Origin of the sequence: Actinobaculum massiliense (genome assembly GCF_001457435.1) — a bacterium.
GTDB lineage: Bacteria > Actinomycetota > Actinomycetes > Actinomycetales > Actinomycetaceae > Actinobaculum > Actinobaculum massiliense.
The window spans coordinates 1,524,710-1,582,380 of sequence record NZ_LN881717.1 but is presented as its reverse complement, the minus strand read 5'-3'; the positions used below and the strand labels follow the sequence as shown (position 1 = coordinate 1,582,380).

Genomic DNA, 57,671 nt, shown 5'->3' with positions numbered 1-57,671 from the left:
CTATGACGCCGGTTACAGAACAAACTTTTTTAGACCGCGACATCGCGCTCATCTCGGACGAGTATCAAAACCGCAAGCAAGAAATGCTTCGAGCACGAAGGCGTGCAGAGTTAGTTCCGCCGTCGCCCGTTCTTTCCATCAACCGAAGGGCGCACACGGCTGGGCAGGCGCCGTCGGACTCGAAACATCCAAAGACGAAAGGATAAGACAATGGCGACTAGCCTTAGCGGACGTAACTTCCTCAAGCTCCTTGATTTCACCCCGGAAGAGATTCGTTACCTCCTCCGCCTGTCGAAGGAATTCAAGAACCTGAAGCTTACCGGCACCCCCCACCGTTACCTCGAGGGCAAGAACATTGTTCTCCTCTTCGAGAAGACCTCCACCCGCACCCGTTGCTCTTTCGAAGTTGCCGGCATGGACCTGGGCATGGGCGTTACCTACCTCGATCCGGGCAGCTCGCAGATGGGCAAGAAGGAATCCATTGAGGACACCGCTCGCGTGCTTGGCCGCATGTACGACGGCATTGAGTACCGCGGTTTTGCGCAGGAAATCGTCGAAGAGATCGGCGCTAAGGCCGGCGTTCCGGTGTGGAACGGCCTGACCACCGACTTCCACCCCACCCAGATGCTAGCCGATATCCTCACCGTCGAGGAGAACTTCTACGACGGCCTGAAGGGCAAGAAGCTCGTGTTCATGGGCGATGCGCAGAACAATGTGGCGAACTCGCTCATGGTGATCTGCTCCAAGCTGGGCATGCACTTTGTGGCCTGTGGCCCCAAGGAGCAGATGCCCAAGGACAAGCTGGTTTCCACCTGCCGCGAGATCGCTAAGGAAACCGGCGCTGAGATCACCCTGACCGACGACGTCGACGAGGCGGTGACCGGCGCTCACGTGATCTACACCGATATTTGGGTATCGATGGGCGAGCCGGATGACATTTGGGCCAAGCGCATTGAGCTACTCAAGCCTTACCAGGTGACGATGGACGTGATGAACAAGGCACGCGAGGACGCGATCTTCATGCACTGCCTGCCTTCGTTCCACGACACCAACACCAAGATCGGCGCGGACATCGCCGAGAAGTTCGGTGTATCCGAGATGGAAGTGACCGATGAGGTCTTCGAGTCCTCGCGCTCGCGCGTTTTCGACGAGGCCGAGAACCGCATGCACACCATCAAGGCGGTTATGTACGCCACCCTCTCCTAATTTCCAAAGCTGAGCGCGGCCCCGGCCCGCTCACACAATCGGAACGGCCCAGCCGCGGGCCGTTCCACCGGGCGGCCCGCGCCGGCCTGACGGTTCCCAGCTCGCAGTTCTAAGGGTTGATGACTCGCGGGCTGTGAACCTTACGCCCCACTGGGCCCGCGGGCCGCCCGGACCTTATATCTCGGAAGGATAGAAAAATGTCCGAAAAAATTGTTGTGGCTCTGGGCGGTAACGCCCTGGGGAAGACCCCCGAAGAACAGCTCGAACTGGCGAAGAACACCGCGAAGTCCATTGTTGACCTGGTCGAGCTTGGAAACTCTGTGACCGTCACGCACGGCAATGGCCCGCAGGTAGGAATGATTAAGGTCTCCACCGATAAAGCGGCTGACGCCGGAGACGGCCCGCGCATTCCTTTTGCCGAATGCGGCGCAATGTCGCAGGGGTACATTGGCTACCACCTGCAGCAGACCATTGGTAACGAACTACGCAACCGCGGAATCGATAAGCAGTGCGTGGAGCTGGCAACCCAAACCTTGGTCGATAAGGACGATCCCGCGTTTGAATCGCCCACCAAGCCGGTCGGCGCCTTCTACTCCGAAGAGCAGGCAAAGGCGTTGCACGAAGAGACCGGAAATATCTACAAGGAAGATTCCGGGCGTGGTTGGCGCTGGGTGGTTGCCTCCCCGCAACCAATTTCCATTGTGGAAGCTCCGGTTATTAATAACCTTGTGGAAGGCGGAACCGTGGTTATTGCCGCCGGTGGCGGCGGTGTTCCGGTGGTCGACGACGCCGGACTTTCCGGCGTACCGGCCGTTATTGACAAGGACCGCACCGGCGCCTTGCTGGCCGATCAGCTTGATGCCGATACGCTCCTTATTCTTACGGCCGTGGACGCGGCTTACGTCGATTACAACACTCCCCAGCAGCGGGCACTCTCAACGCTTACCGTCGCCGAGGCGCGCGAAGCGATGGAGAACGGTCAGTTCGCCGCCGGCTCGATGCTTCCGAAGGTGGAAGCGTGCCTGTCCTTCGTGGAGGCGCATCCCGGCCGCCGCGCGATTATCACTTCGCTGGAGAAGGCCGCCGAGGGCCTGGCGGGCACCACCGGCACCACTCTGACTGACGGAGGCAACCGTGGCTAGCACCGTGGAAGAAACCGCCGGAGCGCGCGTTGAGACCGCGCCAGGAGCCACCTCGCCCGGCAAGCCCAAGAAAAAAGGCTTCCGACTCAAGGTTCCTTCGGCCTTCACCGTTCTGTTCATCCTGACCATTGTGGCGGCCATCGCCACCTGGCTCATCCCCGCCGGTTCGTATTCGAAGCTTTCGTACGACGCCGACTCTTCTTCGCTGGTTATGGTCACCCCGCAGGGGAAATCAGAGAACCTTCCGGCCGAGCAGTCCACCCTTGATGAACTCGGGCTTGAACTGCAAATTGACCAGTTCACCTCGGGAGCTCTCTCCAAGGCCATCTCCGTTCCGAACTCCTACGAATCCGTGGAGGCGAACCCGGCAGGCCCGGCCGATGTTCCCAGCGCCATGGTGCGAGGAACGATCGAAGCGGTTGACATTATGGTCTTCATCTTCGTTCTGGGTGGCCTCATTGGGGTGGTCCGAGCGACCGGCTCCTTCGAATCGGGGCTCCTAGCGCTCACGCAAAAAACCAAGAGCAAGGAATTCCTCCTCGTCTTCTTCGTTTCGATCTTCATGCTCGCGGGCGGATCGCTGTGCGGCCTGGAGGAGGAGGCAGTTGCCTTCTATCCGATTCTAGTGCCCATATTCTTAGCGCTCGGCTATGACTCAATCATATGTGTGGGCGCTATCTTCCTCGCCGGATCAATGGGCACCACATTCTCCACCATCAATCCGTTCTCTTCCGTTATTGCCTCGAATGCGGCTGGAATCCCGTTTACCGACGGCATTCTCTGGCGCGCAGCCGGACTCGTGGTAGGCTCCGTCGTCGTCGTTGGCTACCTCTACTGGTACGCGAAGAAGATCAAGGCTGATCCCTCCGCTTCTTATACCTGGGAAGATCACGAGGAGTTCAACCGCCGCTGGGCGATGACCACCACGGATACGAAGGCCTTCACCTGGCAGCGTCGCATCATTCTGATCCTCTTCGTGGCGGCTTTCCCGATTATGGTCTGGGGCGTTATGGCGCAAGGCTGGGGCTTCCCGGCCATGGCGGCAATGTTCCTCACCATTACCGTCATCATCATGTTTATTTCGGCCTTCGGCCCGGACAAGGTAGGCGAGAAGCAACTCGTTGACGCCTTTACCGAAGGATCCTCCTCGCTGGTCGGCGTCTCGCTGATTATTGGCCTGGCTCGCGGAATTAACTTGGTGATGAACGAGGGCCTGATTACCGATTCGATTCTGAACTCAGCCAGCAACCTGGTTTCGGGGATGAGCGGTCCGATCTTCATTATTGCGCTCCTGCTCATCTTCTTCGTGCTTGGTTTCATCGTTCCCTCCTCCTCCGGTCTGGCCGTGCTGTCCATGCCGATCTTTGCGCCGCTGGCCGACGCGGTGGGAATTCCGCGGTTCATCATTGTGTGCGCCTACCAGTGGGGCCAGTACGCAATGCTGTTCCTCGCACCAACCGGACTGGTGATGGCAACTCTGCAGATGCTCGATATGAAGTACTCGCATTGGCTTCGCTTCGTTTGGCCAATGGTTGCCTTCGTTCTCGGCTTCGGCGGGATCATGTTGGTCGCCCAAGTCCTCATCTACGGCTAGAATTCACGCTGGCGGTTATGGATCATTTCATAGTCCCCCATAACCGCCAGCTCAAAAATAGTTTTTGGGAAACCTAGCCAGCGTGGCGGTTCACCATAGATCCGCTACACAGCAACGCCTTTCCCAGGAACAAGGCCGGAGACGGCCTATACAAACTTATTCGATTTTTCCAAAAATTCGCCGGCTCGCCGCGTCCTTAGACGCGGCGAGCTTCCTGGCACTATCTGAGCGAAGATTCACGGGAAAGGAAAGAACGTGATTCTGTATCACTACACCATCGCAGTGTTCCTCTGTATCCTCCTCGCCTGCGCAACGTGTTTTTCGGTGTACGTTGTTACGCGCCGGGATGTCTTCCTCTCCGCCTCCATTTTCTTCCTCGCCTATTTCTTCGACGTGTCGCTGGTCTTCCGCACCACCTACGCCCCCAGCCGTGGCAGCCCTGATCTGTTCGCCATTCATAGCCCGGTGGAGTCTGTACTTATCGGTGCCCTGCTTGTGTTCTGCACCTGGCTCACGTTTTGCCTCTACGTGGGAAAAACGAGCTACCTGGCCACCTTGGCGTGCATGATTTTCGTTGTTCTGAGCGCCTTCATGTACTTCGAGGTATATCCCTCTAATGTGCGCGAGTTTTGCTTCTTTAGCGTGCGCTCCCTGATGAACATTTTGCTCGTCATTTGCATGGCGGTGTACTATCTGGGGCTCAAAGACCAACTGGAAAAGGCGCGCCTGCACCAACACTTCCCGCTCTTCTTGGGCTACGCCATACTTTCCGTAGGAACCGTGCTCTGGAATATCTACTTCCAGCTCCTCAATCCCCACGCGCTCCTCTCTAATGAGTTGTTGCTTCTGCCCGAACGCAACCCCATTGAGAACATTCTTTACATCTTCATGGGATTCTGGATTTGCCGCGCCGGCGTGGGCTTACTGGAGACGCATTTCGATAAGCCGGCGGTGAGCCACTCGGCTGTGCGTGAGGCATTCATCAAGCAGCGCATTGAGCGTTATGCCAGCCTTTACGATCTTTCCCCGCGCGAAAAAGAAATCCTCGCCATGGTGCTCAACGGCGAGTCGAATCCCGAGATCGCCGACGATCTCTACCTCTCCCCCAGCACCGTGAAAGTACATGTTCACAACATTCTGAAGAAAACCGACCTGGAAGACCGCGTCGCCCTGACCAAGGACTTCTGGAAGCGCGCCTAGGCGGGCTGCCACCGCGCAGGCCACCAGGCCGCTGGGCCGCTCACTGCCAAGAAAAAGAAAGGGACTCGCTTTTGCCGAAGCAATTGCGAGTCCCGATTCGTGGCGGGGGAAGGATTTGAACCTACGACCTCCGGGTTATGAGCCCGGCGAGCTACCGAACTGCTCCACCCCGCGGCGACAGTTATCCACTTTAGTAAGTTATCCTCCCCCGCGCAACGTGCGGTCGGTTACACCGCCTGCCGCGTGCATCGCCCTGCCAGCCACAGCGGGCCGGGCAAGACACGGCGGGCCGGCGATTTTTCTCGCCGGCCCGCCGCCCTAATCTGGATAATTCACCGCGAGCGCACTGCCGCGGCTAATCCGTTAGGGATGCAGCTCCTTATCCGCGGCGACCGCCGCGTCGAGGGCCTGCCGCAACTTGGTTTGGGCCGCGCCGTAGGCCGCCCAGTCGCCGTTGCGCATTGCCGTCTCAGCCTCATTGACCGCAGACTGCATATCCGCCAGCGCCCCATTGAGGCGATCTTGCGCGGATCCGTCCCCGCCAGCCGCCGGCGCGGGCGCCACCGGGCTCTCTTGCGCGGTAGGTTCAGTGGTGGGCTCAGCACTGGGCTGCGTCTGCCCCGCACCCTGCGCCGCCGCCGGCACATCGTCACTCTTGCGATTCTCAATGGCGGCGTCACCCGCCTGCGCACCCGAATCGCCGCCGAAGGTCTTATCGAGCGACTCTTGCAGGGTGGGCGCAAATCCAATTGCATTCGAATCACCAAAAGCGGTAAGCACGTACTGCATCAGCGGGTAGCTCGTACCCGAGGATGCCTGCACATACACCGGCTGGACGTACAGCATTCCACCGCCAACTGGCAGAGTCAGGAGATTACCCAACTTGACCTGCGTACCGCCCTGGTTGAGCAAGTTCAACTGCCGGGAGACGTTCTCATCGGCGAGGAAGTTATTTTGCGCCTGGCCGGGGCCGGGAACGGTAAGGTCTCGCGGTAGCTCAAGCAGACGGAACTTGCCGTAGCCCTCGCGAATCTTGCCCGCCTCGTTTCCAGCATTCGAATCGACCGCCAGGAAGCCCGTCATAATATTTCGGTTCGTCTGGCCGCCGGGAATGAACGACGTCGAAAGCGAGAACTCCGTCGTATCCTGGCCCGGCATTTGCAACGTCAAGTAGTACGGCGGTTGCGCCACCGCATTGGTTCCCTGCCCGGTCACAATCGCGCCCTGCGCATTGGTGGTCGTGGTCGAGCCCGGATCGGTGGGGATATTCCAGAAGTCACCGGTGGTGTAGAACGACGCCGGATCCGTCACGTGGTAGCGAGCAAGAAGCTGCCGCTGCACCTTGAACAGATCCTCCGGATAGCGCACATGCGCCATCAGATCGCCGGACATTTCGGAAACCGGGGTGAGCATTCCGGGGAAGATCTTGTCCCAGGCGTTGACCACCGGATCTTCGGTATCCCACTGGTAGAGCGTGACCGAGCCGTCATACGCATCGACCACCGCCTTGACCGAATTGCGAATGTAGTTCACCTGCGAGGCCGGCTGTACCTGCCCGGTCAGCGCATCGACCGTCGCCTCCTGGAGCGACTCGCGCGCCGAGTAGGGGTAGTTGTTCGACGTCGTATATCCGTCCACAATCCACACCAGGCGCTTGGGGGTGTCCGGATTATTGTCCGTATCCACCACGGCCGGATAGATCTTGGAATCGAGAGTCAGGTAGGGGGCCACGCGCTGGACTCGCTCCTGCGGATCGCGCACAAAGAGAATCTGCGAGTCATCCGTCACGCGGTCGGAGAAGAGGATATCGGTGGAACGGTACTTAATGGCGTACATCAGCTTGTTCCAGATCCCGCCAATCGACGGGCCACCGTTACCGGAGTATGTGTTGTATTCCTGACCTCCGGCCGAATCCGACGGGTAGTCAATTTCCCAGGGCTCCGCACCCTCTGGCGCGCCCACAATCGAGTACTCGGGCAGGTTCTGGCCAAAGTACACGCGCGGCTCGTAATCGCCGAGCTTATTGACGGAGGCCGAGCCGTCCGCTGCAATACCGGCCTGGAAGAACTGAGGCTGGCCCTGCGTCGTCGTTGTATTACCGTAACCCGCCGCAACACCGAAGCCGTGGGTGTAAACCGTATGCTCGTTGATCCAGGTGCGCTGGTCGGGGTCCAAGCCCGCCAAGTTCAGCTCGCGCACACCAATCACTGTATCGCGTAGCACGCCCTCTTTTTCGTCAGGGAGCTGGTAGCGATCAACCGCCAACTGCGCCGGGAACGAGTAGTACTGGCGGTTCTGCTGCATCTGGTTGTAGGTGGGGGAAACAATATTCGGATCGAGCAAGCGGATTTGCGCCGCCGTTTCCGCATCCCCCGCCAACAGGCCTTCTTCCGCCTGCGTGCGGGCCTGATAGCTCCGGGTCTCCACGTCATCGAGGCCGTACGCCGTCAAGGTGGCGTCAATATTGCGCTTAATATAGGGCGATTCGGCTTCAATTGCGTTCGGACGAACCTGGAAGCTCTGCACCAGTTGCGGCCAGGCCCAACCCACCGCGAGCGCGGAAACCACCGCCACGATCAGGCCGGTGGTCACCAGGCGCCATATTCCGCGCAACGCCGAGACCACGAAGAGAATCGCAATGAGCAGCAAGATCACCGCGAGGATCGTGCGCCCCGGAAGGACGGCATTAATATCCGCGTAGGAAGCTCCGGAGAAACGCTCGTTTTGCCCCAGCAAGAGGTTGTAGCGCGAAACCCACAGCTGGGCCGCGAACACCAGAATCAGGAGCAACCCGAGAATCGCTCCGTGCACGCGAGCGCGGCCACCCACCTCGATCTTGCCCTCGTCAACGCTCAGGCCGCCGTGCAGGTAGTGGCCGATGACCGCGGTGGCGGCGCTCACGACCAGCAGAGTAATAAGGAAGGTGAGGATGGACTGAATTACCGGGAGGGTGAAGACGTAGAAGCTCACTTCAAGGCCAAACTGCGGATCGGTCTGCCCGAAGGGGGTGCGATTGATCCAGGTGAGGTACGTGCGCCATTCACCCGCCAGCGGCGAACCAAAAATAAGCGCCACGAGAAGCGGAATAGCAAGGTAAGTCACCCACTTGTGCTTGAGCGCGAGGGAGCGGTAGTGGGAAATATTCGAGCCAGCCGGCGCCGCGTTCTCGGCGCCTTCGGCCTTGCCCTTTGTCTTGGTGACGGCGTAGTTGATAATAACGGCCGCCATCATAAGTAGCGTGCCGATAACGCCTAATGCCAGTGCCCATCCCCACTGGGTGAAGAAAACTCGAGCCGCTCCGAGCTGGGAGTACCACTGCACTTCTGTGTAGACGCTCGCCGATACGGCGAAAGCCACCACAATAAGCGCGAGGATCACCAGCGTGGGAATGAATGCACTCATTCCCCCGGATCGGCGCTGGCGCGTCGATGCCTGGTAAGTAGTCAAACTGAAATCCTATGCCTTAGATTCTGTGCCCCGCTCGGGGCACAATATTTTTACATTCTGTTTAACGATAACCGACGGCACCGACAAAAACATTGGCCGAATCTCGTTCTTCAGGACGCGAAACCCTCGCTCGCATCCTGGCAGGTGGGTAGCTCGGGCCTCTCGCCTTTCCCAATCGCCTCCGCGGCGTGAATGGCCTCGCTGGCATTTCGCACCGACCAGATATTCATGCCTTCGGGTTCCCAACCCACCGTTTCCGGGCAGTTGAGGGCAGGCGCAAAGAAATCGGTGGCACCGGCGCTTGCCGCGCCGCGTAGTTTGTGTTGAATGCCGCCAATCGGCCCGACGTCGCCGTTATAAGCGATCGTCCCGGTCCCGGCAATTTTTGCCTCACCCGCCAGCGAACCGGGGGTGAGCTTGTCGTAAATACCGATCGTGAACATGAGGCCCGCACTCGGCCCGCCAATTCCTTCCACCGCGAAATTGACCTGCGGATCTGCGGCGACGTCGCTCACCGTTACCGCGATCCCGAGCTGCGAACCCGGTTTCACCCAACCGCTGGCATCCGGCTCATAAGCGGCGGTTGTGAGGGCTACCTCCGCGCTTTCCTCGCCGCGCTGATACGTCACCTTCACCTCGCTCCCCGGAGCGGTGCGAGCCAAAAAAGCGGAAAGATCGCTAAAGGAGTGAACGTCAATGGTCTCCCCTCCCGCTTCAATTTTCTCCAGCACATCGCCGGCGGCGAGTTTCCCCTCGGCCGGGCCTCCCTCAAGCGCGCCGGCAACCGTCAGTTTCATCTTGGTTTCGTAGCCAGCCATTTCCAGCGCCACGTTTCCCGCCACGTCTTGGGAGTTCTGCATGGCCGCCTGGTTCTTCTGGTTTTCCTCTGCGGCGGTGTAGGTGCGTGGATACAGCAAGCGAATGGGGATGAGCTGGGCATTGGGATCGAAAAGCGCCAGCAGGGCATGAGCCCCCGGCGTACCCACATCGGGATTTCCGACGGCGGAAACCGTGGTCATTAAAAACGTCGAGTCGGTGTCATAAACGGGTGCGCCGTCGATCGTGACGAGGGAGCTTCCGTCCATCTGCCCCGTGGTATCCACCACCGGGCCAGCCGATTCGACCATATAGGCCCCCGGCATAATGAGGGCGATCACCGTTGCCGCCGCGAATGCCTTACCGCTTGTGAGAGAAGGTTTAACCACAGGAACCATCATGCCTCACGAAACTGGAGGATGCCTCAACATGAATATCTCTCAGCGCGCAAGAAGAAGCGGTAAGCGGCGCCGATCTGGAATATCCTGGGACGAGCGAGACGAGGAGGAACGATGGCGGACGCCAACCCAAACTCAAATGACGACTTTGAAAAGATGCTGCGCGCCATACTGGGTGACGAAGCCGCTGATCAAATTCTCAATTCCATGCCCAATGGCTTCCCATCGGGCATAACCGGTAGCGAAAACGGTGACGCCGCGGATTCCTCCGTTAGCGGGCTTCCAAGCGGTATGGAAGCCATGATGAACCCGCAGAATTTCCAGCTCATCGCCGGCCAGATTCGCCAAATGCTCGGGAGCTCCGGTGAAGGCCCGGTGAACTGGAAAATCGGTGAGCAGGTAGCGCGCCAGTCGGTGGCCCATTCCGGGCCGGGAACTCCAAATGCCCAGCAGGGCGAAGAGGCCCGCCGGGCACTGGAAACCGCTTCGCTCTGGCTCGATCCGGTTACCGAAATCGGTCCGGTCTCCGGACCGGTGCAGGTATGGAGCCGGCTTGACTTTGTAGCCCATTGCCTTCCGACTTTTAAACGGTTGACCGAGCCGGTGGGTGAAAATATCGCCCGCGCTTTCAGCGAATCGATGGAGAAGCAACTCGAGAACGCCCCGGAAGAGCTGCGCGCAATGTTCTCCGGCATGATGGGTTCGAACGGGGGAATGCTGGGGCAAATCATTTCCTCGATTCTGGCCGTGCAGTACGGGGGCGGCTTGGCCCAACTCGCCGAGGTCTGCTTCGGCACCACGGATTCGGGCATGCCGCTGGTTGAGGGCCAGACGGCCGCCCTGGTCCCCGAGAATATTCGCGAATTTGGAGAGGGCCTAGATATAGAGTTTTCTGAGCTCCTGCTCTATACCGCGGTGCGCGAAACCGCGGCCGCGCGCCTTTTCTCCCAGGTCCCCTGGCTACGTACCCGCATGATTAATAACGTGGCCACTTTTGCCTCCGAGATTTCAATCGATACCGACGCCATTGAGCAGCGGGTGCGCGAAATGAATATCGATCCGCAAATGATGATGAGTGGGCAGATGCCCGAGATCGACCTCTCGGATGTTTTCACCCTGGAGGCTTCCGAGGATCAGCAGGTGGCCCTGGCTTCACTGGAGCATTCCATTTCTCTGGTGGAAGGCTGGGTTAGCGCGGTCACCGAGGATGCGGTGGTGGCCCACCTGCCCTCGGCTCGGAAGCTGGCGGAGATTTTTGTGCGCCGTGATGCCACCGTGGCACCTTTCAACCAGGCCTTCGGTCCGCTGGTGGGCTTCGAGCTTTCCCCGCGGCGCGTGCGCGAAGCCACCGCTTTCTGGCGCTACGCCACCCGTGAGCGGGGGCAAGAAGGCCGCGACGGCCTGTGGGATCACCCCGATTTTCTGCCCGAACCGGAAGACCTCGACGACCCGGCGGCTTTCTTCTCCGGAAAGGCGGACTCTCCGGTGGAAGAGGAGCTTGACGCTTTCCTAGCCCAACTTCTTGAGGGCGACGACGCCGCCGATGCGCCCCACGAACCGGGCTTCGGCGAAAGCAAAGGCAACGGCGGCGCCGAGCAATCCGGCGGCCCTGAGCAGCAAGGGAACTCGGACCAGCAAGGCGGCCATTCCGAGCAACCCGGCGGGCAAGGTTAGGTGCCGCAGACGGGCAAGGCTAGGCGCCGCCGGCGGCACTGAGCGATCCGGCGGTCCAGGGCAAGCCAGCGGACAAGGCTGAGAAATGCCGACCCGGTAAGCTGTGGATAACTCATTGCTTCCCGCCGCGGCGCTATCTACCCTGCCGGCATGAGGATCAATCCGCGGCTCGGTGTATTTTGGCGCGATGGCAGAAATCTGCAGATAGGCCTGGATCCTCGTTGCGGCGTAATTCTGGGGAATATAACCTCCGAAGAGCAGGATTTCGTCTCCATGCTCACCCGCCAACGCTCGGCTCCCGAAGTTCTGAGAGCCGCCGCGGATCACGGTATTTCCGAGGATCGTGCGCGCGAGCTGGTTTCCCTGCTCGAACGGGCCGGGGTAATGACTCGCCCTCACGATTCCCGGGAAAACACTTTCCAGCGCCCGCTAGTTCCGGCCTTAGATCCCCTCGGGGTGGAGGTCGTGTTTGCCCTGGCACGAGCCGGCATCAGCACCGTTATTACGCAGGATTCTGAGTCAATTTCCCCCGCTGACCATCCCGCTCTGCGGTCCTTTGCGACCACCGGCAAACGTCTCGATGCCACCCTGGCTGCGCTGGGCCGACAGGGATTGAACCTCAAACTCATTCAGACCGGCTCCGGCGAGGATACCGAGGCCGACTGCGCCTTTATTACCGGCGCGGGAACCATTGATCCGCTCCGTTGCGATTTCCTGATGGCGCGCTCGCTCCCCCACCTTCTGGTGTGTTCAGAAGATCGCGATATTAGCGTGGGACCACTTGTACTCCCTCACCGTTCAGCTTGCGCCCGTTGTTTGTACCACCACCGGCTCAGCGCGGATCCGTACTGGGCACTCGTTGCGCCGCAGGTTTACACCAAGACTCCCGCTTTCGCTCCCCTCGCGGACCTCGCCCTGGGCGCTCTGCACGCGGTGCGCGCGATCGATCTCTCTTTCACCAACCGGCAACTGCGCATCCCACCCACTCCCGGTATTCCGGAGTTGGTAGATATTGCGCCTCATCCCGAATGCGGTTGCATGGCGCAAGTGCCCTAGCCGCCGGCCACGATTTCTAGCACCGCCCGGCCCCAGCGGGCCAGCTTCGTCGATCCCACACCCCTAATGCGGCCGAGTTTCTCAAGCGAATCCGGCTTCGACACCGCGATGGCGCGAAGCGTTGTGTCATGGAAAACGGTGTAGGCAGGCTTGCCGGCCTCGGAGGCCACACCCGCACGCCAGCGCGAGAGGGATTCGAACAGCGCAACGTCATCGGGGTAGTTGGCGCGAAACTCCTCGTCCGCCGCTTTACCGCGCTTCTTCTTTCCCGCCCAGGATAGCTCTCCCTCGGGTTTGGGCCACACCGGCTCCAAAAAGCGAGAGGCTTTGCGCGTTCTGGATCCGCTCCCTTTGGCGAAGGAAACGTGCAGGGCTTCTTTTGCGCGAGTGATTCCCACGTAAAGCAAGCGCCGTTCCTCCTCGATGGCGGCGGCGGTTTTAGCGAGCGAGATGGGCATCAGCCCCTCGCTCATCCCCGCCAAGAATACGGCGTGCCACTCCAGCCCTTTGGCGGCGTGCAGGGAAGAAAGTGTAACCCCCTCAATCTCCGGCACGTTTTGCAACTGCGCTCTCTCCTCCAAATCCGCCACGAACTCGGCCATCCCCGCGGAGCGCTTTTCCTCCATATTTTTCGCCAAGTTCAGCAGGGCGTTGAGCGCCTCCCAGCGATCGCGAGCCGAACCAGCCTGCTCGGGCGGTTGATTGCGCCATCCGGTTTGGCGTAGCACCGCCCGCACATTCTCGGCGAGGCCGCCTTCCACCCCGGAGCGTGCCGCCGCACGCATTGCCACCATGGCTTCGCGCACCTCCCGGCGCGAGAAAAACTTCTCCGCTCCGCGCACCTGGTAGGAAATCCCCGCCCGGCCGAGGGCGGTTTCAAACTCCGCAGACTGCGCGTTGGTCCGATAGAGGATCGCTATATCCGAAAGCGGCACCCCGCCCTGGCGGAGCGTAAGGATCTCCCCCGCGATCGAGCTAGCTTCCTCGGCCTCGTCGGAGTACTCCCGATAGCTCACCGGCCTACCCGAAGGCATTTGCGAGACAAGTTGCACCGCTCCCTCGGATTGATCTCCTTCAATAACCAGGTTTGCCGCCCGAACAATTTGCGGGGTGGAGCGATAATCGCGAATCAGCTCAATTTCTTTAGCGCCGGGGAATTCCTGCTGGAACCGCGCCAGATAAGAACTCGAGGCACCGGTAAAGGAGTAGATCGTCTGCGAAACATCTCCGACCACGCACACATCATTGCGCCCGCCTAGCCACAACTGCAACAGGCGGTGCTGCAGGGGCGAGACGTCCTGATATTCGTCGACCACAAAGTACCGATACTGCGCGCGAATTTCCCGCGCTACATCCGGGCGATCCAAAATCACCCCGATTAGAAGTAGCAGCACATCCTCGAAATCAATGACCCCGCGCTCGGTTTTCACGTCCTCGTATTTGCGCAGGAGCTGGGCGATTTCCTCCGGGGCTTGGCCGGCGACCTCCGCGCGCCCCTGAGCCGCGGCCCGCTCGGGGTACTTTTCCGGAGTAATTAGACCCACCTTGGCCCATTCAATTTCCGCGGCAAGATCGCGTACGCTCACCCGATCGGTTGGCATACCTAGACTGGCCGCTGCCTGAGAGACCATGGCAATTTTCGATTCGCTAATGGGCGGAATCCGCCCACCCACTGCCGTACCCCAAAAATACGAGAGCTGACGCAAAGCGGCGGCGTGGAATGTTTGCGCGGACACTCCACCCACGCCTAGATCGCGCAACCGCGAGCGCATTTCGCCCGCCGCGCGAGAGGTAAAAGTCACCGCCAGCACATTGTGCGGATGGAAAGCCCCGGTGGCAACTCCGTAGGCAATGCGGTAGGTAATAGCGCGGGTTTTCCCGGTTCCCGCTCCCGCGCGCACCACCACCGGCCCGTGCAGGGCCGTTGCTACTCGCCGCTGTTCGGGATCAAGAAACTCCAGAAGCTCATCCGGATCCCCCATACCGGCGCGCGCGCCGGCGGGCAGGCGACCGCCTCCTAAGCGGTCGGTCGAAGGTTCGAGACCCTTGACCTCACGCCGGGGCGCATTAAAGCTGTATTGGTTCATTGGGCTCACCGCGCTCCTTTCCAGACCACTAACCTAAACCCGATTCGCTTCCTCCGCGATGAGTCTTCCACGGGCCTCCGACACCATTTCCGTCTTCACCCATCGCGCAACCGGCGCCGACTTTCCCTCAGCCTGCCTAAACTATCCGCATGGCAAAAGTTACGATGTACACCACCCCGTGGTGCGGCTACTGCAAGAATCTCAAGAACCAAATGAAGCGTGCCCAAATTGAGTGGGACGAAGTTGATATTGAGCAGGATTCTGCCGCCGCGAAGCACGTGGAAGAAATCAACGGTGGCGATCAAATCGTCCCCACCCTCGAGTTTTCCGACGGCGCCGCCCTCACCAATCCTTCTCTTAAGGCCGTGCAGGCGAAGCTGGCGGAGCTGGACTAAAGCACAACCGGGCTAAAGCCCGCCTGAGCTCGAGGCCGGCGGAGACAAATCCCGCCTTTACCAGGAAAACAGGCTCATAATTTCCTCTGCGCTGGCCGCCTCCAAACCGCCCGTCACGCCGCCCGTCGCGCTACCGGCTGAGTCGCCAGCCGGGTTGCCGGCCGAATCGCCGCTTCCCAACCAGTGGGTGAGCATAGCGGCGGCAATGGAGGTGCGGCGCGGAAGGGTGATCTCCCCTGCCCGCGCGGCCGCAATAACCTCCTGGCGCGTATAGAACCCGGCGCGCGCGATTTCGCGGTGGTCGGCCACAATATCTACCTCGCTCTGGGAAGTGTGGCCAAAGAACCCGAGCATCAGCGAACGCGGAAACGGCCAGGGCTGCGATCCAAAGTACTCAACCGCGCCCACCTCAATGCCCACTTCTTCCGCGACCTCGCGCCGCACCGCCTTTTCTAGTGGTTCGCCAGCCTCCACGAATCCGGCCAGAATGGAGTGGCGCGTTCCCGGCCAGCGCGCATTTTGTGCCAAAAGCACGCGATCGGCGTCGTCGAAAATCGCCATAATAACCGCGGCGTCGGTACGCGGATAGGTGGGGTGCCCACGCGAACAAACCGCGATCCAACCGGATTCGAGCACCCGCAACGGTTCGCCGCACTTTTCGCAAAAGCGCTGCTGGCGCCAAGCGTTGCAGATCGCGAGCGCCTCGGTGGCGAGGGCGGCGTCCAGCTCGGGCCACAGATTTCCGAAGGCCACCAGGGCGCACCACCGGAAGCCGCCGATCTGCGCCTCGGGATACGCGCGGTTGGCATCGGTGCCGAATGTATCGGTCAGATCGATCGCGAAATATGGTGTTTCTTGCGCGGTACCGAGGTAGTAGGCGGCGTCGACGTCGAAACTGCGCGCCAGCGCCTCCTCCGCGCCAACGAACTCGAGCCCGGATTCACCGCGGGCGGCGAGGGCCTCTCCGCTCAGCAAAACGTAACGTGCCCGCGAACTGCGACGCAAGTGGATCACGCGCCGCGGGTCAAGGCGGCTGGCTTCATCACGATCAACGAAGCCACGGGAAAGGATCGGAACGGGAAAAATTGCCATATAAGAAACCCTAAACCACCCCGCGAAGCGGGGTGTGACGCATACCGAGAACGGGTGGCAAACAAAACAGGCGCGCACGCGCGTAATCTGGAACAATTATGCAGTGACGTTTTTACAGGATGTGCCGCGTACCTCTACGCGCTACGTGGCTCGAGAGTCGGAGCGGTCGCTCCCCCCGCGTAGCGCCCCTCTTATGCTCGGCGCGCATCTGACGGATAATGGGGCGGACTTTGTTGTTACCGCCCCCAACGCCACCGCCGTTGATCTTTGCCTTTTCACTCCCTCGGCCACTGGCTTGCGGGAAACGCGCTATTCGCTCCACCGCCGCGGGGAGCTGTGGGCCGGCCACGTTTCTGGCGTACGCGCCGGGCAAGAATACGGCTATCGCGTGCACGGCCAGTGGGATCCGCAGCGCGGAATGCGCTTCAATCCCGCCAAGCTTCTGCTTGATCCGTATGGCCGGGCGATTACCTCCACGCCCCAGCTTTCGCGCGAGCTTTACGCTCACCGGGTGGACGACGAACTTCGCCCACTCACCTATCCGCCCGCGCGCGATGACGCGGATTCGGCGCCCTACCAGGCACGAAGCGTGGTAGTTGCGCCCACCCATGCAAATATTTCGCATCCGTTCACTCCATGGGATCAGACGGTTATTTACGAGGCTCACGTCAAGGGCTTCACCCAGCAACTGGATCGCATTCCCGAGCCGTTGCGCGGCACCTACGCGGGATTGGCCCAGCCGGCGGTTACCGATTACCTGCGGAGTTTAGGAGTAACAGCAATTGAGCTTTTGCCGATTCACGCCAAAATGAGCGAGCCTTTCTTGACTCAGCGCGGGCTGAGCAACTACTGGGGATATTCCACGCTATCCTATTTCGCGCCGGAGCCGAGTTATGCCACCGAAACCGCGCAACTGGGCGGGCCCGCGGCGGTGTTGCAGGAGGTACGCGACATGGTTGCGCGCCTGCACGACGCCGGTATTGAGGTGATTCTCGACGTCGTCTATAACCACACCTCCGAGGGCGGCGTGGATGGGCCTTCGGTGTGCTGGCGCGGATTTGGCCAGACCTCGTACTACATGCAACCCGCGAATGATGCCGGGGCGTTTTACGACACCACCGGTACCGGGAATTCGTTGGATTTCCGCCGCCAAACGGTTCTGCGCATGACGCTCGATTCCCTGCGTTACTGGGTGGAGGAAATCGGGGTTGATGGGTTCCGTTTTGATTTGGCGACGACGTCGGCGCGCAAGGGCGATCAGTTTGACCCGCACCATCCTTTCTATATGGCGCTGGCAACCGATCCGGTTCTACGCCACGTGAAGCTCATCAACGAGCCCTGGGATATTGGGCCCAATGGCTGGCAAACCGGCAATTTCCCGCGCCCCAGCGCGGATTGGAACGATCGCTTCCGCGATACCGTACGCAGCTTTTGGGTTTCCGATCAGCGGCAGATTTCCCAGGGCGGCCTGGGCGGGGATCTGCGCGATTTGGCCACACGGCTCTCCGGATCAGCAGATATGTTCGGCCAGGGCCGCTGGCCGGGCGGGCGCGGGCCGAATGCCTCCATTAACTTCATTACCGCCCACGATGGCTTCACCATGCGGGATCTGGTTTCCTACGACCACAAGCACAATGAGGTCAATGGGGAAGACAACCGCGACGGCTCGGACAATAACCGCTCCTGGAATCACGGCTTCGAGGGCGATGGCACCCGGGAAGCTCCGGTGCCCCTCGAAATCGCCCAGGCACGCACGCGTACCCTACGTAACCTCATCGGCACGCTCATCTTTTCGGCCGGCACCCCCATGATTGTGGCAGGAGACGAATTTTTCCGCACCCAACATGGAAATAACAACGCATATTGCCAGGACAACGCGCTTACCTGGCTTGATTGGAATCTTGACGAGTGTCAACGTAATGCGCAGCTCACAATGGCTTATTTACTACGCCTCCGCGCTGAGCACCGGGTGCTTCGGCCAGCTGATTTCTTCACGCAAACGCCCACCAAATCCGATATGCTCCCGGATCTTACCTGGTACGCAGACACCGGGGACCCCATGCCCGAACACCGCTGGTTTGATCCAGCCAATCGAGTTTTGCAAATGTTGCGCTCCGGGCGCGATCGGGATGCGGATGCCCTCATCGTCATTAACGGCGCCGCCAACGAGGTGCGCATTACCCTCCCCGAAGGCCGCGGTAACCCTTACAACTTGGCCTGGGATTCAACCTGGGAACGCCCGCGCGAATCACAGCAGGTCTATGTTCCGGGCGCTACGACCGTAATTGCCCCGAACTCCATGCGGCTATATTTCGCTAACCCGATCACCTAATCTAGGTCAGTGCCGTTAGGATAGAGGACGGTTAAAGCCATTGTGAGCTCCGATCACACCGTCAACGGGCCACAAACCCCACGAGTTGTCACACTACAGCTCGTGAAGAAAAACCACATGAATATAAAGAGAACGAAAAGAGAACCATGGGTGTTGAGGAATCGCTAGAACAGGCAACGTCAGATGCGTCCTTGCGTCACGCGCTCGAGGTAAGCAATAAAATCGAGCAGAAAATTGCCGAGGACCCCTCCGAATTTCGCGTCCTCACCGGGGATCGCCCCACCGGAAATCTCCATCTTGGCCATTACTTCGGTTCCCTACGTAACCGGGTGACTCTGCAGCGGCGAGGGGTGGAAACCTGGCTGGTGATTGCCGATTTCCAGGTGATTACCGACCGCGATGGCACCGGCCCGCTCACCGAGCGCGTCCATTCGCTCGCCACCGATTATTTGGCGGTGGGACTGGATCCTGAAAAGTCCGTGATTTTCACGCACTCGGCCATTCCGGCGCTCAATGAGCTCATGCTTCCCTTCCTCTCGGTGGTGACCGATTCGGAGCTGTACCGCAACCCCACCGTGAAGGCCGAACACGAGGCCACGGGCGGGCGGCCGATGTCCGGCCTCCTCCTGACTTACCCCGTCCACCAAGCCGCGGACATCCTCTTCTGCAAGGCAAACCTGGTGCCGGTGGGCAAGGATCAGCTTCCCCACCTGGAGCAGGCGCGAGTTATCGCGGACCGCTTCGAGGCCCGATACGGCCACCCCGCAGGCACGGATGAGCCAGTCTTCCCGCGCCCGCAGGCACTCCTATCGGGCGGCGCATCGATCCTGGGCCTGGACGGGCAGAAGATGAGCAAGTCGCGCGGAAACACCATCGAGCTGAAGATGACGGCCGACGAAACCGCGAAGCGCCTCAAGAAGGCGGTGACCGATTCGGAGCGCCACATCACCTACGATCCGGAAAACCGCCCTGAGGTTTCTAACCTGGTACTGATGACGGCGTTCGCGCTCGATCGCGATCCCGTGGAGCTCGCTGAAGAAATCGGCGACGGCGGATCCGGGACCCTCAAGAAAATGGCCACCGAGGCGCTCAACGAGATGCTGGCCCCGATTCGCGCCCGCCGCGCCGAATTGGAGGCGGATCCGGGCTATATCGAAGGCATTATTAAGCGCGGAAACGAGATCGCCAACGAGCGCGCCAATGAAACGCTTCGCGAAGTGCGCGCGGCCATGAATATGAATTACTAGTTCGCATTTACTTAACCCGAAATTCGGGGCTGGCTACTGGTAGCGACTACCTAACTACGATTCAGTGCCCAGCCCCGAATTTCGTAAATCAGAACCGAAACCCGCGCTCATACGTACCAAAGACACATAATCTCTCATTAGTGCATAAAGCCCACTACCCTGCGGCCCGCCGATCTTGCATTCGTAACGCTTTATCCAATACCCGTCGCGTTGTTGGTTCATTTTAGCTGCACGTGCCGCGCAATAAGCCCAGTTATCCGCCCCGATACGTTGCACAAGTACCCAGTTATAACGAATCAAATACAGGGGAACCGTTGTATCGATAGCGGGAACTTCATGGAAACGAGCCGGATCTTTTCCTCGATCAGCCGCGAAAGCAGTACCCGACGAGGCAAGGGAAACCGCTCCGACCAGCATCGCCCCCATTGCCTGCAAAACTCTCTTATTGGGTCACGATATTTTCCTGCTCGAAAATATCGTGACGGAAAATAACTTTTGTTAGCATAAATTAAGAGTAAAGGAATGGCCTCTTTCAGTAAAGAGAGTGGAAGGAATTTTTATATGTCTGAGAAAGATCACTGTATTCAGCCTGACTCACACTCGCCCTTACATACATTGGGGAATGAATCTCCTTCCGCTGATTCTTTCGTAGAGACCAGAGAAATATGTAAAAAATACACGACCCCGGAAGGCGATATTTTGCATGCCGCCAGAGATGTTTCCCTCTCCATAGCACACGGGCAATCTGTAGCTTTGGTCGGCCCGTCCGGTTCCGGGAAATCAACCTTGCTGCACCTCATCGGTTTAATCGATACCCCCGACAGCGGAAGCATCACGGTTGATGGGCGCGTTATTACTGACTTACGCGGCAAGGACCGCGCGGACTACCGCTCACGCGTCGGCTTTGTTTTCCAGCAATTCCACCTCATTGATTCGCTCACCGTCGCTCAGAACGTTGCCGCTCCCCTGATCGGGCGGACGCCGCGCGGAAAACACGCGGAGCGGGTGAAGACTGCACTCGACCTCGTGGGGTTGGCCAGCCGCGCCGACGCTTATCCCAGCCAGCTTTCGGGCGGCCAGCAACAGCGGGTCGCGATTGCTCGCGCGCTCGCGGTTGAGCCCGCCTTAATTCTTGCTGATGAGCCCACCGGCAATCTCGACTCCGCGAACTCGCAGAAAATAGCGGATTTACTGTTGGAGCTACATACGGCGAAAAACATTACGTTAATTCTGGCTACACACGATCTCGCTCTTGCCGCTCGCATGGAAAGAGTGATTGAGATTCACGACGGCGTAGCTACCGAAGCGCTCCCTTCTGGCAGGAGGTGAAATGCTTCGATTCGCCTGGGAAAATGTACGCCATGATTTCCGGCGGGTAGCTACCCTCCTTCTTGCTCTCATCATCGCTATCCCCGCATTTGTTCTTCTTACCACCGCCACTACTACGCAACGCCTGGAAGTTGAAGAAACCCTAGCTTCAAACTGGCGCGGGTCGTACGACGTCCTGATTCGCCCGGCCGGTTCCCGCAACGACGTCGAAAAAAGCTCTAGCCTGGTTGAACCGAATTTCCTGGCGGGAATCTACGGCGGAATAACCACTGACCAGCTAGAGGATATCCGCTCAATTGCGGATGTGGAGGTGGCGGCACCGATCGCCATGATTGGTACCATTCCGCTATCTGCCTCGACGGCCAAACTTGACGTTTCCGAACTGGTTGATAACGCGGAACAGAGAACATTCCTGCGCTCCCGAATAGCTCTTTCAGCTCGAAATGGCCGCTATACCACCGCTCCAATCGAACTCGTTAATTACTACACCCCTAATCCAATTCACGTTGGCACCGGTACCGGGGGCGCGTTATCGATAACGGAGTTAGACCCAGGCGCCGAACGCGAAATCTGCGGACTCACTGATCCCGGGTTTGACATTGCTGTTACCTGCCAAGGGAGGCCATCTGCCGCCGAATCGGGAGCGGGGAACGAACCGCGTCCCACTCTGCTAACGCCCGCGGTTTCCCTGCAACTCCCATTTGCGGCCGTGGATCCTGAAGCTGAAGCACAGCTGGTTGGCCTCGATAAAACCGTGACCAGCGGCCGCTATCTCAGCCGCGCGGATACCCTCGGCCACGCGCAATACCAACCACTAGGCAGTCTTCCCTCCAAAGACGTTCGTTATCTGCCGGTGATGTTGACGAAAAGCCTGGGCGATCCCGATGTGTCGATAAACGCGCAAGTGGAGGCGCTCCCTGCCTCGCTGGCCGAGGAGTATTTCACCGGTCCGCTCGACGCGGATCTGGGCCGCCGCATTGCCCAGGCGCCCGCGGAAAGAACCGCGACACTCACCGCCGGTGCCGATGCTTACTGGAAAGAGTTCTTGCGCGAGCACAATCCGCAAGAGCCCGCACGTGAGGGGCACATATCACGTGCCATCGCCGTCCCTCACTTTCAGCGCTCAGGGCCGATTTCCTATCAAGCTAGCCCCGCTGAAGGCATCGTCGTCGAAGGTTCGCCGTCGCGTTATAAGGACGACTTCGAATTACCTTCCCCGGGAAGCCTCGGGCCCTCTTTCCGCGAAGTAACAACGGTTGCCGAGGCACCCATTTCGGGAGATACGGGTTCAGCCACCGGCCCGTCGCCCGACTCCACCACGCCCCTGCTGGTGCCGGTAGGAATTTACGACGCAACGCTCCTGACCGCGGCAGATGGCCAAAGCGGCGGCGTCGCACCGCTGACGACCTATCAGCGAATTCCGATTGCGGCCGCCGATGAGGCGACCACCCGGGAACTAGGAAGTTCGGAGTACCGCCCGGATCTGAACCCCGCGGGCTATAGCCAACAGCCACCGGCTCTCCTCACCAGTTTGGATGCCTTCATTGCAGGTTTTTCTACCGTCGACCCCGAGCTCACTCGCGCCCCCATCTCGGCGATCCGGGTGCGCATTAGCGGAATTAACGATTTCAACGAAGTGGCAACCGAAAGAATTCGCGTGGTCGCAGAAAAAATTGCGGAGGCCACCGGCTTGGACGTTGACATTATGACGGGATCATCCCTCGCGGTTCAAAACATAACCCTTACCGCCCCGACCACCGATGGCTTTACCCACGCCCCCGGGCTACGCCTACACAATCCGTGGTCAAAGAAAGGCGTCACCGCTACCATCTCCACCGCACTCGATCACAAATCCTTGGCGCTCGCGTGGGTAATTATTATCTCGGCAACTCTCACCGTAGCAATGGCCGCCTCCGCGATGATTCGCGCCAAACGCCGAGAACTCGGAATACTCAGCGCTACCGGCTGGAGACCCACGTCAATCCTGCGGCTCCTGCTCGCCGAGCTAACGATCATTGGCGTACTTGGCGGGTTTATCGGAGCCGTGCTGGCCTATGCCGCACTCCCGTTCCTGGGATTAAACGCGCCGCTGTGGTGGCCGCTCGTGACTATTCCGCTGGCTTTGCTGGTAACCCTCGCTGCGGGTCTACCTACCGCGCTCTCCGCTACCAGGATCAGCCCGCTACAGGCCATACTCCCCTACGCGCCCAAACGGCGGACGCAATCTAGCCGCGCGCGTTCGGACACAAAAGGTAGCGCGCATTCCCTCGCAAACAGCCGCGCAGATTCCCTGGTAGCCGCGCGCGATGGCGCCGAGCTTGCGCGGGCGTGGGGCCCCGCCCGGCTGGGTATGCAAAGAATTTCGCACCGGCCCGCTCGCTTCTTTACCGCCGCGAGCGCGGTGGCCCTCGCCGCGGCGACCATTAATCTCACGGTGTGGCTTATTGATGCCTTCCAAGGCCAGCTGGTGGGAAGCATGCTTGGGGAAACAGTTTCGGTGCGCGTACGCACGCCAGATCTAATCGCAATTTGCGTGCTGGCGGTGCTCGGGCTGGTGGCGGTGGGCGTGGTGCTGTGGATCGGCGCGGTGGAGGATGCCCGAGTTTACGGTATCCTCCACGCGGTCGGCTGGCGGCCCGCCGCAATTCGACGAGCGATCTTGGCCCAGAGCTTGTGTGTAGGTCTCAGCGGCGCTTTTGCCGGCGCGGCGCTGAGCCTCCTCGTAACCTTGCCTTTCAGCGAACCGAGTTCGCGGACGTTTATTATTGCCGCGTTGGTAGCCGGCGGCTACACCTTGGCAACCCTGGCCGTCGGATTCATTCCTGCCGCTCTCCTGCAACGCCGCCCCCTACCAGAGCTTCTCGCGTAGCGAGCCGGCGGCGGTCCGCGCGTGAGATGCCAGCGCCCCGCGCCCACCACCCAGCGCCCAGCGCCTACGCGGGCCGATCGAACCGTGCAGTGGTGACGAAAACCGTTTAGGCTAGGCATGTGAGCACCGCAACACCAAATGAAAAGAAGAAACCCGCGACACCCGTAGCCGCGCCCGCCCCGGAGGATTCCTCCGCGACGCCCGCCAAGCCCACCAAGCCCACCGCAAAGCGCGCGCCGGCCCGCAAGACACCGGCCAAGTCGGCCGCTCGCAAGCCCGCAGCAAAGAAGCCGCGCGCGAAAGCGCCCGCCGCCAAACAGCCAACGAGCCGCGCCAACACCTCCACCGCCGACGAAAAGCGGATTGAAAAGGCTCTTGCGCAGGATCCGGCGAGCCCGGTCGCACCCACTCCAGCGCCCTATGGAAACATCGGCCGCATCCCGATTATGGACGTGATGCCGCAGGTGCAAAACGGCTCCTGGCCGGCCAAGGCCACCGTGCGCGAAGCCTTCCCCGTCCAGGCCACGGTGTGGCGCGAGGGGCACGATTTGTTCGCCTGTGAGGCCGTGCTGGTCAATGAGGCCGGCGAGGAAATCCAGTCCGCCCCGATGGAGCTTATTCGCCCCGGTCTGAGCCGCTACCAGGGCTGGCTCACCCCGCCCGAAATCGCGAACTACACCTTCTTTGTGCGCTCCTGGTCCGATCCACTGGCCACCTGGCGCCACAATGCCGAGGCCAAGCTCCCCCTACGCCAGGACGTTGACCTCGTGTTCCTTGAGGCAGAGCAGCTCCTTAAGCGCGTACTCAAGAGCCTGCCGCGAACTGGGGAAAACCGTCAAGTTATTCGAGACGCGATAGATGTACTCACTCGCAAAACCATCCCGCTCGAAGTTCGCTACGCTGCAGCCACCTCCCACGCGGTTGAAGAGGTGATACGTGAATACCCGTTGTGCGATTTTGTCACCGAATCGGACCGCTTCCCGCTGGAGGTTGACCGCGAGCGCGCCTTGGTGGGCTCGTGGTACGAGATGTTCCCGCGCTCGGTGGGCGCCTGGAAGGATGACGACGGCGAATGGCACTCCGGCACCCTGCGCAGCGCCGCGGAGGATCTCCCTCGCATTGCCGGACTGGGCTTCGACGTCGTCTACTTGACGCCAATCAGCCCCATTGGCACCACCGACCGCAAGGGAAAGAACAACACCCTGGTAGCCGAGCCCGGAGACCCCGGCTCGCCCTACGCGATCGGCAGCCCGGACGGCGGGCACGATGCAATTCACCCGGACCTGGGAACTTTCGAAGACTTCGACTACTTCGTGGGTAGGGCCAAGGAAGAAGGCCTGGAAGTAGCGCTTGACGTGGCCCTGCAGTGCTCGCCGGACCACCCCTGGCTCAAGGAACACCCCGAGTGGTTCAGCCACCGCGCCGACGGCACGATTGCGTTCGCGGAGAATCCGCCCAAGAAGTACCAGGATATTTATCCGCTCAACTTCGACAACGATCCGGAAGGCATATACGAGGAAATCAAGCGGGTGCTAGAAGTGTGGGTTTCCCACGGGGTAACGATTTTCCGCGTGGATAATCCGCACACTAAGCCGCTGAACTTCTGGCAAAAGCTCCTGGCCGAGTTCCGCCTGAAGCATCCGGAAGTCATTTTCCTCGCGGAGGCTTTCACCGCCCCGCCGATGATGCAGGGCCTGGCGGCGATTGGCTTCCACCAGTCCTACTGCTACTTCGCCTGGCGCAATGACAAAGAGGAAATTGAGGAATACCTGCTGGAGCTGGGCCGCGACACCGCGCACGTACTGCGCCCCGCATTTTGGCCCACCACGCACGATATTCTCACGCCTTATATGCAGCACGGCGGACCCAACGCCTGGAAGATCCGCGCGATTTTGGCCGCCACCGGCTCGCCCACCTGGGGCATTTACTCCGGCTACGAGTTCGTGGAAAACGTGCCGCGCCCGGGCTTCGAAGAAATGATCGACAACGAGAAGTACGAATTCCGCCCCCGCGATTACTCGCGTGATCCGTACGGAATTCAGGCTCTGTTCGTGCAACTCAATAAAATCCGCACGAACCACACCGCTCTGCAACGTCTGCGCGGAATTTCGATCAATGAGACCACGAATGACCACGTGGTCTCGTTTACCAAGCACGCGCGGAGCGAAGAAACCCCCGATGGCGAGGCAGATACCGTTATTGTGGTGCTCAACCTGGATCCGGCAAATACGCAGGAGGCGGTGGTCAAACTCGACCTCACCCCGCTGAACGTAACGCCAAAATTCGGTGCGCCACTCATTGAGGTGACCGACGAACTGACCGGGAACACGTTCTACTGGAACGAGCGCCCCTTCGTTCGGCTGGATCCACATCAGCCCGCTCATATTCTGTCCGTGAAGGTTCTCTAAGTGACATCACTGCCCTCCGTCAACGCCGCCAAATCCGAACCCCGCGTGGAAGAAACCGACCCGCGCGGAATCACCCCTGATCCGCAGTGGTATAAACACGCGGTTTTCTACGAGGTCTTGCTCAAGGCTTTCGGGGATTCGGATGGCGACGGCGTGGGCGATATCCGGGGCTTGATTTCACACTTGGATTACATCCAGTGGCTGGGAATCGATTGCATTTGGATTCCACCTTTCTATCCGTCACCGGGCAGAGACGGCGGGTACGACGTCGCCGACTACACCGCCGTCGATCCCGTGTACGGAACCATGGACGATTTCCGTGAGCTGGTCGAAAAGGCACACGACCGCGGAATCCGCGTCATTATCGACATCGTCATCAACCACACCTCCGCCGACCATCCGTGGTTCCAGTCCTCGCGCTCGAACCCGGATGGTCCCTACGGTGACTTCTATGTGTGGGCCGACGACGACGCCGGATACTCGGACGCGCGAATTATTTTCGTGGACACCGAAACCTCGAATTGGGCTTTCGACCCGGTGCGCAAGCAGTACTACTGGCACCGCTTTTTCTCCCACCAGCCGGATCTTAACTTCGAAAACCCCAAGGTCCACGCCGCGGTGATGGACGTCTTCCGCTTTTGGTGCAATCTCGGGGTAGATGGGTTGCGCTTGGACGCCATCCCGTACCTCTACGAGGAGGAGGGGACAAACTGCGAGAATCTACCGCAAACCCACGCTTTTATCGCCAAGGTGCGAGCGATGCTGGATGAGGAGTTCCCCGGCACGATTTTGCTTGCCGAGGCGAATCAGTGGCCCAATGACGTAGTGGAATACTTCGGAACGGACGAGCAACCCGAATGCCATATGTGCTTCCATTTCCCGGTCATGCCGCGCATTTACTATGCCCTGCGCGACCAGCGCGCCACCGCCATTATCGACATTCTGCGCGATACGCCGGCGATTCCCCGCGACGCGCAGTGGGGAACGTTCCTGCGCAATCACGACGAGCTCACGCTGGAAATGGTGACCACCGAGGAACGCGCCTCCATGTACAAGTGGTACGCGGAGGATTCGCGGATGCGAGCAAACGTGGGTATTCGCCGCCGCCTCGCCTCGCTCCTGGGCAATTCGCGCGCGGAGGTGGAACTCGCGCACGCGCTCTTGCTGTCTTTGCCCGGCTCGCCCTACCTGTATTACGGGGACGAAATTGGGATGGGCGATAATATCTGGCTTTCCGACCGCGACGGCGTACGCACCCCTATGCAGTGGAGCCCGGATAGGAATGCCGGCTTTTCTACCGCCGATCCCGGCAAGCTGTATTTGCCGGCGATTTCTTCCCTGGCCTACAACTATCAGGCCGTCAACGTGGAATCCCAGCTTTCCCAGCCCGCCTCGCTACTGCACTGGATTCACGGCATCCTCGAGGTGCGCAGCCACCACCCGGTGATGGGAAGCGGCGATTTCACGCTTTTGGATGCCAATAACGAAGCCATCCTTGCCTTCACGCGCTCAAGCGAATCCGAAGTGATTCTTTGCGTTATGAACCTGGCGAATACCGCTCGCGCGGCCAATCTCAGCATTCCTCATTACGCCGGCTGGCAGGTCACGGATGTATTTGGTGGAGCAGGGTTCCCGGGGGTCGCCGCCGACGGTAGCTACACGGTGACGCTCGGATCGCGCGATTTCTTCTGGCTCAAACTCGAGGCACCCGGCGTGTCCGAGCCCGCTCCCCGCGAGGGCGCTCGGGCTAGCGAAACCGGTGAAACGGTGGACTACACAACGCTATCGAAGCCTTCCGTGGAAGATGCGGAACCGGAGGCAACCGACGAGGCAGAGCCGGGCGGCGAGGCGGCTTTGGTGCACGCGCTGGAACGCTGGGTCTATCGCGCGCGTTGGTATCGCGGCGAGCCGCAACCGCTAGAAGTGCTCTCCGCCGCCACTCTCGCCGAGGAAAGCAACCGCAAATTCGTGTGGCTTTTGGTGCGCTCCGGCGAGATCATCTACAACGTTCCGGTGGTGAGCGGCGGGGAAGCTGGCCTGCTAACCGACGCCGCCCAGGACCCATTTGGCCAGCGGATTCTTCTAGCCGCCTGCGCGGGCGGAACAGACTTTAGCTCCGACGAGCTAACGTTGCGCTCCCGCGCACTGGCGGCTGCAAGCTACTCGAGTGCGCATATCTTGCGCGGAGAGCAATCCAATACGTCGATTATTTACGACGGCGAGCCGCCGGTCATTGTGAAGCTTTTCCGCGTTTTCGAGCCCGGAAAGAACCCCGACGTCGAGTTGCAAACCGCGTTGGCCGATACCGGCACCGTGCCCGCCCAGTTTGGTTCCGCGCGCCTGGAAGTGGAAGCGGGCGCTAGCTCCGACGTCGTCGAAGAAAGTGACGGGCTGGCAACCGGCACTCTGGCAACGGACACTCTCGCCGCGGACGCGCTTACCGCGCAGGAATTCCTGCGCGGGGGCGAGGATGCCTGGCGGGTGATCACCGCCGCGCTGGCGAGCTCCTCCGGTGCGCTCGGTGACCTCGAAGAGCCTATTCGCGACCTGGGCAAACTCACCCGCACCTACCTCACCGAACTGGCCGAGCGGCTCGGAACCGCCCCGGCAAGTAAGGAGGCGATTGCCGCCCAACGCGCCAGTTGGGAGGCGCGCGCCGAGCGGGCGATGGCGCAGGTACCGGCGCTGGGCGAATACCGCCGGGACATCACGGCTATTTTCGACGCCGGGCAAGCGGCCAACTGGCCAGATCTCCAGCGCATTCATGGCGACTACCATCTGGGACAGGTGCTTCGCACACCCGCGGGTTGGGTGGCACTGGACTTCGAGGGTGAGCCGCTGCGGCCGCTGTCCGAGCGCCAGGCACCGGACGTTCCTCTGCGGGATGTGGCCGGCATGCTCCGCTCCTTCGGGTACGCGGCGGGGCAGGGCGAGCGCGAGGGGGCGGGGCCCGCGATGCGCGCATGGCTAAAGGCCGCCCAAAAAGCGTTTTTGAGCGGGTACGGTGAAATCCCGCGGGATCAACAGCCGCTACTGAATGCGCTGGTCCTTGACAAGGCTCTCTACGAGGTCAGTTACGAGGTTGCGCAACGCCCAGATTGGTTGGAAATTCCGCTCAGCGGGGTCGCGCAAGTGTTGAGACTGAGCGACAATAAGAGGGAAGCTCTTGTGGGTTCCTAACCTTCATCGTCGAAGGTGCGGGCCCGGGGTACAGAGCAGAAAAAAGCTCTCATGAGCATTGAGAAAATCGAGGTGGACGCATAATGACGGACTACATCAAAGTGGATGAGGGCACTCTGGAGGCTGTTTCGAAGGGGTGGTACTACGCGCCCCACGATGTTTTGGGTCCGCATTCGGACGGCCAAAACGTCACCGTCCGCGTGCTGCGCCGGCTCGCCGATGAGGTTTATATCGAAACCCTGCACGGCGGGCGAATCCGGGCTGAGCACGAATACAACGGTATTTGGCGGGCGGTAGTTCCGGGCGCGGAAGTGCCCGATTACCGGGTGATCGCCTCCTACGGCGGGGTGGAAAACCGCACCGATGACCCCTACCGCTTTATGCCCACCGTCGGCGAAATGGATATCTACCTCTTCTCCGAGGGCCGCCACGAAGAACTGTGGAAGGTGATGGGCGCACACGTGCACGAGTTCGAATCCGAGCTCGGCAATTCCTTCGGTACTTCGTTCTCCGTCTGGGCACCTAACGCGTTGGCCGTGCGGGTAATTGGCGATTTCAACGGCTGGGACGGCTCCTTGCACGCCATGCGCTCGCTGGGCGAATCGGGCATTTGGGAGATTTTCGTGCCGGGCGCGGGCGCGGGAGCGCGCTACAAGTTTGAGATTCAGTACAAGGATCTTTCTTGGCATCAGAAGGCCGACCCAATGGCGCGCCGCTCGGAGGAGCCGCCGTCGACGGCGTCGATTGTCACCGACTCCAACTACGAGTGGAACGATGCGGAATGGATCGAGAACCGCAAGGGCCTAGACCAGCCGATTTCGGTTTATGAGGTGCATCTGGGCTCCTGGCGCAAGGGGCTGAGCTACCGGGAAGCCGCCGACCAGCTGATTGGCCACGTGCAGTACCTCGGCTTCACCCACGTGGAGTTCATGCCACTGGCCGAGCATCCCTACGGCCCGTCCTGGGGCTACCAGGTAACCGGCTACTACTCCCCCACCGCCCGCTACGGGAAACCGGACGATCTGCGCTACCTGATTGACCGCCTGCACCAGGCTGGCATCGGCGTGATCACCGACTGGGTGCCGGCGCACTTTGCTACCGATGCCTGGGCGCTGGCGAACTTCGATGGCGAGCCGCTTTACGAGGATCCGAACCCCACCCGCGGCTCACAGCCGGACTGGGGCACGCTGGTCTTCAATTACGGGCGCAACCAGGTGCGCAACTTCCTGGTGGCGAATGCGCTTTACTGGCTGGAGGAATTCCACTTCGACGGCATTCGCGCCGACGCGGTGGCCTCCATGCTTTACCTCGACTACTCGCGCCAAGATGGCCAGTGGCAGCCGAATATCTACGGCGGGCGTGAAAACCTCGAAGCTATCGAGTTCCTGCAGGAAACCAACGCCACCGCTTACCGGCGCAATCCCGGCGTGCTGATGATCGCGGAGGAATCGACGTCGTGGCCGGGGGTTACCGGTATGACCGACGGCGGCGGCCTGGGTTACGGACTGAAGTGGAATATGGGCTGGATGAACGACACCCTTTCCTACCTGCAGGAAAAGCCAATCAACCGGCGCTGGCACCACGGCGAGATCACTTTCTCCATGGTCTACGCCTTCTCCGAGAATTACCTACTGCCGCTTTCGCATGACGAGGTAGTGCACGGTAAGGGCTCACTGTACGGCAAGATGCCCGGTGACGATTGGCAAAAGCGCGCTGGCCTGCGTGAGCTCTTCGCCTATATGTGGTCCCACCCCGGCAAGAAGCTCCTCTTCATGGGGCAAGAATTCGGACAAATGGCCGAGTGGAACGACGACGCCTCCATTGATTGGTGGCTCACTGAGGACCCGGCGCACGACGGCATTATGAGCCTGGTCAAGCGCCTCAACGAGGTTATGCTTGAGCACCCGGCCCTGTGGAACGACGACTTCTCGCCGCACGGTTTTGAGTGGATCGACGGGTCGGACGCCGACTCCAACGTCATCACCTACCTTCGCCGTTCCAAGGAGAACGACGACGTCGTTGCGGTGGCCGTCAATTTCTCCGGCGTGCCGCGTAACGACTACCGCGTTGGCCTGCCCGAGGGTGGCCGCTGGCTCGAGATTCTCAACACCGACGCCGAAGAGTACGGCGGCTCGGGCGTGGGCAATCTCGGCGCGGTCGAGGCCACCGACGAGGGCTGGAACGGCCGGGCATTCTCGGCTCCGGTACAGATCCCGCCGCTGGGCGTTGTGTATTTGACCCCCGAACGGCTCGTCAATGAGCGGTCCCTGCACGAGGCGGTGGCCGAGGCTGATGCGGGGGCGATGGCTGGCGAAGCGGAGGCTCCGGCTGAGGTTCCGGCGGGCGAGGGGGCTGAGGTTCCGGCAGCAGGCAACGCAGAAGAATAGGGCGAGGCGGCGCAGTAGGCGGCTGCTGGCTGGCACAGCTCGCGGGGTTCGGCGGCCTGGCGAAACTCCCCATCAGCCAACGACGGCGTCGTCGAACTCACTTTGTAGCGTAAGTGCCCAGCTCAGCTGGTAAATGCAAATTTAGCGAAAAAACATGTCGGAGCCGCATGAGACGATAGTTTGGAGGACTTCGGCCTCATAGCATCAAATAAAGTAAAAACACATTATTCCCCTTCTGAGCGTCAAGGTATAAACGGCCTGCGTCGCATGCCAGACGATCCGGTCGCGAAAACGCTGAGCCGTCTCGATGCCGCCTATCGCAGAATCGAGAAAAGTGCCCCACCCGCCGGCGGGACTGGCGGCACTGGTGGTATTTGCGCCGGTCCGTGCCCGGCAGATAGCGGGGCAGCCGCTGGCGGAGTGCGCCTAGTTTCCGGGCGTGGCCTGGGTCGCTACGGCCTGTGCACCAGCTCCGGATTCACTCCCGACCGCCGCAAAGCCGCCGGCGGCCACCGAAACCTTGTCGATCTGGGATGATCCTCCCGCAGAGGCCTTTGCCGGTTACGAACCCGCGCTCTTGGGTGACGGGACACCGCTACTCCCCTCGCAGCTCGGTCACCTGCTGTGCGACTCGATCATCATTCGCACCGTTTTCACCGGGCCAAGCACCGTGCTCGATACCGGTCGAGAAACACGCCTCTACTCCGAGTCACAGAAGCACGCCGTTATCGCGCGCGATAGGGGTTGCACCTTTCCCGGATGCACCGATACCTACCACACCTGCGATATTCACCATGCCCAAGAATGGAGCGAAGGAGGAAAAACCGACCTCAACAACGCGGTATGCCTCTGCTGGCGCCATCACCGCTACGTCCACACCGAGCGCGGACGTATTCACGTGCACGAGAAAGGGCTACTGTTCGAAAATGATGCCCGGGCGTTATTGGAACGCACCTCTGGCTAAAATAGCGCCGAAGCGAGCCGCTTACGCGCATCGGCCACCAACGGCTGATCCGCACCAACGACGTCGAAGAGCTCCAGCAGGTGCTGGCGAAGCTCTTCCTTAGCGTCGCCGCCATTCGGGGCAATGGCATCAATCAGGCGTGTGAAACCGAGGTCCGGGCGGCCGTGCGCCACCTCGACGTCTGCCGCAGCCATTTGCGCCTCGACATCTGAGGGGCCGGCCGCGTCGGCGGCGGCGAGAGTCTTTGTGGGATCGAGGCCCGCGGTCCGCTCGAGGAGCTTCACCTGCGCGAGGCCGACGCGAGCGGCCTCATTCTCCGGCATCTTATCCAGAGACTGCTGGAACTCGCGCGCGGCGGCGTCGAAGTCTCCGCGAGCCAGGGCCTGCGCGCCGGCCACGTAATGTTCTTCTCGCTCGGCGGCGCTGGCACCTTCTTCCTGCGAGTTGCCGGAGATGCGCCCGCCAATGCCGGCCTGTTTGGCAAGTTCAAGCACCTGCCCGACGACGGCGTCGATCTGCTCAGTCGTCGGGTTGCCCTGGAATAGCGGAATAATGCTCCGTCCCCCGACCAGTGCGTATCCGGCGGGAGCTCCCTGGCACTGGAACGCTGCCATAAGCTCCGGCTCGGTTTGGGCATTAGCAACAGCCAGCTGAAAACGCCCGCCACTCTTCTTTGTGGCCGCCTCCAAGCGATCGCCTACCTCACCCGGCAGGCCGTCCATTGTGAACAGCACGATCACCGGCACGGTCAGCGACTGCTGCATCGTGGCCTGGATGGTGGCGCCGGTAAGCCGCACCACGTAATCCGCCGCTTGTGCAGGCTCATTTTCCTGCTTCTGTGCCTCGGCGATTCCCGAGAGATCCATTCCGCCACTAAAAGACTGAGTCAATTTGCCTCCTGCCACTAACCGGCGTCAGCCGCCGGTTCCTCGCCGGCGTCGGGCGCCGGTGCCCCGTTCTCCACCTTCGTCACCACCGGCTGAGATGCGGCGATCACGGTGATCACTGGCTCAGCACCGGCGGGAGGTATGCGGAACGCAAGTTGAACGTTGAAGGTGACGCGCATTTCGCCGTCGACGCCAATCGACTGGCCGGGCTGGCCGGTGGCAACCGCGGTGATTCGCTGGTCCTCCAGCGTAATCTTCGCTCCCTCCGCGGTCACGCGAATCGTCATGGTGTAGTTGAGCGGGACGGCGACAAAAGCTCCGCCGTCGGCATCACGCATTGCAACCGGAGCGATGTCCGTGGGCGAGAAGCTATAGGCGGCCTCGCCACTCCCTTCAAAAGCCGCCTTGAGCGCGGCAATTTCCGAATCAACTCCGGCGTGGAAAGGATCGGGCTTGCTCGGATCCTCTGCCGAGGCGGCGAAGGTCAGCCCCTGCGAATCATCGTTTGTCAGATACTGCGCGTAACTGGCAATTGCCTGTTGCGGACTGATGACCAGTCCGGCCGAATCGTCGGCGGCAATCAGCTCTGCGCCCTGCGAGCCGCCGGCAATAGACGGCAATGTAGCGCCAGGCATAATGGCCATCGAAGACCAGATACCCCAGTTTTGGCGAGCGCTAGGCTGGCTAAAGACCGTCACCGCGGGCAAGGCCGAATCTGCCGCGGGTTGCATCGCCACCACCGCGTACCGCGGGAAGCCCTGCGCCTTCGAGACGGCCACCGAATTGTCCCCCTGCGGCTGGGTTGGCACCGCGGGCACCGTGTAGGAGTCCTTCAGGATGTTTTTGAGGTTATAGCGCGAGGCCCGTTCCGCGTAGAAGGGATCATACGCGCGGGTGGCAAGAAGCTGCCCGTCGAGGTTCTGATCCGCCTGCGCGAGCGTGGCGTAAATCGACTCGGAAACCTCCGCGAAATGAGATTCGCTTAGGGCGGCGCGCTCTAGGCTGGCCGCGGGTTGCGGCTCGGGAATTTCAGCGCGGCCGGAGCACCCCGACAAGGCCAGAAGGCCAACGCCAAGTACTGCAAGTCCTTTTCGCATTACTTTTCCTCCTCGCCGTTCTCGGCTCCACCCCAGATGCTCCACCAGCCCTTGCTAGTGGCCTCGTCAATTTCGACCTCGGGCTCCGCCGCGCGGCGTGCCTTGATCCGCGGAATCTGGTCCGTCCGGTAGCCGCCGGGCGTTTCGCCGGCAGCATGGGAGGGACGACGACGGGTCCGCGCTTCGGGCTGCTCCGCGGGTTGCTCGGGCTTCGCTTCGGGCTGCTCCGCGGGTTGCTCGGGCTTCGCTTCGGGCTGCTCCGCGGGTTGCTCGGGCTTCGCTTCGGGCTGCTCGGGCTGCTCCGCGGACCACTCCTCGGGCCGGATCACCGGCAAGATACCGGAATCGTACGCGGCGCGCTCTTCGGGGGTGCGGGCTTCTGGCTCCGGCTCCGGCTCCGGCTCCGGCAACACGACGCGATCCTCTTCGCTCAACTCACGAGCGCGAATTTCGTCGGCCTGGGGCGAGGCGGCAATAACACCAGCGCCGTAGGCGCCGCCAGTGGCTTTTTGCTGTTTTTCATGGAGCTCATCGCGCTCACGGTTGGCGGTGGCCATCGCTTCGGAGATGCGCTGAGCGGGGGAGTCTTCGCCGACCAGGCCGGCCACCGTATCCTCCACGGGAAGCGGGCGAGTACGAATGCGCTCGCCACGCGGGGACTCCATAAGAATTCCGGCGCCCAGCGCCTGGCCGGTGTTGTATACATCCGCCTCGCGGGTGCCGGGTTCCGGAGCCTCTTCGCTGAAGGCCGGCAAAATGCTGGTTTCGGCGCCGGCCCGGTCCCGCCGGCCGCTCAGCTCTTCGCCACGCTCGCGGCGTTGCGCACCCGCGCGGCGATCATCTTGCCATTGCAGATACAGCATGAGCGCGCCGACCAGCGAGGCCAAGACGCCAATGAGGATCAAAACCACCGAATTGTTCTGGCCGCCCTTCACGTCCCAGCGCAACTCAACCGTTGGAATAGTGCCGTCGGCCGTTGAGGCGATCAGCGACTCCGCGCCGGTGGCGGTGGTGGTGTAGGAAAATTCGGCCTTGCCCTCACCGGTTTCCTTCGAGAACCACATATCCGAGTCGGTGACCTTGATCGGATCGGCCTCGCCAGAGCTCATCGTCGTGGCCAAGGCATCGTCGTCGAAGCCGGTGATCAATTGCGTGCGCAGGCCCTCCGCGTAAGCGGCGACGTCGTCGCTGTAACCGAAACCGACGAAGACCTCGTTCCCCGATTCGCTCGCAACCTTGACGTCTACGGTGTTGCCGCCCATGTCGAGAACGCCCGGAGCGGTGGCAACAATACCGGCGCCGTCCGCTTTGGTGGCGCCGGTGAGTACGGAGGCCGGCTTGAGCACGGTTGCGCTCAGCACCCCCCAAACAAAGACAATGACGCCCACTACGAGGAGCGCAACGCCTCCAATTTTCCTCATTGTTCCCCTTTCAGGCACGCGGCCCACCGTTCATGCGGCTTGCCGTGCGGCGGCTCACCCAGCACCGGCCGTAAGAATAACAAAATGATAACAACAGCGGAGCTTCGGTGTGCGAAAATCACCATTTAAGCGGGCAACGTCGCAGGCTTTAGCTATTCAGCCTCCGCCTGAGCACCATTTTCCACGATCTCATTCAGCGCCAGCGGCACATTGGACGTGGCGAGAAGCGTGCGCACATCCTCCAGATAGGCGGTCAGCGTCTTGCGCTGCTCCTCCAGGCCGGCCACGTGCTGGTCGGCGGAGGCCTTCGCTTCATTCGCCGCCTGCTCGGCCTGCGCGCGCAACTTCGCTGCCTCTTCTCGCGCTTGACTGAGAAGCTCATTCGCCTCGCGCCGAGCCGAGTTGAGCAACTCCGTCGACTCGGCCTCCGAGGCCTCGGTCAGCTCATTGGCGCGGCGGGTAGCCTCCGCCAGGCGCTCTTCAGCCTGCCCGGCGCGGCTTTCCGCGTCCTGCACCGCGGCCTCAATTTTCCCGCGCGACTCTGCATCGGCCTCCGCCCGGCGCGCGGCCGCATCGTCTCGCAGCTGCGCCACCTCCCGCTCCGCTTGCGCGCGGAGTTGGGCCACCTCTTGCGCGGTGGAGGTCTGCAGTTCATTAGTTTCCGCCTCCACTCGCGAGCGCAATTCCGCGGTTTCCTCAACCGCCTCCTGGCGCAGGCGCGCCGCTTCCTCCTTCGCCTGGCGCAAAAGCTCATCAGCTTCAGCCCGGGCATCGCTTCGCAGTTGCGCCGTCTCGCGCTCGGCAGTGGCGCGTTGCTCGGCAATTTCCTCGGCCGCGGAGGCACGTTGCTGGGTCAGTTCGTTTGCGGTGGCGGCGCGCTGAGCCTCTACCTCATGCTCGGTTTGCGAGCGGAGCGAGGACGTCTCGGCCTGCACCTGGGCCCGGATGCGTTCGGCCTCGCGCTCAGCTGACGCCACCAGCTCCTGCGCGCTTCGCTGCGCGGTTTCGCTCGTCTTGCGCGCCTCCGAGCTGGAGGTCTGGGTAAGCTCGTCGGCCCGGGTGGTGGCATCGTCTAGCGTTTGCGTAGCTTCCGCCTCGGCCTGCGCCGTTAGTTCGTCAGCCTGCTGGTGTGCGCGAGCCACGATTGCCTCTGCGTCCGCGTTGGCGCGCGTGACCACGTCCATCGCCTGCTGCTCGGTGGTGCGCAGGAGGCGTTCCACCCGCGTTCCGAGCCCGGAGTAGGAGGGACGATCATGCTCGCGCAACTCCTGCTTGCTTTCCGCCAGCTCGCCGGATAGTCGCAAAATCTTCGAGTCCTGATCGGCCACTTGCGCTCGCACCGAGCTCAGAGACTGCTCGAGCTGATAAACAAATTCATCGACCTGCGCTTTGTCGTAGCCTCGGCGCACCACCGAAAAGCGCGATTCTTCCACCATGCCGGCCCTCCACGTTCGTTTCGTCGCTATCACGACCCTAGGCTGTCGCCGTCGCGACCTTAGGTTTAAAGCCTAGCGGTTTTCGACGCCGCCTCCCGCGAAAGCCGCTTACTCACCGCGAGCTAATTACCGCGCAATCAATTGAAAAAGTACTTTAATAGTGTCCCAACAGACACTCATTTAAGACGAAAGGGCATGCTTCGCCATCGAATCCTCGCATAGCATGACACGCATGCGTAAATTTATTATCACCGATCCGAGCCGGCGTAAGTACGGCGTAGCAGCCCTCGTGGGCCTGATTGCCGGCCTTTTCTCCGCCATTGTGAAGTTTGGCTGGGAAGTTCCGTTCCCGCCGCGCACGCCCGAGCGCAATGCCACCAACCCTCCGCAAACCCTGCTTGAGCAACTGGGCATGAGCGCGGACGCTTCGCACACCTCGGTGGTTTTCAATGGCAACGAACTGCCGATTTACTCCTTCATTATCCACTTCAGCTTCGCGATTGTTTTCGCGCTTTTCTATTGCATCGTGGCTGAGATGTACCCCGCTATTAAACTCTGGCAGGGCGCCGCATTCGGCATCATCGTTTACGTGGCCTTCCACGTGATCCTCATGCCGCTCATGGGCACGGTTCCCGCTCCCTGGGATCAGCCCTTTGCCGAGCACTTCTCCGAATTCTTCGGACACATTATCTGGCTCTGGTCCATCGAAATTGTGCGGCGCGATCTGCGCAACCGCATTACCCACGAGCCGGATGCGGAAGTACCGCTCGACGCCGTCGCTAACCGCTAAGTCCGGCAAAAAATCCCCCAATCATGGGGGATTTTTTGATGCCTAAAAGGTCGCTGGGGCTTTAGCGAGCCGCCTCATACAGCTCGCGCAAAAGCGCCGCCACTTCACCCGGCTTCTCGTAAGCGGAGAAATGGCTGGCTCCCTCCAGCTCTTCGAAGCGCGAGTTCTTCGCCCGCTCGTGCATGGCCGCGAAGGCACCATGCGAAGCATTCGGATCGTCCACCCCGCGCACGAGCAAGATCGGGATTTCCGCATCGAGCACGGCACTACCGTCCGGGCGACCCACCATCATCTTCTGTAGCCAGGCGAAGGCCTCCGGCGATACCGTCTTGAAGTATTCGTCGAATTCGGCGTGGATTTCTTCCGAGGTGGCCGACGAAAGCATGGTGTGGGTCCACTTTTGCAACACGGCATACGAGCCCTCGTGCTCAATGGTGTCAATGGCACCCTGCCGCGGACTGTTGGCCGGTTCAGCCCCAATACCGGAATCAATTATGGCCAGACCAGCCACCTGCTGCGGGTTGCGCAAAGCGTAGTTAGCCGCCGTCGCGCCACCCATGGAAATGCCGGCAACCACCGCGCGCTCCACGCCCTGCGCCGCGAGGGTTTCTTCCAGCGCGGAAAGATAGGAGTCCATGGACGGCTCACTGTGGCCGTACTCCTCATCCAAAGCCGCGCCGCTGGGCGAATCACCAAAGCCTGGGGCGTCGACCCGAATCACGTCCATATCCCCCAGGCGCTCCACCACGGGCTCCCACATCCGCGACGTCATCGGCATGGCGTGCAAAAGTACGAGCGGAATATCTGAAACTGAACCTGACCGAACCGATGCAAGAATACTCATGGCCTCACTCTAGTCCTCGGAAGTAAAGCTGAGGTGAAGGCTACCGCCGCCCACGCCGCCCGCGATGTTGCCAGCACGAGCGATGCCAGTGCCGGCGCCCGTCAATACCCGCCTGCGCTCCCCAGATCGTATCTTCGGTCCAAGCCACCACATTTTGTTCGCCGAGAACTATGACGCCTTGGCAGCCCGGGCAAATGTATTGCTTGCGAGCGGTGGTGCGCACGACCTTGTAGGTTTCGCCGCCGGGGCCGGTCTCCAGGGTGTGACCGCCCAGCGCCGCGCGTTCGTTGACCGGGCGGAACGGCTTGTGCCACTTATTTGATCGTCGCATCGCCCCTCGCTAAAAAAGCCGATCTTCCGGATGGTCCAGGCCACGCATTTCATCGTAGTCCAGGATCATGCACTCAATCCCGCGGTCCTCGGCCAGCGTACGCGCCTGCGGCTTGATTTCCTGGGCGGCAAAAATACCTCGCACCGGGCTATGCAGGGGATCGCGCGCCAGCAGCTCCAAGTATCGGGTCAGCTGTTCAACACCGTCAATTTCTCCGCGGCGTTTAATTTCGACGGCGATATAGCCAGCCTCGCCGTCGCGAACCATCAGATCCACCGGGCCAATTGGGGTGGGATACTCGCGGCGCACCAACTGGGCTCGCGGAGAAATACGCTCCACCTGCTCGGCAAGAAGTTTTTGCAGGTGCGCCTCCACGCCGTCTTTGATGAGCCCCGGCTCCACCCCAAGCGCGTGTTCGACGTCGGCGACGACGTCGAACACGCGGATGACCAGGCGGTCATCGGTTTTGGAGGATTCCACTTCCCACACTGTGGAGACGCCGCTTTCCGCTTCTTCCTCGTTCGGCTCGCGCTCGGTTTGATGGTTGGGGCCCACCATCCAGTTGAGCGGCTTATAGGAGCCTCCGTCCGAGTGGACCAGCACCGAGCCATCGGCCTTCACCATGAGCAGACGCAACGCCCGCTCGAGGTGAGCGTCCAGGCGCCCCGAATAATCAACCGAGCATTCAGCAAAAACAACGCGCATGGTTACCCAGTTTAGACATGTAGCCGCTTAGACATGTAGCCCTTTAGAACAGGCGCAAAGAGGACGCCGGCGGAGCGCTATCTTCCCAGACCACAAGGGCGTTATAGGCCTGCTCCCCCATGGCCAAAAGATGGCTCTTGCCATTACCTTCCACGGTCACCACCACGGTGGGCGGATCGGTTTCACGGCGTCGCTGTAGCTCGGAGCGGAAGCCCGCGCGCGGCAAGGAAATCTTGGGTCGGTGCGAAAGCGAGCGAATTGCGTACCAATCCAGGCTCGCCTCGCGGAAAAAGACGACGCCGGTGTGCCAACCCATCGGACCCCGGACCGCGCACTGCGAGGAGCCCCAAGCCGAGAGCAGGCGGCGAACCCGAAGCAGGAAATAGAGCACAACAATGAAGGCAAGAGCTATGGCAGCGACGATCCAAGCGAGTGTCGTCATCATGCCCGCATCATCCTTTCCCTTGGCTCTACCGGAGGCCACCCGGCCTTGTCCCTACCGGCGGCCGCCTGGCTCCGCCTAATTGTCCCGTTGCCCTGATACTAAGCAAAGACGCCTCAATTTGTTGAATAAATTAGCGTTGCCAGGCGCGTGAGGTAGATTACAACGCCCCGGCCAAGTGGCCGGGGCGTCAGCAAGGTTATGGCACCGCTCTAAGCGGCGACCTCGGACGCGTCCTCAACGGCGACGATTACCTCGTTCGCGTCCACGGTAACGAAGCCTTCACCGCATCTAAAGATGCGCTGCTGGCCATCGTTGGCTTTGACCCGAACCTCGCCGGGGACGAGCAAAGCGAGAAACGGCACGTGGTTTTGAAGGATTCCCACCTCGCCGGTTTCCGCCGGCACCACGACCATCTCAGCCTCGCCGTCCCACAGCTGGCCTGATTGAGAAACGATTTCTACCCGCATTTAGGCGTCCTTCAGTTCCTTGGCCTTGCGCTCGAGGTCATCGATGCCGCCAATGTTGAAGAAGGCCTGCTCCGGAACGCCGTCGTAGTAACCCGAGCAAATACGCTTGAAGGCTTCAATCGTCTCGTCCACCGGGACCGTCGAACCGGGAACGCCGGTGAACTTTTCCGCCACGTACATGTTCTGCGAGAGGAACTGCTGGATGCGGCGAGCGCGCGCAACCGTCACCTTGTCCTCTTCGCCAAGCTCGTCGACGCCGAGGATGGAGATAATGTCCTGCAGTTCCTGGTTCTTCTGCAGAATCGACTTCACCCGGGTGGCCACTTCGTAGTGCTCCTGGCCCACAATTTGCGGATCGAGGATTCGCGAGGTGGAGGCCAGCGGGTCCACAGCCGGATAAATACCCATGGAGGCGATATCACGCGAAAGCTGCGTGGTGGCGTCCAAGTGGGCGAAGGTCGTGGCCGGGGCCGGGTCGGTGTAATCGTCCGCCGGCACATAAATAGCCTGCAGAGAGGTAATCGAGTGGCCCTTAGTGGAGGTGATTCGCTCCTGCAACTGCCCCATTTCGTCCGCCAGGGTCGGCTGGTAGCCCACCGCGGAAGGCATGCGGCCCAGCAAGGTGGATACCTCGGAGCCGGCCTGGGTGAAGCGGTAGATGTTATCGATGAAGAGCAGCACGTCCTGGTTGGCCACATCGCGGAAGTACTCCGCCATGGTCAGGCCGGACAGGGCGATGCGTAAGCGCACCCCCGGCGGCTCGTCCATCTGGCCGAATACCAGGGCGGTCTTGTCAATAACGCCCGCCTCGGCCATTTCCATAATGAGGTCGTTACCCTCGCGAGTGCGCTCACCAACGCCGGCGAACACGGAAACGCCGTCGTGATCGAGCGCCACGCGCTGAATCATTTCCTGGATGAGCACCGTCTTGCCCACGCCGGCGCCGCCGAACAGGCCGATCTTGCCGCCCTGCACGTACGGGGTGAGAAGGTCGATAACCTTCATGCCAGTTTCGAACATCTTGGTTTCCGGCTCGAGATCCTCGAAGGCCGGTGGATTACGGTGAATCGCCCAGCGTTCATTGACCTCAAGGCGCTCGCCGTCCTCCAGGTTGAGGGGCTCGCCAATTACGTTGAAGACGTGGCCGAGGGTCGCCTTGCCCACCGGAACCGAAATCGGCCCGCCGGTATCAACGACCTCGCCGCCGCGCACCAGACCGTCAGTCGGCTTCATGGCGATGGTGCGCACGATGTTATCGCCGAGGTGCTGGGCTACCTCCAGGTAGATCTCCTGCTCCTCGAAGTGCTCGCCCGAATCGTCGGACGGAAGCTTGATCGTGGTTGTGAGTGCGTTGTTGAGTTCCGGGAGAGCGTCGGACGGAAATTCGACGTCGACGACGGCGCCCGTAACCTGGCTGATACGCCCGGTTCCCGCCGGAGCCTGCTCCATCTGTGCTGTCATATCTATCTTCCTTATCCGTTACCGAGCGCGTCTGCTCCCGAGACAATCTCGGTGATCTCGGTGGTAATTTCTGCCTGCCGGGCGTTGTTCGCCAAGCGGGTGTACTTCTCAATGAGTTCGGAGGCGTTATCCGTGGCCGCGTGCATTGCCTGCTGACGCGAGGCAAGTTCGGAGGCCGCGGCCATCAGCAAAATGGTGCGAATGCGCTGGCGCACGTACATCGGGATCAAGGCGTCAAACACCTTCCGCCCCGAGGGCTCGAACTCGAACAGCGGTGGGCTTCCCGCCGGACCACTGCCCTGGTAGCGCACCGACTTCTGCTGATCGATCGTGCCGCTGCCGTAATCCACAATTGATAGCGGCAACATATGGCGCACCTGCACCGACTGCTTGACCATCGACTCGTAGCGGGTGAAGACCACATGCAACTCGGCCACCCCGCCCTGATCAGCGGGAGCGCTAAACGCATCGAGAAGCGTGCGGGCAATATCGTTCGCCTGCTCCAGCGAGGGATTATCCGAGCTCCCCGTCCACGACTTAGCCACTTCGACGTCGCGGAACCCGAGGGTCTGCACCCCGCGCCGGCCGGTAACGTAAAGCACCGGCTCCTTGCCGGCGGCGCGCAACTCATCCAAGAAGCGCTGCGTTTCACGCAGAATATTCGCCGAGTATGCGCCGGCCAGCCCGCGGTCCGAAGTCACCACTAGCACCGCCACGCGGTTGGTATCGGTGCGATCCTTCAGAAGCGGATGGTCGATATCGAAATCGTGATGACCAACCAGTTGGAGTGCGCGGGTAATCGCTAGCGTGTAGGGATCGCGGCCCTGGGCCGCCTCCCTCGCCTTTCCGATACGCGAAGCCGCAATAAGCTCCATCGCCCGGAACACCTTTTGCAAGGTGCCGGTGGCGCGAATGCGGTTCTTGTACTTCCTCTGCTCTCCAGCCATACGCTATTCCTGCTCGTCCGTAACCGGCAGAGTTTCACGCGTGCGCTCGGCCTCCACATCCTCCTCCGGCACAATGCCCTCGGAGGTGACGTAAGAGCCGGTGAAGGCTTCTACCGCGGCTCGCAACTCCGCCTCGGTTTCCTCGCTGAGGACCTTCGAATCGCGGATAGCGGGCAAAACCTCGGTGTTGTGGCGAATGTAGTCCAGCAGGCGCCCCTCGTAGGAGTGCACGTGATCCACCGGGATCTCATCCAGGTAGCCATTCGAACCCGCCCAAATGGAAACCACCTGCTCCTCAATCGGATACGGCGTGTACTGCGGCTGCTTGAGTAGCTCCATCAGACGCTCGCCGCGAACCAGCTGACGGCGGGTAGCCGGATCCAGGTCCGAGGCGAACATGGCGAAGGCCGCCTGCGAGCGGTACTGCGCCAGGGTGATCTTCAGGGTTCCCGCGACCTTCTTCATTGCCTTGATCTGCGCGTCGCCGCCCACGCGGGACACCGAAATACCCACGTCCACGGCCGGGCGCTGATTGGCGTTGAACAAATCGGACTGCAGGAAGATCTGGCCGTCGGTAATCGAAATAACGTTGGTCGGAATGTAGGCCGAAACGTCATTCGCCTTGGTTTCCACAATGGGAAGGCCGGTCATCGAACCCGCGCCGAGCTCATCGGAAAGCTTGGCGCAACGCTCGAGTAGGCGCGAATGCAGGTAGAAAACGTCGCCCGGGTAAGCCTCACGCCCCGGCGGGCGGCGCAGAAGCAGCGAAATTGCGCGGTAGGCCTCAGCCTGCTTGGAAAGATCGTCGAAAACGATAAGCACGTGCTTGCCGTTGTACATCCAGTGCTGACCAATCGCCGAACCAGTGTAGGGGGCCAGGTACTTGAAGCCGGCCGGGTCCGAGGCGGGGGTGGCAACAATGGTGGTGTAGTCCAGCGCGCCGTAGCGGGCCAGAGTGGAACGCACCGAGGCAATTGTGGTGCCCTTCTGACCCACCGCCACGTAAATGCAACGGACCTGGCGATTCGGATCGCCCGATTCCCAGTTCTCGCGCTGGTTGAGGATGGTATCGATGGCAAGAGCCGTCTTACCGGTCTGGCGATCCCCAATGATCAGCTGGCGCTGCCCGCGCCCGATCGGAGTCATGGAGTCGATGGCCTTGATGCCGGTTTCCAGCGGTTCGTGCACGGACTTGCGTTGCATAACGCCCGGCGCCTGCAACTCGAGTGCGCGCCGTCCCTCAATACCCTCGATTTCCCCGAGGCCGTCAATCGGGTTGCCCAGGGGATCGACCGTGCGCCCCAGGTACCCGTCTCCCACCGGCACCGAAAGCACCTCGCCGGTGCGGCGAACTTCCTGGCCTTCCTCAATGGAAGTGAAATCGCCGAGGACCACCACGCCGATCTCGCGCTCTTCCAGGTTCATGGCGAGTCCGCGAGTGCCGTCTTCGAACACCAGAATCTCATTCGCCATAGCGTTGGGTAGCCCACCCACGCGAGCGATACCATCGGCCGTCATCGTCACGTGGCCGATTTCCTCGCTTCCCACGTGCTCCGGCTCGTATGTGCGCACGAAGTCGTCGAGCGCTGCCCGAATTTCCTCGGGCTGAATTGTTACATCAGCCATTCTTATTCCTTACCAGTTCCCGCCGATGCCGGAATCCGGGCGACGGACGCGTTAACGTTTTTCATTTTTTGGAGTAGCGAAGCGTCGATAACCTCTGCCCCGTGATGGATCCGCAAGCCTCCAATGAGCTCCGGCTCCACCGTTACATGAATCGAGATCTCTTTGCCGTAGAAGCGCGAGAGCAAGCGCTGCAAGCGCGAGCATTGCTCCTGCGTGAGCTCGGTGGCTGCGTAGACGGTCGCCGTCGACTTCCCGGAAAGTTCCGCGGTCATCTCCGCGTAGGCCCGCAAAGTGTCGACGACGCCGCTCTCCACGGAGTCCCGGACCGCCCACTCAATGAGCTCCAAGCCTTCGCTGGTCATATCCTTGAACAAGCTCAGAGCCAGCCTGACGCGAGCATCTTCCGGATATCCGTAGATATCCTCGACCGCCACGCGGATCCGCGGCTCCTTACGGAACACCCGAATCGCGGCGAATAGCTCATCTTCCAGGCGACCCAGCTCATTGCGTCCACGCGCCTGGCGAATCAGCGCACCGGCGGCCACCCATTCCAGAGCCCAAGGTGCGTCGTCGTCCTCCGTCCAGGGAAGCGCAATGGCTTCCTGAACCAGGCGAACCACGTTTTCCGACAGCTTCCCGCCGAGGATCTTGGCTACCAATTCCTGGCGCGACCACAGGCTCCGCGTGGTGTCATTCAGCACCCGCAAAAGAGCCACGGATTGCGTCAACATATTGGTAGCAAGATAAATCTCGCGCGCCATTTCCTGACCGCGCAGATCCCCTTCGGGGCGCAAAGCTCCCCATTTTTGCCCCAGCGTGTGGGCGGATCTGCGGCTTCTGCTACTCCTGAGTTGCATTACGCCCCCTGCCCTCCCGCGGGAGTGGCGCTTTCGAGTTCATCGAGGAATGCATCCACGACGCCCTCATTAACCTTCGGATCCAGACGCACCTGCTCGCCAACGATTCGGTTGGCGAGGCGAGTGGCCAGATCTCCCACATCGGCACGAAGCACGCGCGCGGCGGCTTCGGTATCTGCCTTAATACGCGACTGCGCGGCAGCATTGATGCGATCGGCTTCCCGCTGGGCGTCCTCTTGCGCGCGAGCGATGATCTCATCTGCGTTGGTGTGGGCGCGCTGGCGGATCTCGGCGGCTTCGCGCTGAGCGGCCTCCTGCTCACCGGCAATCTTTGCGCGCTCGGCGGCAACCTGCTCCTGAGCGCGCTCGGCGGCGGTGAGGCCGTCTTCAATCTTTTCGCGCCGCTCGTCCAGAATCCGCGAGAACGCAGGCCAAGCAAACTTCGCCACCGCAATCACGATGATGACGAAGCAGATTGAGCCCCAGATGAGATCCGGCCACGCCGGCAGGATCACATTGTGTTCTTCCGCAAGAATCATAATTTAACCGACTTTATTTGAAGACGAATCCGGCCACGAACCCGAGCAGGCCCAACGCCTCCGCGAACGCGATAGCAAGAATCATGTTGGTACGAAGCAGGCCCGCCATCTCCGGCTGCCGGGCGGTGGCTTCCTGGTTCTTAGCACCGATCAGACCAATGCCGATACCGGGGCCAATGGCGGCCAAGCCGTATCCAATAGTTGCGAGAACACCACTCATTTTTTCTTCCTTTTCCGTGTTGTAATCGTTTCGATTAGCACTCGATGTGGACCTCAACCGCGCTAGTGCGCGATTGAAAGCTGAATATAAACCGCCGCCAAAAGCGCGAAAATGTACGCCTGCAGGCAGGCAATAAAGAGCTCAAACACCATGATGAGCAAGGAGCCCGCGAAAGTGATCGCGCCCAGGCCGTACCCGAATCCGCCCATCTGCACCAGCAGGTAATGCGTCCCCAAGAAGCACACAATCATCAGCATGTGCCCGGACATCATATTGGCGAGAAGACGGACCATAAGGGTGAAGGGCCGGAGCAAGAAGGTAGAGACGAACTCAATCGGGGTGATCAGCAGATAAAGCGGCTTCGGGATCCCCGGCGGAATGAGCTGCTCCTTTAGGAAGCGCAAACCTCCGCGCTCGCGTACGCCGGCCCAAATCATCAGGCCCCAGGCAAAAAGCGCGAAAATCATCGGGATGCCAATAACCGCGCTACCGGCTAGCTGCAAGCCGGGGATCACGCCCGTGATGTTCATGAACAAAATGCCCAGGAACACGATCATGATCGCCGGCTGATAATCGCGGGCCTTGCCGCCCAGGATCGATTCGGCAATCTGCACGCGCGAGAAGTCGAAAAGCGATTCGGTGGCGGCCTGCGCGCGCCCCGGAATGAGCTTGGCGCGCTTGGCAAAGACCACGCAAATAATCAAAAGCGTCAGCGCGGCAAGAATTCGAATTGCCATGAGGCGATTCATCTCGAAGGGCGTTCCTACAAAGAGGAACGGCTGCGGGAAGAATTCTTCCAGGCCCGGGACGTGGAATCCCTCTTCGCCGCTGGCTACGCTCGTATACGCGGCGTTACCGGGAAGAATAGCGAGTGAACCTAACGCCATGCGTCACCCTCTCAGACAAACTCTGCGACCGAAACCTCATTGCATCGGCTCGTTTTCAAAACTCTACTGACCATAGTACAGGCACCGTTGAAAGGCACCTAGGGATCTATGGTAACCCGGATCGCCGGCGAGATTCACGGATTTGCTTCGCCGCCGCCCTCGGGCCGCTGGCTTCGCGGCGAGATGGCGCGCTTTTGGACGCTAGCGTGGATCCATTCTAATCACCGTTAGGGTCTGCACCCCGAGCGAAATAACGATCGCTGCCGCGGCAACCAGCGCCACGATCACCTCGTCCAGTGGCGTCAAACCGCGCACCAGAGCCAAAACCGCCAGCAGCAAAACAAGCTTCAAAACATACGCGGCCAAAAGCACCCAGGAGCCTCCGCGCCGAATCCGCGCACAGGCGAGGGTTACCAGCTCCAGCCCCACTCCGAGGCCAGCCCCGACCGCCACCGCGCCGCCGGCCAGCGGGCCGCTTACCAACCAGGTCACCACGGCCGCGAGCGCGCCGATCATGCCTATTGTCGCCATGGAGCGATACGCAGAGCACCGGAGAATTTTTTCCGCTTTCACCGCTAGTTCCTCTCTTCCCGGATCCGGGGGCCTGGCCCAGCCAGACTGCCATACAGATCGACGTCGTCGTCGTCCTTTACGGCCACCGCATCGTCACCCGCCGGCGGGCACGTGGGCCCGGAAAAGGCGCGCGAGGTTATAAAAATGCCGACCGCGCAGGCCACGGCGCCCACCGCCAGAACCGCCGGCCAGGAAAGCCGGATGAGCAGGATGGTGGTGAAGGAGAAAATAAGCGCCCACATATACAAAATCAGGACGGTGGCGCGGTGGGAGTGGCCGCGGCGCAGGAGGCGGTGGTGTAGGTGGCCGGCGTCGGCAGTGAACGGCGACTGACCCCGCGCCAGGCGGCGAACCACGGCCCACACGAAATCAACCAGCGGCAACAAAATGACCGCCGCCGCTAGCAGCAGGGGCAGATACGCCGGGAGCGCGTAACCCAGCGACGTCAGCTGCGGATCAATCTGGCCGGTTACCACGATGGCCGCGCCGGCAATAATCGTGCCCAGCATTAGCGCGCCCGAGTCGCCCATAAAAATCCGCGCGGGATGGAAATTATGCGGCAAGAAGCCCACGCAAATTCCCACCAGCGCGGCGGAAACCGCGCAACCCACCGAGGTGTAATCGCCCGGGGTGGCGTTGCGGGTAAGTGCGTATGAATAAAGGAAAAACGCGCCGGCCGCGATGCAGACGATTCCGGCAGCGAGACCGTCGAGGCCGTCCATAAAATTCACCGCATTGACGATCACGATCACCACCACGATGGTGAAAATCAAAGAAAGCCGCGAGGAACCAACGGTGAGCCCCATAAACGGCAGGGTCAAAAATTGCACGCCCTGCCAGGCCATTACTCCGGCGGCGAGGATCTCACCCGCCAGCTTGGTGGCCCAGTCGAGTTCCCAGATATCGTCGAGGATTCCCACCAAGCACATTAGCGCGGCCCCCAGGAGCACTCCCCACGCCTGCGAACTGGGCCCGAGCACCACGCGCAAATACGGGATCTGCGAGCAAATCGCCAGCGCGCCAGCGAATCCGGCCAGCATGGCGAGGCCGCCCAGGCGAGGAATGGGGACTCGATGTACATCGCGTGCGCGTACCTGCGTCATGGCTCCCAGCCGCAGCGCCAAGCGCAAAACGGCCGGGACCAGAACATACGTAATCGCCGCCGCGATTACCGCCATCAGAATGTATACGCGCATCGCTTTTCAGCTTACTTGGTCTAGCCCGCGATCCGGCCGAAGCGGGCGATATCGGCATCCGAAATCGCGCCGTGGCGCAGAATTTCGATGGCGCCAGCTGGGTCGCCAGCGCCCGCTGAGCCGCAAGCCACCCGCACAATGGTCGACGGCACCCCGCCGCGCGCCGGCCCGGCCTCCAAATAAACCGCAACTTTTTCGCCCAGCTGTTCGCGGGCCTGCGCCGCGGTCTGCGCCGGCGGCTGGCCGGTGAGATTTGCCGAGGTCACCGCCATCGGCCCGGCGGTGCGCAGTAGCTCCAGGGCGGCCTCATTGTCGGGCATCCGCAGCGCCACCGTGCCGTTCGTTTCGCCCAGGTCCCAGCCGATTTCCGGCCGGGCGGGCACTACAATCGTGAGCGCCCCGGGCCAAAACTCTCGCGCCAGCGCCCGCGCGGCGGTAGGGATTTCGGTGGCCAGGCGTTCGGCGTCGTCGAGGGAAGCCACCAGCACCGGCGACGGCTTATCGCGCCCGCGCCCTTTCGCCGTCAGCAACCGCGTAACGGCCGCGGCGCTAAACGGGTCGGACCCCACGCCGTACACCGTGTCGGTGGGCAAAACCACCAGCTGGCCCTCCGCAACCGCGCGCGCCGCGGCCTCGATTGCCGCCGCGCCGTCCGCCACATTCAACATTTCACTCATTGCGTCTCCTTTTTGCCAACTACCCCGCTGGCCTCTGCGCCAACAGATAGCGCGGCCGACCGGTGAGGTCCCCGGCGGTGGAGGCCTCGAGGCCCACCCGCTCCGCCTCCTCGCGTAGCGCGGCCGCCTGCCCTTCGGCGTGTTCCATTACAACGGTTCCGCCCGGGCGCACAAGCTCGGCGGCCCGGCGCAAAAAACGCACCGGAAGATCCAAACCGCGAGGCCCTCCGCCTGCCAGCGCAAGTTGCGGGTCGGCGTCGACCTCGGGTTCGTGCGGGGTTTCAGGCGGCACGTAGGGAGGATTACTGACGACGACGTCGCAGCGCCCGGTCAGCTCCGGCAGGGCCGCACCTGCGTCCGCCTGCACAAAGGTAATTGTCGCAAGTGCTCCGTTGGCGGCGGCGTTCTCCCTCGCAAGGTCGAGAGCGGGGGCGGAAATGTCCACCGCCCACACGCGCGTGCCCGGCACTTCGGTAGCCAGCGCAATCGCGATAGCGCCCGAGCCGGTCCCCAGATCAGCGGCTACGGGCTCGCCGCCGGCGGCTTTCACTCTCCGCACAGCGTCAATTGCCGCGCCCGCCACCACCTCGGTTTCCGGGCGCACGATAAGCGCGGCCGGCGTGCTTTTGAGCGTCAGGTAGCGGAAATACATGCGGCCGGTAATGTGCTGCAGAGGCTCACGCCGGGCCCGGCGCCCGACGAGGGCCAGGTAGCTCTGGGCCTGCTGCGGGGTGGCGCGCTCGGCCAGGCTGGGGCGCGCACCGCAGACGTATTCCGCCAGCTCACGGGCATCGACGCGGGGAGATGCCACGCCCGCCTCGGCGAGCAAATAGGTGGCCTCCCTAGCCAGCGTGGCCCAGCTACTGTTCGTCGGCATGCTCCAGGCGGGCCTTTTCATCCATCTGCCGGGCAGAATCGATGATTTCGTCAAGGTCACCGTCGAGCACGGCGTCGAGGTTATGCGCCTTGTACCCGGTGCGGTGATCGGCAATGCGATTCTCCGGGAAGTTGTAGGTGCGAATGCGCTCGGAGCGATCGAGCGTGCGTACCTGGGAGTGGCGTAGCTCCGCATTTTCGGCCGCTTGCTGGTCCAGCTGGAGCTGGCGCAAGCGGGCGCGAAGCACGCGCATCGCGGACTCGCGGTTCTGAATCTGCGATTTTTCATCCTGCATCGAAACCACGATGCCGGTGGGCAAATGGGTAATTCGCACCGCGGAGTCCGTGGTGTTCACGGACTGGCCGCCCGGGCCCGAGGAGCGATAAACGTCAATGCGCAAATCGTTATCGTGGATTTCCACTTCGCCTGGATCATCAACTTCGGCAAAAACCAGAACGCCGGCGGTGGAGGTCTGAATGCGGCCCTGCGACTCGGTAACCGGTACGCGCTGAACGCGATGCACGCCACCTTCATACTTTAGGTGCGCCCAGACGCCCTCGGAGGGATCGGAAATCTGCCCGCGCTGGCGGATAGCAATCTCGGAGTCCTTGATTCCTCCCAGTTCGGTGACGTTAGCGGAGAGGACCTCCCAGCTCCAGCCCTGCTTGGCCGCGTAGCGCTCGTACATGCGGGCCAGGTCCCCGGCAAACAGCGCGGATTCTTCGCCGCCCGCACCGGCCTTGATTTCCATAATGACATCGCGCCCGTCGTCCTCATCGCGGGGCAAAAGTGCCTGCGTAAGATCTTCCGAAAGGGCGTCAAACTTCGCCTGCAGTCCAGGAAGCTCGGGCTTGAACAAATCGGCATCTTCGCCGCCCGCCTCCACAATCTCCTGCGCTTCTTCCAGGTCCTGTTTGGCATCGCGATACTCACGGTAAACGCTGACTACTCGCCCCAACTCGGCGTAGCGGCGTCCCAGCGAACGCATCTTATCCGGGGAGCTCAGCACTTCCGGAGATGCCATATCTCGCTCGATCTGCTCGTGCTCGGCGAGCATCTGTTCGGCAACTTCTGCGCGGTTGTCTGCCACGGTAACCTTTCCGATTCGTTAAATATCTCGCGGTAGCGCCCGGGCTCTACTCGCAAACCTTTTGTAGTCTACCGCCGGTCCTGTATTCGGCCGCGCGGGCCGAACGTGATAATGGCCCGACACTTGCGCCGGGCCATTATCGATAACTTCTCAGTGCGATGGCTAAAGCGCCACCAAAGCTTACTTCTTCCGCTTGCCGTAGCGAGCTTCGAAGCGGGCTACGCGACCGCCGGTGTCCAGAATCTTCTGCTTGCCGGTGTAGAACGGATGGCATTTGTTGCAAACTTCAACGCGCATCGTTTCGCCCTCGAAGGTGGAGCGAGTATCGAATTCGTTGCCGCAACCGCAAACAACGTGAACATCGTGGTAATCCGGGTGGATGCCCTGCTTCATAATTTTCTCCTTGGATCGTTTGGTGCCTCGGGTCCAGCCTGCTCACGAAAGCCGCAAGCGCGCCGGTGAACCGAAAGCCGACGGACTATTATTACATAGCTAAATATGCCGAGTGAATGCCAGTGAGCAAATACACCAGGCCTTAGTCTGCCTTGGCCGCGTGGCCGGAGGCCTGCACGCTGCGCATAATGGAAACGAGGAACTCCGCGTTGTTCTCGGTCTTCTTGAGGCGCTTGAGAACAAAATCGGAGGCATCTTCCACCGAGAGCGTTCCCAGTGCGCGGCGCAAGGACCACAACACCTTGAGCTCCTCTTGCGAGTAGAGCATTTCCTCGCGGCGGGTGCCAGAGGCGTTGACGTCGATTGCCGGGAAAATACGACGATCGGCGAGCTGGCGAGACAGGCGCAGCTCCATATTGCCGGTGCCCTTGAACTCTTCGAAAATAACTTCGTCCATCTTCGAGCCGGTTTCCACCAGAGCCGTGGCAATAATCGTCAACGAGCCGCCGTTTTCAATATTGCGCGCCGCGCCGAAGAACTTCTTGGGCGGGTAAAGCGCCGCCGCGTCCACGCCGCCGGAAAGGATGCGCCCGGAGGCAGGAGCGGCCAGATTGTAGGCGCGAGCCAGACGGGTAAGCGAATCGAGCAACACCACCACGTCCTGACCAAGCTCCACCAGGCGCTTGGCGCGCTCAATGGCGAGCTCCGCCACCGTGGTGTGATCGGTAGCCGGCCGATCAAAGGTCGAAGCGATAACTTCGCCCTTCACGATCCGGCGCATATCGGTCACTTCTTCCGGACGCTCATCGACCAGCACCACCATCAAGTGCACGTTCGGGTTGTTCTGCGCAATCGACTGGGCAATTGCCTGCAACACCATGGTCTTTCCAGCCTTCGGCGGGGAAACAACCAGGCCGCGCTGGCCCTTGCCAATCGGCGAAACCAAATCAATGGCACGGGCCGAAATTGCCTTCTGCCCGGTTTCCAAACGTAGCATCTCATTGGGGTAGAGCGGGGTCAGCTTGGCGAATTCCGGACGCTTCGAAGCATCTTCTGGCGCCAAGCCATTAATCGCCGCCACTTCCACCAGCTGGTTGGCGATCTTCGTATTATTCTGCCGCCGGCGTCCGGCGCGGCCGCGGTTATTGTTGCGACGGTTGTTATTGCGGTTATTCGCCGAATCGTTCTCTTCGTTCTTACGCACCGCTCCTTGCACCGCATCGCCGCGCCGCAAGCCAAACTGGCGCACCAGGTTGCTGGAAATCTGCGCGTCGTTCTTGCCGGGCAAATAGCCGCCGGTACGCAGGAAGAACTGGTTGCCAGCCTTGTCCACAATTCCGGCTACCGGAAGCAGTATCTCTTCCTTGGTACGCTGCTCAGATTGCGCTTCGCCGTCACCGCCGCGCTGGTTGGCGCGCTGCTCAGATTGCGCTTCGCCATCGCCGCCGCGCTTACCACGGTTGTTCTCGCGCGAGTTGTGCCGGCTCCGCGATTCTTCGCGCTCGCCACCCGAACGCTCGTGGTTGCGGTTGCGGCGCGTACGACGACGCCGGTTCTCCCCGGATTCGTCCTCGCCGTCGGCGCGGCGCTCGGCCGCATCACCAATCGCATCAAGGACCGCGCGCTTATCGGCATCGGACAGAGCCGTGGCGTTCTTGGTCTGCTTGTTTTCTTTCGGCTCGGGCAAGCTAATGTCAATTTTCGCCGCGCGGCCGGCGCCCTCATCCAGACCATCGGAACCGCGGTGATTACGCGAACGGCGCCGCGAGGGCTTTTCGTCGTCGCGCTGGTTGCGGCGGTTGCGCGAGTTGTCGCGCTCCGCCGACTTAGCCTGCCCCTCGTCGCGCTCGGCCGGCGCCTCAGCGGCCTTAGCCTGCTCCTCGGCGGGCTTAGCTGGCTCCGCCGACGGCTGAGCCGCCTCGTCTTCCTTCGACTTGGTAGGACGGCCGCGGCGTGCCGGGACTACTTCGCGAATGGCCGCTAGAAGATCAGCCTTACGAGCCTTGGGGTCCATCGTCAGACCGAGTTCATTGGCAAGGTCGCGTAGTTCCCCTACCCGCATCTGCGAAATCGCACCGGTCACTTTGGGAGTTTCCTTCACGAGGTTCCTTCCTCGGATACGCGCCGGCCACTTGCCGGCACTGAATATGATGTCTAAAAATCCGCAACGCACAGAGGTGTTAGAAATTGCGGTAGCTTCTTCTTCCGCTCGGGCACGACGCCGGAGGCTGTCTCACAAGAAGAGGTAAATCGGGGTGCTCAGCGCACTCTCCACGATCGCCCGTTATTCTAGCAGGCTTATACCGGCAAAGCGCAAGAGAAAGCGCCCAGACTGTGCGCTCTATCGCTTGCTACTGCTCCACCAAATGCGCTCCGCGCGGAGCAATCGCGCACCTGAGCACCCGGAATCCACGCTGGCTTACCAGGCCGGCAGTTTCGTCATCGAGGGTGTCGAGTACCAGTAGCGAAGGACCGGCCCCCGATACCACCGCCGGCCAGCCGGCTTCCCGCAAAGCCGCGAGCATGCTGGCACTTTCCGGCATGGCGCTGGCCCGGTAATCCTGGTGGAGCCGATCTTCGGTAGCCGGCAGCAGAAGCTCCGGGTAATGCTCCAGCGCGAGCGTGATCATCGCGGTGCGGGAGACATTAAAAGCAGCGTCCACATGAGGCACCTTTTCCGGAAGAGCTTGGCGGGCTTTCTCAGTGGAAAGCACGGTGTCCGGGACCAAAAGGGTGCTGGTAATGCGCTTCGAGACGGGGATTCGGGCGGCGTGCGCGGCGGCGTCGTCCATCCAAGAAAGAACCGCCCCACCGAAAAGTGCGGGCGCGGCGTTATCCGGATGCCCCTCGAATTCGCAAGCAAGCCCGAGGAGAACTTCGTCGTCGAACAGCTCGGGGTGATCCACCAACCCGCGCACTAGTACGAGGCCGGCCACCACCGCGGCCGCCGAGCTTCCCAGGCCCCGCCCCTGCGCGATGCGGTTCTCGCACCGCATTTCAATACCCGCATTGGGCAAGGCCGCCACTTCGAAAGCACGCCGCATGGCGCGGACGATTAAATGCGACTCGTCGGTGGGCAGTTGGCCGGCACCTTCGCCGCGCACTTCCACCCGCGTGCGCCCGGTAATAAGGCGCACCGAGACTTCATCCCATAGGTCATGCGCCAGGCCCAGGCAGTCAAAACCGGGCCCTAAATTCCCCGAGGTCGCCGGTACTCGAACGGTTGCCTCTGACTTTGCGATGCGCAACGAGCTCTCCTTTTACCTTCGCCGGCACTCTGTTTTCGCCGGTGCCCTATTTCCCCAGTGCCCTATTTCGCCGGCGGCCTTTTTGGACGGGGCCTATATTCTCGCCGCCGGCCAGCCGCTACAGCCCCAGCGCCGCCACGGCCGCATCCAGGCTGGAGGCAATGGGGTCGAAATCAATATCCCGGCCCGCGAGCGCGGTGGCGGTGTCCTTTAAGCCATTGCCGGTAACCGTGCAGACGATCCGCGCATTTTCCGGAACTTCACCGCTCTCCGCGGCGGCCAGCAGGCCAGCCACCGAGGCGGCGGAAGCCGGCTCCACAAAAATACCTACTTCTTCAGCCAAGATCCGCTGGGCGCGCAAAATATCCTCGTCCGAAACCGCGCGAATCCAGCCCCGCGAATCATCGCGCGCCGCCACCGCGTAATTCCAGGAGGCCGGGTTGCCAATGCGAATTGCGGTAGCGACCGTTTCCGGGTTCTCAATTGGATGCCCGGCAACGAAGGGCGCGGCGCCGGCGGCCTGCACGCCCCACATACGCGGGAGTCTTGTTGCGTGCGGCTCGAGCCGAGTGGCGCTCTCGTCCATGGACGCGGCCGTGGTGTGCCCCGCGTACTCGTTGTAGCCCATCCAGTAGGCGGAAATATTTCCGGCATTCCCCACCGGCAAAATGTGAATATCGGGCGCATCTCCCAGCTCATCCACGATTTCGAAAGCCGCGGTTTTCTGCCCCTGCAGGCGATACGGATTCACCGAATTCACCAGCGCCACCGGATACTTTTCGGTCAACTCGCGCACAATGCGCAGGCAGTCGTCAAAGTTTCCGTCCACCGCCACGAGGTTCGCGCCGTGCACAATGGCCTGCGCCAGCTTCCCGGCCGCGATCTTCCCCGCTGGCAAAATTACCGCGCATCCCAGCCCCGCCTTAGCCGCGTATGCCGCCGCCGACGCCGAGGTGTTACCCGTCGACGCGCAGGCTACAATCTGCGTACCCTCTTTCACCACCTGGGTGATCGCGGAGGTCATACCGCGATCCTTGAAAGAGCCGGTGGGGTTCGCGCCCTCGACCTTGATATAGACCTCGGCTCCGGTCCGCGCCGCAAGTTTTTCGGCTCGCACCAGCGGGGTTCCACCTTCCTTTAAGGTGACCACCGCATCGGCGTCGTCGAACGGAAGACGTTCGCGATATTCGTTAATAATGCCCTGCCACTGGTGAGCCATTTTATGCTTCCTCCACCCGGATAAAGTTCTCGATACGTACGGGGAGCGTAGCCGCCTGCGCTTCAGAGACTACCCTCTGCGAGCCGTCTATCGGCACCTCGATGCCCTTCGATAGCTCCTTAATTGTTTTTTCGACGTCGCCCTGCGCGGCCTCGTGCGTGGTGACCGTCAGTGCGGAGGCCTCCGCGGAGCTGGACCCGTGCCGCTCTTGCACCACTGCCGAAATCGACACATTATTGCGCGCGAAAACCCCGGTGACGGCGCAGAGAACCCCCACCTCATCGGGCACAACCATACGAATTTGGAAGCGCGAGCGGGCGCGGGATGCGGGCAAAATATTGACGTCACCGTAGATCAACTCGCGCGGAGCGTGGCCCCCATAGACCTTCTTATTCGCCGCGGCAACCACATCCGAGAGCACCGCCGTAGCGGTGGGGTTCCCGCCCGCGCCCGGGCCATAAAACATCAGGCGATCCGAGGCCTCCCCCTCAATAACTACCGCGTTATAGGCGCCGTGCACGGTAGACAGCGGGTGATGGGTGGGCACCAAGGACGGGCCCACGTACAGTTCAATACCCTCGGAGCGGTGCTTTGCCGATGCCACCAGCTTCAGCA

48 protein-coding genes and 1 tRNA gene (1 of these 49 cut by a window edge) are annotated in these 57,671 nt (G+C 61.3%); 17 read left to right on the top strand and 32 right to left on the bottom strand.

The features are described from left to right. The first annotated feature begins 210 nt into the window (after nucleotides 1-210). From argF to BN2664_RS08725, 4 genes are all read left to right on the top strand, one after another. Nucleotides 211-1,206, top strand: coding sequence for an ornithine carbamoyltransferase (gene argF, locus BN2664_RS08740; RefSeq protein ID WP_007000569.1), 996 nt, complete (start codon nucleotides 211-213; stop codon nucleotides 1,204-1,206). Between the two features lie 197 nt (nucleotides 1,207-1,403). Next, complete coding sequence (arcC, locus tag BN2664_RS08735) at nucleotides 1,404-2,348, top strand: carbamate kinase (RefSeq protein ID WP_007000570.1); 945 nt, start codon at nucleotides 1,404-1,406, stop codon at nucleotides 2,346-2,348. Next, nucleotides 2,341-3,942 carry a YfcC family protein gene (locus tag BN2664_RS08730; protein WP_007000571.1) on the top strand — a complete coding sequence of 534 codons (1,602 nt, stop codon included), beginning with the start codon at nucleotides 2,341-2,343 and terminating at the stop codon, nucleotides 3,940-3,942. The genes arcC and BN2664_RS08730 overlap by 8 nt, the downstream gene beginning before the upstream one ends. A 255-nt stretch (nucleotides 3,943-4,197) precedes the next feature. Next, entirely contained in the window at nucleotides 4,198-5,142 is a 945-nt protein-coding gene (locus tag BN2664_RS08725; protein ID WP_007000572.1) for a LuxR C-terminal-related transcriptional regulator, read from the top strand. 100 nt (nucleotides 5,143-5,242) lie between these two features. Here BN2664_RS08725 and BN2664_RS08720 read toward each other — a convergent pair. From BN2664_RS08720 to BN2664_RS08710, 3 genes are all read right to left on the bottom strand, one after another. Next, nucleotides 5,243-5,316: transfer RNA gene (locus BN2664_RS08720), tRNA-Met, on the bottom strand. Between the two features lie 189 nt (nucleotides 5,317-5,505). Then, nucleotides 5,506-8,589, bottom strand: a complete 3,084-nt coding sequence (locus BN2664_RS08715; RefSeq protein WP_007000573.1) for a UPF0182 family membrane protein — start codon at nucleotides 8,587-8,589, stop codon at nucleotides 5,506-5,508. A gap of 110 nt (nucleotides 8,590-8,699) precedes the next feature. Continuing rightward, nucleotides 8,700-9,803 (bottom strand): YlbL family protein, encoded by a 1,104-nt coding sequence (locus BN2664_RS08710; protein WP_007000574.1) that lies wholly within the window; start codon nucleotides 9,801-9,803, stop codon nucleotides 8,700-8,702. 114 nt (nucleotides 9,804-9,917) lie between these two features. Between BN2664_RS08710 and BN2664_RS08705 the strand changes: the two genes are divergently transcribed. Together BN2664_RS08705 and BN2664_RS08700 are read left to right on the top strand one after the other, a co-directional pair. Further along, nucleotides 9,918-11,477 (top strand): zinc-dependent metalloprotease, encoded by a 1,560-nt coding sequence (locus BN2664_RS08705; RefSeq protein ID WP_007000575.1) that lies wholly within the window; start codon nucleotides 9,918-9,920, stop codon nucleotides 11,475-11,477. A 150-nt stretch (nucleotides 11,478-11,627) separates the two neighbouring features. Then, complete coding sequence (locus BN2664_RS08700) at nucleotides 11,628-12,533, top strand: hypothetical protein (RefSeq protein ID WP_155856440.1); 906 nt, start codon at nucleotides 11,628-11,630, stop codon at nucleotides 12,531-12,533. Here BN2664_RS08700 and BN2664_RS08695 read toward each other — a convergent pair. Beyond that, nucleotides 12,530-14,620 carry an ATP-dependent helicase gene (locus BN2664_RS08695; protein ID WP_231723469.1) on the bottom strand — a complete coding sequence of 697 codons (2,091 nt, stop codon included), beginning with the start codon at nucleotides 14,618-14,620 and terminating at the stop codon, nucleotides 12,530-12,532. The genes BN2664_RS08700 and BN2664_RS08695 overlap by 4 nt on opposite strands. A 149-nt stretch (nucleotides 14,621-14,769) precedes the next feature. Between BN2664_RS08695 and BN2664_RS08690 the strand changes: the two genes are divergently transcribed. Further along, nucleotides 14,770-15,015 (top strand): mycoredoxin, encoded by a 246-nt coding sequence (locus BN2664_RS08690; protein ID WP_007000578.1) that lies wholly within the window; start codon nucleotides 14,770-14,772, stop codon nucleotides 15,013-15,015. 57 nt (nucleotides 15,016-15,072) lie between these two features. Here the strand turns inward: BN2664_RS08690 and nudC are convergent, their stop codons facing one another. Further along, nucleotides 15,073-16,107, bottom strand: a complete 1,035-nt coding sequence (nudC, locus tag BN2664_RS08685) for an NAD(+) diphosphatase (RefSeq protein WP_007000579.1) — start codon at nucleotides 16,105-16,107, stop codon at nucleotides 15,073-15,075. A 193-nt stretch (nucleotides 16,108-16,300) separates the two neighbouring features. Here nudC and glgX point away from each other — a divergent pair, with 193 nt between their 5' ends. Continuing rightward, nucleotides 16,301-18,439, top strand: a complete 2,139-nt coding sequence (glgX, locus tag BN2664_RS08680) for a glycogen debranching protein GlgX (protein WP_197408683.1) — start codon at nucleotides 16,301-16,303, stop codon at nucleotides 18,437-18,439. Nucleotides 18,440-18,585: 146 nt separating this feature from the next. Next, a complete protein-coding gene (gene trpS, locus BN2664_RS08675) occupies nucleotides 18,586-19,686 on the top strand; it encodes a tryptophan--tRNA ligase (protein ID WP_007000581.1) in 1,101 nt (366 codons plus the stop codon). A gap of 54 nt (nucleotides 19,687-19,740) precedes the next feature. Here the strand turns inward: trpS and BN2664_RS09225 are convergent, their stop codons facing one another. Further along, nucleotides 19,741-20,112, bottom strand: coding sequence for a hypothetical protein (locus BN2664_RS09225; protein WP_040316937.1), 372 nt, complete (start codon nucleotides 20,110-20,112; stop codon nucleotides 19,741-19,743). A 96-nt stretch (nucleotides 20,113-20,208) separates the two neighbouring features. Here BN2664_RS09225 and BN2664_RS08670 point away from each other — a divergent pair, with 96 nt between their 5' ends. The 7 genes from BN2664_RS08670 (at nucleotide 20,209) to BN2664_RS08645 (ending at nucleotide 32,823) form a co-directional block, all read left to right on the top strand. Continuing rightward, nucleotides 20,209-21,015, top strand: a complete 807-nt coding sequence (locus tag BN2664_RS08670) for an ABC transporter ATP-binding protein (RefSeq protein WP_155856441.1) — start codon at nucleotides 20,209-20,211, stop codon at nucleotides 21,013-21,015. Between the two features lies 1 nt (nucleotide 21,016). After that, nucleotides 21,017-23,884, top strand: a complete 2,868-nt coding sequence (locus BN2664_RS08665; protein ID WP_007000583.1) for an ABC transporter permease — start codon at nucleotides 21,017-21,019, stop codon at nucleotides 23,882-23,884. 119 nt (nucleotides 23,885-24,003) lie between these two features. Then, nucleotides 24,004-26,292 (top strand): maltotransferase domain-containing protein, encoded by a 2,289-nt coding sequence (locus tag BN2664_RS08660; RefSeq protein ID WP_007000584.1) that lies wholly within the window; start codon nucleotides 24,004-24,006, stop codon nucleotides 26,290-26,292. Further along, nucleotides 26,293-29,472, top strand: a complete 3,180-nt coding sequence (treS, locus tag BN2664_RS09545) for a maltose alpha-D-glucosyltransferase (protein ID WP_007000585.1) — start codon at nucleotides 26,293-26,295, stop codon at nucleotides 29,470-29,472. 83 nt (nucleotides 29,473-29,555) lie between these two features. Further along, nucleotides 29,556-31,859, top strand: a complete 2,304-nt coding sequence (glgB, locus tag BN2664_RS08650) for a 1,4-alpha-glucan branching protein GlgB (RefSeq protein WP_007000586.1) — start codon at nucleotides 29,556-29,558, stop codon at nucleotides 31,857-31,859. Nucleotides 31,860-32,126: 267 nt separating this feature from the next. Next, nucleotides 32,127-32,396 carry a hypothetical protein gene (locus tag BN2664_RS09315; protein ID WP_155856442.1) on the top strand — a complete coding sequence of 90 codons (270 nt, stop codon included), beginning with the start codon at nucleotides 32,127-32,129 and terminating at the stop codon, nucleotides 32,394-32,396. Then, nucleotides 32,380-32,823: an HNH endonuclease signature motif containing protein gene (locus BN2664_RS08645; RefSeq protein WP_231723467.1), complete on the top strand. Its 444-nt coding sequence runs from the start codon at nucleotides 32,380-32,382 to the stop codon at nucleotides 32,821-32,823. Before BN2664_RS09315 ends, BN2664_RS08645 begins: the two co-directional genes overlap by 17 nt. On the opposite strand, the gene BN2664_RS08640 is transcribed toward BN2664_RS08645, so the two are convergent. From BN2664_RS08640 to BN2664_RS08625, 4 genes are all read right to left on the bottom strand, one after another. Continuing rightward, a complete protein-coding gene (locus BN2664_RS08640) occupies nucleotides 32,820-33,713 on the bottom strand; it encodes a tetratricopeptide repeat protein (protein WP_007000588.1) in 894 nt (297 codons plus the stop codon). The two genes, BN2664_RS08645 and BN2664_RS08640, sit on opposite strands and share 4 nt — an antisense overlap. A 14-nt stretch (nucleotides 33,714-33,727) precedes the next feature. Then, nucleotides 33,728-34,807 carry a DUF8094 domain-containing protein gene (locus BN2664_RS08635; RefSeq protein WP_007000589.1) on the bottom strand — a complete coding sequence of 360 codons (1,080 nt, stop codon included), beginning with the start codon at nucleotides 34,805-34,807 and terminating at the stop codon, nucleotides 33,728-33,730. Further along, nucleotides 34,807-36,228, bottom strand: a complete 1,422-nt coding sequence (locus tag BN2664_RS08630; RefSeq protein ID WP_058120681.1) for a PspC-like choline-binding domain-containing protein — start codon at nucleotides 36,226-36,228, stop codon at nucleotides 34,807-34,809. Before BN2664_RS08630 ends, BN2664_RS08635 begins: the two co-directional genes overlap by 1 nt. 152 nt (nucleotides 36,229-36,380) lie before the next feature. Further along, nucleotides 36,381-37,664 carry a DivIVA domain-containing protein gene (locus BN2664_RS08625; protein WP_007000591.1) on the bottom strand — a complete coding sequence of 428 codons (1,284 nt, stop codon included), beginning with the start codon at nucleotides 37,662-37,664 and terminating at the stop codon, nucleotides 36,381-36,383. 223 nt (nucleotides 37,665-37,887) lie between these two features. Here BN2664_RS08625 and BN2664_RS08620 point away from each other — a divergent pair, with 223 nt between their 5' ends. Then, nucleotides 37,888-38,454 (top strand): YagU family protein, encoded by a 567-nt coding sequence (locus BN2664_RS08620; protein ID WP_007000592.1) that lies wholly within the window; start codon nucleotides 37,888-37,890, stop codon nucleotides 38,452-38,454. Nucleotides 38,455-38,515: 61 nt separating this feature from the next. Here BN2664_RS08620 and BN2664_RS08615 read toward each other — a convergent pair whose 3' ends face one another. The 22 genes from BN2664_RS08615 to BN2664_RS08510 all read right to left on the bottom strand — a co-directional run. Beyond that, nucleotides 38,516-39,298 (bottom strand): alpha/beta fold hydrolase, encoded by a 783-nt coding sequence (locus BN2664_RS08615; protein WP_007000593.1) that lies wholly within the window; start codon nucleotides 39,296-39,298, stop codon nucleotides 38,516-38,518. A 40-nt stretch (nucleotides 39,299-39,338) separates the two neighbouring features. Further along, a complete protein-coding gene (locus BN2664_RS08610; RefSeq protein ID WP_007000594.1) occupies nucleotides 39,339-39,629 on the bottom strand; it encodes a hypothetical protein in 291 nt (96 codons plus the stop codon). A 9-nt stretch (nucleotides 39,630-39,638) separates the two neighbouring features. After that, nucleotides 39,639-40,334 carry an endonuclease NucS gene (nucS, locus tag BN2664_RS08605; RefSeq protein WP_007000595.1) on the bottom strand — a complete coding sequence of 232 codons (696 nt, stop codon included), beginning with the start codon at nucleotides 40,332-40,334 and terminating at the stop codon, nucleotides 39,639-39,641. A 43-nt stretch (nucleotides 40,335-40,377) separates the two neighbouring features. After that, nucleotides 40,378-40,779 (bottom strand): DUF2550 family protein, encoded by a 402-nt coding sequence (locus BN2664_RS08600; protein ID WP_007000596.1) that lies wholly within the window; start codon nucleotides 40,777-40,779, stop codon nucleotides 40,378-40,380. Between the two features lie 209 nt (nucleotides 40,780-40,988). Continuing rightward, nucleotides 40,989-41,246: a F0F1 ATP synthase subunit epsilon gene (locus BN2664_RS08595; protein WP_007000597.1), complete on the bottom strand. Its 258-nt coding sequence runs from the start codon at nucleotides 41,244-41,246 to the stop codon at nucleotides 40,989-40,991. Continuing rightward, nucleotides 41,247-42,707 (bottom strand): F0F1 ATP synthase subunit beta, encoded by a 1,461-nt coding sequence (gene atpD, locus BN2664_RS08590; RefSeq protein WP_007000598.1) that lies wholly within the window; start codon nucleotides 42,705-42,707, stop codon nucleotides 41,247-41,249. An 11-nt stretch (nucleotides 42,708-42,718) separates the two neighbouring features. Continuing rightward, complete coding sequence (locus tag BN2664_RS08585) at nucleotides 42,719-43,654, bottom strand: F0F1 ATP synthase subunit gamma (RefSeq protein ID WP_007000599.1); 936 nt, start codon at nucleotides 43,652-43,654, stop codon at nucleotides 42,719-42,721. 3 nt (nucleotides 43,655-43,657) lie between these two features. After that, entirely contained in the window at nucleotides 43,658-45,280 is a 1,623-nt protein-coding gene (gene atpA, locus BN2664_RS08580) for a F0F1 ATP synthase subunit alpha (RefSeq protein WP_007000600.1), read from the bottom strand. A gap of 2 nt (nucleotides 45,281-45,282) precedes the next feature. Further along, a complete protein-coding gene (locus tag BN2664_RS08575) occupies nucleotides 45,283-46,137 on the bottom strand; it encodes a F0F1 ATP synthase subunit delta (RefSeq protein ID WP_007000601.1) in 855 nt (284 codons plus the stop codon). Next, the gene (gene atpF, locus BN2664_RS08570) at nucleotides 46,137-46,676 is read right to left on the bottom strand and encodes a F0F1 ATP synthase subunit B (protein ID WP_007000602.1); all 540 of its coding nucleotides are present in this window, start codon (nucleotides 46,674-46,676) and stop codon (nucleotides 46,137-46,139) included. The genes BN2664_RS08575 and atpF overlap by 1 nt, the downstream gene beginning before the upstream one ends. A gap of 13 nt (nucleotides 46,677-46,689) precedes the next feature. Further along, on the bottom strand, nucleotides 46,690-46,896 hold the full coding sequence (gene atpE / locus BN2664_RS08565; protein WP_007000603.1) for an ATP synthase F0 subunit C: 207 nt from the start codon (nucleotides 46,894-46,896) through the stop codon (nucleotides 46,690-46,692). Between the two features lie 62 nt (nucleotides 46,897-46,958). Further along, nucleotides 46,959-47,783 (bottom strand): F0F1 ATP synthase subunit A, encoded by an 825-nt coding sequence (atpB, locus tag BN2664_RS08560; RefSeq protein ID WP_007000604.1) that lies wholly within the window; start codon nucleotides 47,781-47,783, stop codon nucleotides 46,959-46,961. 201 nt (nucleotides 47,784-47,984) lie between these two features. Beyond that, nucleotides 47,985-48,314 carry a hypothetical protein gene (locus BN2664_RS08555; RefSeq protein ID WP_155856443.1) on the bottom strand — a complete coding sequence of 110 codons (330 nt, stop codon included), beginning with the start codon at nucleotides 48,312-48,314 and terminating at the stop codon, nucleotides 47,985-47,987. Between the two features lie 44 nt (nucleotides 48,315-48,358). After that, nucleotides 48,359-49,552, bottom strand: coding sequence for a glycosyltransferase family 4 protein (locus tag BN2664_RS08550; protein WP_007000606.1), 1,194 nt, complete (start codon nucleotides 49,550-49,552; stop codon nucleotides 48,359-48,361). 20 nt (nucleotides 49,553-49,572) lie between these two features. Beyond that, on the bottom strand, nucleotides 49,573-50,229 hold the full coding sequence (locus tag BN2664_RS08545) for an L-threonylcarbamoyladenylate synthase (protein WP_007000607.1): 657 nt from the start codon (nucleotides 50,227-50,229) through the stop codon (nucleotides 49,573-49,575). Between the two features lie 19 nt (nucleotides 50,230-50,248). Beyond that, nucleotides 50,249-51,106 (bottom strand): peptide chain release factor N(5)-glutamine methyltransferase, encoded by an 858-nt coding sequence (gene prmC / locus BN2664_RS08540; protein ID WP_007000608.1) that lies wholly within the window; start codon nucleotides 51,104-51,106, stop codon nucleotides 50,249-50,251. Further along, on the bottom strand, nucleotides 51,090-52,196 hold the full coding sequence (prfA, locus tag BN2664_RS08535) for a peptide chain release factor 1 (RefSeq protein WP_007000609.1): 1,107 nt from the start codon (nucleotides 52,194-52,196) through the stop codon (nucleotides 51,090-51,092). Before prfA ends, prmC begins: the two co-directional genes overlap by 17 nt. A gap of 180 nt (nucleotides 52,197-52,376) precedes the next feature. Further along, nucleotides 52,377-52,589 (bottom strand): 50S ribosomal protein L31, encoded by a 213-nt coding sequence (rpmE, locus tag BN2664_RS08530; protein WP_007000610.1) that lies wholly within the window; start codon nucleotides 52,587-52,589, stop codon nucleotides 52,377-52,379. A gap of 142 nt (nucleotides 52,590-52,731) precedes the next feature. Then, entirely contained in the window at nucleotides 52,732-54,651 is a 1,920-nt protein-coding gene (gene rho / locus BN2664_RS08525; RefSeq protein ID WP_051014157.1) for a transcription termination factor Rho, read from the bottom strand. Between the two features lie 289 nt (nucleotides 54,652-54,940). Further along, nucleotides 54,941-55,837 (bottom strand): homoserine kinase, encoded by an 897-nt coding sequence (gene thrB / locus BN2664_RS08520; RefSeq protein ID WP_058120678.1) that lies wholly within the window; start codon nucleotides 55,835-55,837, stop codon nucleotides 54,941-54,943. A gap of 118 nt (nucleotides 55,838-55,955) precedes the next feature. After that, nucleotides 55,956-57,056: a threonine synthase gene (thrC, locus tag BN2664_RS08515; RefSeq protein ID WP_007000613.1), complete on the bottom strand. Its 1,101-nt coding sequence runs from the start codon at nucleotides 57,054-57,056 to the stop codon at nucleotides 55,956-55,958. A gap of 1 nt (nucleotide 57,057) precedes the next feature. Beyond that, on the bottom strand, nucleotides 57,058-57,671 hold the end of the coding sequence (locus BN2664_RS08510; protein WP_007000614.1) for a homoserine dehydrogenase. 727 nt of this gene lie beyond the right edge of the window; the window shows 614 of its 1,341 coding nt (coding positions 728-1,341); its start codon lies beyond the right edge, outside the window; it ends in the stop codon at nucleotides 57,058-57,060.

Excerpts from the sequence above, each read along its gene's own strand:
- argF (WP_007000569.1), top strand. The coding sequence starts at position 211 with ATGGCGACTAGCCTTAGCGGACGTAACTTCCTCAAGCTCCTTGATTTC.
- arcC (WP_007000570.1), top strand. The coding sequence starts at position 1,404 with ATGTCCGAAAAAATTGTTGTGGCTCTGGGCGGTAACGCCCTGGGGAAG.
- BN2664_RS08710 (WP_007000574.1), bottom strand. The coding sequence starts at position 9,803 with ATGGTTCCTGTGGTTAAACCTTCTCTCACAAGCGGTAAGGCATTCGCG.
- BN2664_RS08705 (WP_007000575.1), top strand. The coding sequence starts at position 9,918 with ATGGCGGACGCCAACCCAAACTCAAATGACGACTTTGAAAAGATGCTG.
- BN2664_RS08700 (WP_155856440.1), top strand. The coding sequence starts at position 11,628 with ATGAGGATCAATCCGCGGCTCGGTGTATTTTGGCGCGATGGCAGAAAT.
- BN2664_RS08695 (WP_231723469.1), bottom strand. The coding sequence starts at position 14,620 with ATGAACCAATACAGCTTTAATGCGCCCCGGCGTGAGGTCAAGGGTCTC.
- BN2664_RS08690 (WP_007000578.1), top strand. The coding sequence starts at position 14,770 with ATGGCAAAAGTTACGATGTACACCACCCCGTGGTGCGGCTACTGCAAG.
- nudC (WP_007000579.1), bottom strand. The coding sequence starts at position 16,107 with ATGGCAATTTTTCCCGTTCCGATCCTTTCCCGTGGCTTCGTTGATCGT.
- glgX (WP_197408683.1), top strand. The coding sequence starts at position 16,301 with ATGCTCGGCGCGCATCTGACGGATAATGGGGCGGACTTTGTTGTTACC.
- trpS (WP_007000581.1), top strand. The coding sequence starts at position 18,586 with ATGGGTGTTGAGGAATCGCTAGAACAGGCAACGTCAGATGCGTCCTTG.
- BN2664_RS09225 (WP_040316937.1), bottom strand. The coding sequence starts at position 20,112 with ATGGGGGCGATGCTGGTCGGAGCGGTTTCCCTTGCCTCGTCGGGTACT.
- BN2664_RS08670 (WP_155856441.1), top strand. The coding sequence starts at position 20,209 with ATGGCCTCTTTCAGTAAAGAGAGTGGAAGGAATTTTTATATGTCTGAG.
- BN2664_RS08665 (WP_007000583.1), top strand. The coding sequence starts at position 21,017 with ATGCTTCGATTCGCCTGGGAAAATGTACGCCATGATTTCCGGCGGGTA.
- glgB (WP_007000586.1), top strand. The coding sequence starts at position 29,556 with ATGACGGACTACATCAAAGTGGATGAGGGCACTCTGGAGGCTGTTTCG.
- BN2664_RS09315 (WP_155856442.1), top strand. The coding sequence starts at position 32,127 with ATGCCAGACGATCCGGTCGCGAAAACGCTGAGCCGTCTCGATGCCGCC.
- BN2664_RS08635 (WP_007000589.1), bottom strand. The coding sequence starts at position 34,807 with ATGCGAAAAGGACTTGCAGTACTTGGCGTTGGCCTTCTGGCCTTGTCG.
- BN2664_RS08630 (WP_058120681.1), bottom strand. The coding sequence starts at position 36,228 with ATGAGGAAAATTGGAGGCGTTGCGCTCCTCGTAGTGGGCGTCATTGTC.
- BN2664_RS08625 (WP_007000591.1), bottom strand. The coding sequence starts at position 37,664 with ATGGTGGAAGAATCGCGCTTTTCGGTGGTGCGCCGAGGCTACGACAAA.
- BN2664_RS08620 (WP_007000592.1), top strand. The coding sequence starts at position 37,888 with ATGACACGCATGCGTAAATTTATTATCACCGATCCGAGCCGGCGTAAG.
- BN2664_RS08615 (WP_007000593.1), bottom strand. The coding sequence starts at position 39,298 with ATGAGTATTCTTGCATCGGTTCGGTCAGGTTCAGTTTCAGATATTCCG.
- BN2664_RS08610 (WP_007000594.1), bottom strand. The coding sequence starts at position 39,629 with ATGCGACGATCAAATAAGTGGCACAAGCCGTTCCGCCCGGTCAACGAA.
- nucS (WP_007000595.1), bottom strand. The coding sequence starts at position 40,334 with ATGCGCGTTGTTTTTGCTGAATGCTCGGTTGATTATTCGGGGCGCCTG.
- BN2664_RS08600 (WP_007000596.1), bottom strand. The coding sequence starts at position 40,779 with ATGATGACGACACTCGCTTGGATCGTCGCTGCCATAGCTCTTGCCTTC.
- BN2664_RS08595 (WP_007000597.1), bottom strand. The coding sequence starts at position 41,246 with ATGCGGGTAGAAATCGTTTCTCAATCAGGCCAGCTGTGGGACGGCGAG.
- atpD (WP_007000598.1), bottom strand. The coding sequence starts at position 42,707 with ATGACAGCACAGATGGAGCAGGCTCCGGCGGGAACCGGGCGTATCAGC.
- BN2664_RS08585 (WP_007000599.1), bottom strand. The coding sequence starts at position 43,654 with ATGGCTGGAGAGCAGAGGAAGTACAAGAACCGCATTCGCGCCACCGGC.
- atpA (WP_007000600.1), bottom strand. The coding sequence starts at position 45,280 with ATGGCTGATGTAACAATTCAGCCCGAGGAAATTCGGGCAGCGCTCGAC.
- BN2664_RS08575 (WP_007000601.1), bottom strand. The coding sequence starts at position 46,137 with ATGCAACTCAGGAGTAGCAGAAGCCGCAGATCCGCCCACACGCTGGGG.
- atpF (WP_007000602.1), bottom strand. The coding sequence starts at position 46,676 with ATGATTCTTGCGGAAGAACACAATGTGATCCTGCCGGCGTGGCCGGAT.
- atpE (WP_007000603.1), bottom strand. The coding sequence starts at position 46,896 with ATGAGTGGTGTTCTCGCAACTATTGGATACGGCTTGGCCGCCATTGGC.
- atpB (WP_007000604.1), bottom strand. The coding sequence starts at position 47,783 with ATGGCGTTAGGTTCACTCGCTATTCTTCCCGGTAACGCCGCGTATACG.
- BN2664_RS08555 (WP_155856443.1), bottom strand. The coding sequence starts at position 48,314 with ATGGCGACAATAGGCATGATCGGCGCGCTCGCGGCCGTGGTGACCTGG.
- BN2664_RS08550 (WP_007000606.1), bottom strand. The coding sequence starts at position 49,552 with ATGCGCGTATACATTCTGATGGCGGTAATCGCGGCGGCGATTACGTAT.
- BN2664_RS08545 (WP_007000607.1), bottom strand. The coding sequence starts at position 50,229 with ATGAGTGAAATGTTGAATGTGGCGGACGGCGCGGCGGCAATCGAGGCC.
- prmC (WP_007000608.1), bottom strand. The coding sequence starts at position 51,106 with ATGCCGACGAACAGTAGCTGGGCCACGCTGGCTAGGGAGGCCACCTAT.
- rpmE (WP_007000610.1), bottom strand. The coding sequence starts at position 52,589 with ATGAAGCAGGGCATCCACCCGGATTACCACGATGTTCACGTTGTTTGC.
- rho (WP_051014157.1), bottom strand. The coding sequence starts at position 54,651 with ATGCGGGTAGGGGAACTACGCGACCTTGCCAATGAACTCGGTCTGACG.
- thrC (WP_007000613.1), bottom strand. The coding sequence starts at position 57,056 with ATGGCTCACCAGTGGCAGGGCATTATTAACGAATATCGCGAACGTCTT.